Annotated in this window: 56 protein-coding genes and 2 tRNA genes (1 of these 58 running past the window's edge); 30 read left to right on the top strand and 28 right to left on the bottom strand. The window is 60.3% G+C overall.

Features of this window, described 5'->3' with window-relative positions:
• Both Q0603_RS08175 and Q0603_RS08170 read left to right on the top strand, forming a co-directional pair.
• Positions 1 to 907, top strand: the 3' portion of a protein-coding gene (locus tag Q0603_RS08175) for a bifunctional helix-turn-helix transcriptional regulator/GNAT family N-acetyltransferase (protein ID WP_298724464.1). It extends 53 nt beyond the left edge of the window; only the last 907 of its 960 coding nucleotides appear in the window; the start codon falls outside the window, past its left edge; the stop codon is at positions 905 to 907.
• On the top strand, positions 904 to 1,788 hold the full coding sequence (locus tag Q0603_RS08170) for a DMT family transporter (protein ID WP_298724462.1): 885 nt from the start codon (positions 904 to 906) through the stop codon (positions 1,786 to 1,788). Before Q0603_RS08175 ends, Q0603_RS08170 begins: the two co-directional genes overlap by 4 nt.
• A gap of 57 nt (positions 1,789 to 1,845) precedes the next feature.
• Here the strand turns inward: Q0603_RS08170 and Q0603_RS08165 are convergent, their stop codons facing one another.
• A complete protein-coding gene (locus Q0603_RS08165; RefSeq protein WP_298724460.1) occupies positions 1,846 to 2,163 on the bottom strand; it encodes a DUF1476 domain-containing protein in 318 nt (105 codons plus the stop codon).
• A 246-nt stretch (positions 2,164 to 2,409) separates the two neighbouring features.
• On the opposite strand from Q0603_RS08165, the gene purC reads away from it, so the two are divergent.
• From purC to Q0603_RS08115, 10 genes are all read left to right on the top strand, one after another.
• The gene (purC, locus tag Q0603_RS08160; RefSeq protein WP_298724458.1) at positions 2,410 to 3,174 is read left to right on the top strand and encodes a phosphoribosylaminoimidazolesuccinocarboxamide synthase; all 765 of its coding nucleotides are present in this window, start codon (positions 2,410 to 2,412) and stop codon (positions 3,172 to 3,174) included.
• 82 nt (positions 3,175 to 3,256) lie between these two features.
• A complete protein-coding gene (gene purS / locus Q0603_RS08155) occupies positions 3,257 to 3,511 on the top strand; it encodes a phosphoribosylformylglycinamidine synthase subunit PurS (RefSeq protein ID WP_298724457.1) in 255 nt (84 codons plus the stop codon).
• Positions 3,512 to 3,620: 109 nt separating this feature from the next.
• Positions 3,621 to 4,316: a phosphoribosylformylglycinamidine synthase subunit PurQ gene (purQ, locus tag Q0603_RS08150; RefSeq protein WP_298724456.1), complete on the top strand. Its 696-nt coding sequence runs from the start codon at positions 3,621 to 3,623 to the stop codon at positions 4,314 to 4,316.
• 41 nt (positions 4,317 to 4,357) lie between these two features.
• On the top strand, positions 4,358 to 6,514 hold the full coding sequence (gene purL, locus Q0603_RS08145; RefSeq protein ID WP_298724523.1) for a phosphoribosylformylglycinamidine synthase subunit PurL: 2,157 nt from the start codon (positions 4,358 to 4,360) through the stop codon (positions 6,512 to 6,514).
• A 68-nt stretch (positions 6,515 to 6,582) separates the two neighbouring features.
• Entirely contained in the window at positions 6,583 to 6,813 is a 231-nt protein-coding gene (locus Q0603_RS08140; RefSeq protein WP_298724455.1) for a BolA family transcriptional regulator, read from the top strand.
• A gap of 24 nt (positions 6,814 to 6,837) precedes the next feature.
• Positions 6,838 to 7,179 (top strand): Grx4 family monothiol glutaredoxin, encoded by a 342-nt coding sequence (gene grxD / locus Q0603_RS08135; protein WP_298724454.1) that lies wholly within the window; start codon positions 6,838 to 6,840, stop codon positions 7,177 to 7,179.
• Between the two features lie 231 nt (positions 7,180 to 7,410).
• Entirely contained in the window at positions 7,411 to 7,821 is a 411-nt protein-coding gene (locus tag Q0603_RS08130) for a ketosteroid isomerase-related protein (RefSeq protein WP_298724452.1), read from the top strand.
• Complete coding sequence (locus tag Q0603_RS08125; RefSeq protein WP_298724450.1) at positions 7,818 to 8,420, top strand: GNAT family N-acetyltransferase; 603 nt, start codon at positions 7,818 to 7,820, stop codon at positions 8,418 to 8,420. Before Q0603_RS08130 ends, Q0603_RS08125 begins: the two co-directional genes overlap by 4 nt.
• Positions 8,417 to 9,316 (top strand): carbon-nitrogen hydrolase family protein, encoded by a 900-nt coding sequence (locus Q0603_RS08120; protein ID WP_298724448.1) that lies wholly within the window; start codon positions 8,417 to 8,419, stop codon positions 9,314 to 9,316. Before Q0603_RS08125 ends, Q0603_RS08120 begins: the two co-directional genes overlap by 4 nt.
• 39 nt (positions 9,317 to 9,355) lie before the next feature.
• Positions 9,356 to 9,970 (top strand): VOC family protein, encoded by a 615-nt coding sequence (locus Q0603_RS08115; RefSeq protein WP_298724446.1) that lies wholly within the window; start codon positions 9,356 to 9,358, stop codon positions 9,968 to 9,970.
• On the opposite strand, the gene Q0603_RS08110 is transcribed toward Q0603_RS08115, so the two are convergent.
• A complete protein-coding gene (locus Q0603_RS08110; protein ID WP_298724444.1) occupies positions 9,971 to 10,405 on the bottom strand; it encodes an NUDIX domain-containing protein in 435 nt (144 codons plus the stop codon).
• 63 nt (positions 10,406 to 10,468) lie between these two features.
• Between Q0603_RS08110 and Q0603_RS08105 the strand changes: the two genes are divergently transcribed.
• The 3 genes from Q0603_RS08105 (at position 10,469) to Q0603_RS08095 (ending at position 12,776) form a co-directional block, all read left to right on the top strand.
• Positions 10,469 to 10,768 (top strand): hypothetical protein, encoded by a 300-nt coding sequence (locus Q0603_RS08105; protein WP_298724442.1) that lies wholly within the window; start codon positions 10,469 to 10,471, stop codon positions 10,766 to 10,768.
• An 89-nt stretch (positions 10,769 to 10,857) separates the two neighbouring features.
• Positions 10,858 to 11,631 carry a hypothetical protein gene (locus Q0603_RS08100; protein WP_298724440.1) on the top strand — a complete coding sequence of 258 codons (774 nt, stop codon included), beginning with the start codon at positions 10,858 to 10,860 and terminating at the stop codon, positions 11,629 to 11,631.
• Between the two features lie 320 nt (positions 11,632 to 11,951).
• The gene (locus Q0603_RS08095) at positions 11,952 to 12,776 is read left to right on the top strand and encodes an IS1 family transposase (RefSeq protein ID WP_298724438.1); all 825 of its coding nucleotides are present in this window, start codon (positions 11,952 to 11,954) and stop codon (positions 12,774 to 12,776) included.
• A 7-nt stretch (positions 12,777 to 12,783) separates the two neighbouring features.
• Here the strand turns inward: Q0603_RS08095 and Q0603_RS08090 are convergent, their stop codons facing one another.
• Positions 12,784 to 13,473 carry a phosphoribosyltransferase gene (locus Q0603_RS08090; protein WP_298724437.1) on the bottom strand — a complete coding sequence of 230 codons (690 nt, stop codon included), beginning with the start codon at positions 13,471 to 13,473 and terminating at the stop codon, positions 12,784 to 12,786.
• A 305-nt stretch (positions 13,474 to 13,778) separates the two neighbouring features.
• The gene (locus tag Q0603_RS08085) at positions 13,779 to 14,363 is read right to left on the bottom strand and encodes a flavodoxin family protein (RefSeq protein ID WP_298724435.1); all 585 of its coding nucleotides are present in this window, start codon (positions 14,361 to 14,363) and stop codon (positions 13,779 to 13,781) included.
• 170 nt (positions 14,364 to 14,533) lie between these two features.
• Between Q0603_RS08085 and Q0603_RS08080 the strand changes: the two genes are divergently transcribed.
• Positions 14,534 to 14,911 (top strand): helix-turn-helix domain-containing protein, encoded by a 378-nt coding sequence (locus tag Q0603_RS08080; RefSeq protein ID WP_298724433.1) that lies wholly within the window; start codon positions 14,534 to 14,536, stop codon positions 14,909 to 14,911.
• A 9-nt stretch (positions 14,912 to 14,920) separates the two neighbouring features.
• On the opposite strand, the gene Q0603_RS08075 is transcribed toward Q0603_RS08080, so the two are convergent.
• The 4 genes from Q0603_RS08075 to Q0603_RS08060 all read right to left on the bottom strand — a co-directional run bounded on the left by Q0603_RS08075 (position 14,921) and on the right by Q0603_RS08060 (position 19,658).
• Positions 14,921 to 15,457 (bottom strand): PAS domain-containing protein, encoded by a 537-nt coding sequence (locus Q0603_RS08075; RefSeq protein WP_298724431.1) that lies wholly within the window; start codon positions 15,455 to 15,457, stop codon positions 14,921 to 14,923.
• A 155-nt stretch (positions 15,458 to 15,612) separates the two neighbouring features.
• Positions 15,613 to 16,032, bottom strand: a complete 420-nt coding sequence (locus tag Q0603_RS08070; RefSeq protein ID WP_298724429.1) for a response regulator — start codon at positions 16,030 to 16,032, stop codon at positions 15,613 to 15,615.
• A 28-nt stretch (positions 16,033 to 16,060) separates the two neighbouring features.
• Entirely contained in the window at positions 16,061 to 19,087 is a 3,027-nt protein-coding gene (locus tag Q0603_RS08065; protein WP_298724428.1) for a hybrid sensor histidine kinase/response regulator, read from the bottom strand.
• A 184-nt stretch (positions 19,088 to 19,271) separates the two neighbouring features.
• The gene (locus tag Q0603_RS08060; RefSeq protein ID WP_298724427.1) at positions 19,272 to 19,658 is read right to left on the bottom strand and encodes a helix-turn-helix domain-containing protein; all 387 of its coding nucleotides are present in this window, start codon (positions 19,656 to 19,658) and stop codon (positions 19,272 to 19,274) included.
• A gap of 119 nt (positions 19,659 to 19,777) precedes the next feature.
• Between Q0603_RS08060 and Q0603_RS08055 the strand changes: the two genes are divergently transcribed.
• Positions 19,778 to 20,161, top strand: a complete 384-nt coding sequence (locus Q0603_RS08055; protein ID WP_298724425.1) for a nuclear transport factor 2 family protein — start codon at positions 19,778 to 19,780, stop codon at positions 20,159 to 20,161.
• A 75-nt stretch (positions 20,162 to 20,236) separates the two neighbouring features.
• Here Q0603_RS08055 and rpsD read toward each other — a convergent pair whose 3' ends face one another.
• Positions 20,237 to 20,851, bottom strand: a complete 615-nt coding sequence (gene rpsD / locus Q0603_RS08050; protein ID WP_298724423.1) for a 30S ribosomal protein S4 — start codon at positions 20,849 to 20,851, stop codon at positions 20,237 to 20,239.
• A gap of 394 nt (positions 20,852 to 21,245) precedes the next feature.
• Here rpsD and Q0603_RS08045 point away from each other — a divergent pair, with 394 nt between their 5' ends.
• The 4 genes from Q0603_RS08045 (at position 21,246) to Q0603_RS08030 (ending at position 23,810) form a co-directional block, all read left to right on the top strand.
• The gene (locus Q0603_RS08045) at positions 21,246 to 22,055 is read left to right on the top strand and encodes a class I SAM-dependent methyltransferase (RefSeq protein WP_298724421.1); all 810 of its coding nucleotides are present in this window, start codon (positions 21,246 to 21,248) and stop codon (positions 22,053 to 22,055) included.
• Between the two features lie 88 nt (positions 22,056 to 22,143).
• On the top strand, positions 22,144 to 22,947 hold the full coding sequence (locus Q0603_RS08040) for a creatininase family protein (RefSeq protein ID WP_366132465.1): 804 nt from the start codon (positions 22,144 to 22,146) through the stop codon (positions 22,945 to 22,947).
• 212 nt (positions 22,948 to 23,159) lie between these two features.
• On the top strand, positions 23,160 to 23,369 hold the full coding sequence (locus Q0603_RS08035) for a hypothetical protein (RefSeq protein ID WP_298724419.1): 210 nt from the start codon (positions 23,160 to 23,162) through the stop codon (positions 23,367 to 23,369).
• Positions 23,370 to 23,612: 243 nt separating this feature from the next.
• Positions 23,613 to 23,810, top strand: coding sequence for a hemin uptake protein HemP (locus Q0603_RS08030; RefSeq protein ID WP_298724417.1), 198 nt, complete (start codon positions 23,613 to 23,615; stop codon positions 23,808 to 23,810).
• Positions 23,811 to 23,841: 31 nt separating this feature from the next.
• On the opposite strand, the gene Q0603_RS08025 is transcribed toward Q0603_RS08030, so the two are convergent.
• The 5 genes from Q0603_RS08025 to tsaD all read right to left on the bottom strand — a co-directional run bounded on the left by Q0603_RS08025 (position 23,842) and on the right by tsaD (position 26,978).
• The gene (locus Q0603_RS08025) at positions 23,842 to 24,015 is read right to left on the bottom strand and encodes a hypothetical protein (RefSeq protein ID WP_298724415.1); all 174 of its coding nucleotides are present in this window, start codon (positions 24,013 to 24,015) and stop codon (positions 23,842 to 23,844) included.
• A 45-nt stretch (positions 24,016 to 24,060) separates the two neighbouring features.
• The gene (locus tag Q0603_RS08020; RefSeq protein WP_298724413.1) at positions 24,061 to 24,420 is read right to left on the bottom strand and encodes a Rieske 2Fe-2S domain-containing protein; all 360 of its coding nucleotides are present in this window, start codon (positions 24,418 to 24,420) and stop codon (positions 24,061 to 24,063) included.
• 79 nt (positions 24,421 to 24,499) lie between these two features.
• The gene (locus Q0603_RS08015; RefSeq protein ID WP_298724411.1) at positions 24,500 to 24,913 is read right to left on the bottom strand and encodes an EVE domain-containing protein; all 414 of its coding nucleotides are present in this window, start codon (positions 24,911 to 24,913) and stop codon (positions 24,500 to 24,502) included.
• Positions 24,910 to 25,899: an NAD(P)H-dependent glycerol-3-phosphate dehydrogenase gene (locus Q0603_RS08010; RefSeq protein ID WP_298724409.1), complete on the bottom strand. Its 990-nt coding sequence runs from the start codon at positions 25,897 to 25,899 to the stop codon at positions 24,910 to 24,912. Before Q0603_RS08010 ends, Q0603_RS08015 begins: the two co-directional genes overlap by 4 nt.
• Positions 25,896 to 26,978: a tRNA (adenosine(37)-N6)-threonylcarbamoyltransferase complex transferase subunit TsaD gene (gene tsaD, locus Q0603_RS08005; RefSeq protein ID WP_298724407.1), complete on the bottom strand. Its 1,083-nt coding sequence runs from the start codon at positions 26,976 to 26,978 to the stop codon at positions 25,896 to 25,898. The genes Q0603_RS08010 and tsaD overlap by 4 nt, the downstream gene beginning before the upstream one ends.
• Before the next feature lie 93 nt (positions 26,979 to 27,071).
• Between tsaD and hemC the strand changes: the two genes are divergently transcribed.
• From hemC to Q0603_RS07985, 4 genes are read left to right on the top strand one after another with little or no spacing between them, the layout of a single operon-like run.
• The gene (gene hemC / locus Q0603_RS08000) at positions 27,072 to 28,004 is read left to right on the top strand and encodes a hydroxymethylbilane synthase (RefSeq protein WP_298724405.1); all 933 of its coding nucleotides are present in this window, start codon (positions 27,072 to 27,074) and stop codon (positions 28,002 to 28,004) included.
• Positions 28,004 to 28,738, top strand: a complete 735-nt coding sequence (locus Q0603_RS07995) for a uroporphyrinogen-III synthase (RefSeq protein WP_298724403.1) — start codon at positions 28,004 to 28,006, stop codon at positions 28,736 to 28,738. The genes hemC and Q0603_RS07995 overlap by 1 nt, the downstream gene beginning before the upstream one ends.
• Positions 28,735 to 29,865: a hypothetical protein gene (locus tag Q0603_RS07990; protein WP_298724401.1), complete on the top strand. Its 1,131-nt coding sequence runs from the start codon at positions 28,735 to 28,737 to the stop codon at positions 29,863 to 29,865. Before Q0603_RS07995 ends, Q0603_RS07990 begins: the two co-directional genes overlap by 4 nt.
• 18 nt (positions 29,866 to 29,883) lie before the next feature.
• On the top strand, positions 29,884 to 31,224 hold the full coding sequence (locus Q0603_RS07985) for a heme biosynthesis HemY N-terminal domain-containing protein (protein ID WP_298724399.1): 1,341 nt from the start codon (positions 29,884 to 29,886) through the stop codon (positions 31,222 to 31,224).
• Between the two features lie 17 nt (positions 31,225 to 31,241).
• On the opposite strand, the gene Q0603_RS07980 is transcribed toward Q0603_RS07985, so the two are convergent.
• Entirely contained in the window at positions 31,242 to 31,874 is a 633-nt protein-coding gene (locus Q0603_RS07980) for a glutathione S-transferase family protein (RefSeq protein ID WP_298724397.1), read from the bottom strand.
• A gap of 121 nt (positions 31,875 to 31,995) precedes the next feature.
• On the opposite strand from Q0603_RS07980, the gene Q0603_RS07975 reads away from it, so the two are divergent.
• Positions 31,996 to 32,070, top strand: a tRNA-Thr gene (locus Q0603_RS07975).
• A 712-nt stretch (positions 32,071 to 32,782) separates the two neighbouring features.
• On the opposite strand, the gene Q0603_RS07970 is transcribed toward Q0603_RS07975, so the two are convergent.
• From Q0603_RS07970 to Q0603_RS07935, 8 genes are all read right to left on the bottom strand, one after another.
• Positions 32,783 to 34,315, bottom strand: a complete 1,533-nt coding sequence (locus tag Q0603_RS07970; protein WP_298724394.1) for an IS66 family transposase — start codon at positions 34,313 to 34,315, stop codon at positions 32,783 to 32,785.
• Positions 34,316 to 34,383: 68 nt separating this feature from the next.
• A complete protein-coding gene (gene tnpB, locus Q0603_RS07965; RefSeq protein WP_298724392.1) occupies positions 34,384 to 34,731 on the bottom strand; it encodes an IS66 family insertion sequence element accessory protein TnpB in 348 nt (115 codons plus the stop codon).
• Complete coding sequence (locus Q0603_RS07960) at positions 34,728 to 35,102, bottom strand: transposase (RefSeq protein ID WP_298724390.1); 375 nt, start codon at positions 35,100 to 35,102, stop codon at positions 34,728 to 34,730. The genes tnpB and Q0603_RS07960 overlap by 4 nt, the downstream gene beginning before the upstream one ends.
• Before the next feature lie 899 nt (positions 35,103 to 36,001).
• Positions 36,002 to 37,834, bottom strand: a complete 1,833-nt coding sequence (locus Q0603_RS07955; protein WP_298724386.1) for an N-6 DNA methylase — start codon at positions 37,832 to 37,834, stop codon at positions 36,002 to 36,004.
• A complete protein-coding gene (locus Q0603_RS07950; protein WP_298724384.1) occupies positions 37,821 to 38,660 on the bottom strand; it encodes a hypothetical protein in 840 nt (279 codons plus the stop codon). The genes Q0603_RS07955 and Q0603_RS07950 overlap by 14 nt, the downstream gene beginning before the upstream one ends.
• Positions 38,657 to 40,192: a hypothetical protein gene (locus tag Q0603_RS07945; RefSeq protein WP_298724382.1), complete on the bottom strand. Its 1,536-nt coding sequence runs from the start codon at positions 40,190 to 40,192 to the stop codon at positions 38,657 to 38,659. Before Q0603_RS07945 ends, Q0603_RS07950 begins: the two co-directional genes overlap by 4 nt.
• Before the next feature lie 710 nt (positions 40,193 to 40,902).
• A complete protein-coding gene (locus tag Q0603_RS07940) occupies positions 40,903 to 45,123 on the bottom strand; it encodes a DEAD/DEAH box helicase (RefSeq protein ID WP_298724380.1) in 4,221 nt (1,406 codons plus the stop codon).
• On the bottom strand, positions 45,083 to 47,818 hold the full coding sequence (locus Q0603_RS07935) for a hypothetical protein (protein ID WP_298724378.1): 2,736 nt from the start codon (positions 47,816 to 47,818) through the stop codon (positions 45,083 to 45,085). The genes Q0603_RS07940 and Q0603_RS07935 overlap by 41 nt, the downstream gene beginning before the upstream one ends.
• Before the next feature lie 217 nt (positions 47,819 to 48,035).
• Between Q0603_RS07935 and Q0603_RS07930 the strand changes: the two genes are divergently transcribed.
• Positions 48,036 to 48,110 (top strand) — tRNA-Thr (locus Q0603_RS07930).
• Positions 48,111 to 48,241: 131 nt separating this feature from the next.
• Here the strand turns inward: Q0603_RS07930 and cysW are convergent.
• From cysW to cysA, 4 genes are read right to left on the bottom strand one after another with little or no spacing between them, the layout of a single operon-like run.
• Positions 48,242 to 49,087: a sulfate ABC transporter permease subunit CysW gene (cysW, locus tag Q0603_RS07925; RefSeq protein WP_298724376.1), complete on the bottom strand. Its 846-nt coding sequence runs from the start codon at positions 49,085 to 49,087 to the stop codon at positions 48,242 to 48,244.
• Complete coding sequence (gene cysT, locus Q0603_RS07920) at positions 49,087 to 49,953, bottom strand: sulfate ABC transporter permease subunit CysT (RefSeq protein ID WP_298724373.1); 867 nt, start codon at positions 49,951 to 49,953, stop codon at positions 49,087 to 49,089. The genes cysW and cysT overlap by 1 nt, the downstream gene beginning before the upstream one ends.
• A gap of 20 nt (positions 49,954 to 49,973) precedes the next feature.
• Positions 49,974 to 50,981 (bottom strand): sulfate ABC transporter substrate-binding protein, encoded by a 1,008-nt coding sequence (locus Q0603_RS07915; protein ID WP_298724371.1) that lies wholly within the window; start codon positions 50,979 to 50,981, stop codon positions 49,974 to 49,976.
• 35 nt (positions 50,982 to 51,016) lie between these two features.
• On the bottom strand, positions 51,017 to 52,111 hold the full coding sequence (gene cysA / locus Q0603_RS07910) for a sulfate ABC transporter ATP-binding protein (RefSeq protein WP_298724369.1): 1,095 nt from the start codon (positions 52,109 to 52,111) through the stop codon (positions 51,017 to 51,019).
• A 550-nt stretch (positions 52,112 to 52,661) separates the two neighbouring features.
• Between cysA and Q0603_RS07905 the strand changes: the two genes are divergently transcribed.
• From Q0603_RS07905 to Q0603_RS07895, 3 genes are all read left to right on the top strand, one after another.
• On the top strand, positions 52,662 to 53,186 hold the full coding sequence (locus Q0603_RS07905; RefSeq protein WP_298724366.1) for a PAS domain-containing protein: 525 nt from the start codon (positions 52,662 to 52,664) through the stop codon (positions 53,184 to 53,186).
• A 28-nt stretch (positions 53,187 to 53,214) separates the two neighbouring features.
• Positions 53,215 to 54,438, top strand: a complete 1,224-nt coding sequence (locus tag Q0603_RS07900; protein ID WP_298724365.1) for a methyl-accepting chemotaxis protein — start codon at positions 53,215 to 53,217, stop codon at positions 54,436 to 54,438.
• 399 nt (positions 54,439 to 54,837) lie between these two features.
• Positions 54,838 to 55,458: an FMN-binding negative transcriptional regulator gene (locus Q0603_RS07895; RefSeq protein WP_298724362.1), complete on the top strand. Its 621-nt coding sequence runs from the start codon at positions 54,838 to 54,840 to the stop codon at positions 55,456 to 55,458.
• Positions 55,459 to 55,502: 44 nt separating this feature from the next.
• On the opposite strand, the gene Q0603_RS07890 is transcribed toward Q0603_RS07895, so the two are convergent.
• On the bottom strand, positions 55,503 to 55,874 hold a 372-nt coding region (locus Q0603_RS07890), incomplete at its 5' end, for a methyl-accepting chemotaxis protein (RefSeq protein ID WP_298724360.1).

The following is a 55,874-nucleotide window of genomic DNA, read 5'->3' as shown; positions in this document are numbered from 1 at the left end:
AGCGCAGATCGAGCGCATGCGCCGCTTCAACCGGTTCTATACGCAGAAGATCGGCGTGCTGGAGGACCAAAAGCTCTATGCCTCCTTCTCGCTGACCGAAACCCGCATCCTCTACGAGCTGGCGCATCGCGAGCGCGTCACGGCCAGCGATCTCGTTCGCGATCTTGGCCTCGATGCCGGCTATCTCAGCCGCATGCTGCGCGGCTTCGCCAAGAAGGGGCTGATTGCCAAGAAGCCGGATAAGAAGGATGCGCGCCAGAGTCTGCTCACGCTGACGCCTGCCGGCCGCAAGACCTTCGCGCCGCTGGAAGAAGCATCGCGCCGCGTTCTGCGGCCGCTGCTGGAGCGCTTGAGCGAGTCCGACCGCGCCCGCGTCATCGCTGCGATGGAGACGATCGAAAGCCTGCTGGGCGATGCTCGCGCGCCGAAAGCCTTCATCCTGCGCCCGCACCGGGCCGGCGATATCGGCTGGATGGTGCAGAAGCATGGCGAGATCTACGCCCAGGAATATGGCTGGGACAGCAGCTTCGAAGCCCTTGCGGCGGAAGTCGGCGCAGAATTCCTGCGCAAATTCGACCCGGCTTGCGAACGCGCCTGGATGGCCGAGGTCGACGGCGAGCGGGTCGGCTGCGTCTTTCTGATCCGCAAATCCGCAACTGTCGCCAAGCTGCGCGTACTGCTGGTCGATCCGAAAGCCAGGGGCCTGGGCGTGGGCCGCGCGCTGGTCAACGAATGCATCCAGTTTGCGCGCCAGGCCGGCTATTCCAAGATTACGCTGTGGACCAATTCGGTGCTGACCGCCGCCCGCAACATCTACAGGAAGGCCGGCTTCACACTGGTCAAAAGCGAGAAGCACCACAGCTTCGGCAAGGACCTGGTCGGCGAGACCTGGGAACTGGCCTTATGAAGATCGCACCTTTGGCCGCCGCCTCGGTCGGCATTCAGGTCGGCGCGGCGATGGTGGCGACGCGCTTCGTTGTCGGCGAAAGCGGTCCGGCTACGCTTGCAATGATGCGCTATGCCATCGGTGCGCTCTGCCTGCTGCCGCTGTTGCACTGGCAGAAGCAGCCGATGCGCTTCGCCCGGCGCGACATCCTGCCGATCGCGGGGCTTGGCATCGTGCAGTTCGGCGTGCTGATCGCGCTGCTCAATTACGGGCTTTCGCATGTTTCGGCGGCGCGCGCCGCCCTGCTCTTTGCCTGCTTTCCGCTGCTTACCATGATCGTCGCTGCCCTGCTGGGCCGCGAAAGCCTGACCTGGGCGAAGACGGCGGGTGTGCTGCTGACCATTGCCGGCGTCGCGCTGGCGCTGGGCGAGAAGGTCTTTGCCGCCGCCAGCGCCGATCACTGGATCGGCGAAGCAGCCGTTCTGCTGGCGGCGCTCTGCGGCGCGGTCTGCAGCGTGCTGTACCGGCCTTATCTGCAGCGCTACCCGACCTTGCCGGTCGGCGCCTTCGCCATGCTGGCCAGCGTCGGCTTCCTGGCGCTGCTGGCCGCTTATGAGGGCGCCTTCACCACCTGGAGCGGCTATTCGGCCCCGGGCTGGGCGGCCGTCATCTTCATCGGGATCAGCAGCGGCCTCTTCTATTTCATCTGGCTGTGGGCCCTGCGCCATACCTCGCCGACCCGGGTGACGATCTTCCTAGGGCTCAGCCCCGTCACGGCCGCTCTGCTCGGCACGCTTTTGCTGGACGAGCCCTTCACCATGCCGCTGGCGGCGGGTCTGCTGCTGGTGCTTGCCGGCCTGTGGCTGGCCCATCGGCCAAAGGCCCGGAGCGCCAGCGCATAAAAAAAACCGGCCAGAGCTGGCCGGTTTTTTGAATCTTTTGAGCAAAAATCGGCGCTTTTACGCCGAGAGCTGCTGCTTGGCGGTCTCCAGGAATTCCGCCAGCTTGGTGCGGACGCGATGCTCCGAGATGTCCACGTTCTTGGCTTTCAGATCGCCCATCACCTTGCGGACCACATCGTCATCGCCGGCTTCCTCAAGATCGGCCGCCACGACCTCCTTGGCATAGGCCTCGGCGGCGTCGCCGGTCAGGCCGAGCTGCTCGGCCACCCACAGGCCCAGCAGCTTGTTGCGTCGCGCGGTCGCCTTAAACGCCAGCTCCTCGTCATGGGCATGCTTCTTCTCGAAGGCATCCTTGCGGTCATCGAAGGTGGTCATCCGGGCCTCGCGTCAATCTGAAGTCAGGTGGCCCGTTATATAGTGGTCCGGCGGGGTTTGCCGCAAGTCTCGGTGGCCCTGCCCGGTCTCGCGGCATTTCGTCGCGGAAAACCGCCCTTTGGCCTGGCGGGACCCCGGCGCTTTTCGGGGCCGTCGGAGGCCCTGGGCCGATTGCGGCGCAGCCCCCCTTGCGCTATCTAGAGGCCAGCAATTCCGCGCTTCCCCCAAACAGGCTACGGGTGTGCCATGACGCGCCGCAGACAGGTCTATGAGGGCAAGGCGAAGGTCCTGTTCGAAGGGCCGGAACCTGGCACTCTGGTTCAGTATTTCAAGGACGACGCGACCGCGTTCAACAACAAGAAGAAAGGCACCATCACCGGCAAGGGGGTGCTGAACAACCGGATTTCCGAATACCTGATGATCCGGCTGGGCGAGGTGGGCATTCCGACCCATTTCGTGCGGCGCCTCAACATGCGCGAGCAGCTGATCAAGGAAGTCGAGATCATCCCGCTCGAAGTGGTGGTGCGCAATGTCGCCGCCGGCTCGCTGGCGACCCGGCTGGGTGTTGCCGAAGGCACCATGCTGCCGCGCTCCATCGTCGAGTTCTATTACAAGAACGACGAGCTCGGCGATCCGATGGTTTCGGAAGAGCACATCACCTGCTTCGGCTGGGCCAATCCCCAGGAGATCGACGAGATCATGCATCTCGCGCTCCGCATCAACGATTTCCTGTCCGGTCTGTTCCTCGGCATCGGCATCCGTCTGGTCGACTTCAAGCTGGAATTCGGCCGCTGGTGGCAGAACGACGAGATGCGCATCATCCTGGCCGACGAGATCAGCCCGGACAGTGCGCGGCTGTGGGATCTGAAGACCAACGAAAAGATGGACAAGGACCGCTTCCGCCGCGATCTCGGCAATGTCGCCGAGGCCTATCAGGAAGTGGCCCGCCGCCTCGGCATCCTGCCGGAAGGCGGCCCGCGCGACATCAAGGGCCCCGACACCATGCAGTAAGGCGCCGCAAGCGCCGTGAGATACGCGGCGGCCGCCTCATCACCGGCCGCCGCTTTCATTTGAAGGAAGGATTGTACACTCCATGAAAGCCCGCGTTCATGTCAGCCTGAAGAATGGCGTCCTCGATCCGCAGGGCAAGGCGATCGGCCAGGCGCTGCATTCGCTCGGCTTCGCCGATGTGGGCGAGGTTCGCCAGGGCAAGCTGATCGAGCTGGAACTGACCGGCGCGCTGGCCGCCAAGCCCAAGGCCGAGATCGAAGCGGCCGTGAAGGAAATGGCGCAGAAGCTGCTCGCCAACACCGTGATCGAGAATTACTCGGTGGAGCTGGTCGGCTAGCGATGCGACTTTTATCGTCGTGCCCGCGCAAGCGGGCATCCAGATTCCAGGCGCTGGATGTGGCCGCCTGGGCTCCCGCGGTTGCGGGAGCGACGAAGGAGCAGCTCCCATGAAAGCCGCCCTCATCACCTTCCCCGGTTCGAACCGCGAGCGCGACATGCGGCTTGCGCTGACCAAGGCCAATAACGGCAAGCCGCCGATCGATGTCTGGCATGGCGATGCCGATCTGCCGCCCGGCATTGATCTGATCGTGCTGCCCGGCGGATTTTCCTACGGCGACTATCTGCGCTGCGGCGCCATGGCGGCGCATTCGCCGATCATGCGCGAGGTCAAGAAGCGCGCCGATCAGGGCGTGCGCGTGCTGGCGGTATGCAACGGCTTCCAGATCGCCTGCGAGGCCGGCCTGCTGCCCGGCACGCTGATCACCAATGCCAGCCTGAAATTCATCTGCAAGGAAGTGAACCTGCGCGTCGAAACGACCGCAAGCGACTTCACCCGCAAATACCGCAAGGGCCAGACGATCCGCGTGCCGGTGGCGCATCACGACGGCAACTACACCGCCGACGAAGACACGCTGAAAAAGCTGGAAGATCAGGATCGCATCGCCTTCCGCTATGCCGATGCGCTCGGCAATGTCGCGCCGGAGACCAATCTGAACGGCTCGGTGCGCAACATCGCCGGCGTCTATAACGAAAAGAAGACGGTGCTCGGCCTGATGCCGCATCCGGAAGACGCCACCGATCCGCTTTGCGGCGGCACCGACGGCATGGGCCTGTTTGAATCGATTGCGGAGAGTTTGGCGTGAGCGAGGCCAAGAAATCAGCCGTGAAATATCCCGACGACCTGATGGGTCTGACGCGCGAGGAATACGACCGCGTTCTGGAGATCATGGGCCGCGAGCCCAACCAGGTCGAGCTTGGCATCTTCTCGGTGATGTGGTCGGAGCATTGCTCCTACAAATCCTCGAAGAAGTGGCTCAAGACCCTGCCGACCAAGGCGCCCTGGGTGATTCAGGGGCCGGGCGAGAATGCCGGCGTGATCGATATCGGCGACGGGCTGGCCGCCATCTTCAAGATGGAAAGCCACAACCATCCGTCCTTCATCGAACCCTATCAGGGTGCGGCGACCGGCGTCGGCGGCATCCTGCGCGACGTCTTCACCATGGGCGCGCGTCCCGTCGCCAACCTGAATGCGCTGCGCTTCGGCTCGCCTGATCATCCGAAGACCCGGCATCTGGTCTCCGGTGTGGTGCATGGCATCGGCGGCTACGGCAACTGCGTCGGCGTGCCGACCGTGGCCGGCGAGGTGAATTTCCACCCGAGCTACAACGGCAACATCCTGGTCAACGCCATGACCGTTGGTCTGGCGAAGAAAGACAAGATCTTCTATTCGGCCGCCGCGGGCTTAGGCAATCCGGTCGTCTATGTCGGCTCCAAGACGGGACGCGACGGCATCCATGGCGCCACCATGGCCTCGGCTGAGTTTACCGATGACTCGGAAGAGAAGCGCCCCACCGTGCAGGTCGGCGATCCCTTTACCGAGAAGCTGCTGATCGAAGCCTGCCTGGAACTGATGGCCACCGACGCCATCGTCGCGATCCAGGATATGGGCGCGGCCGGCCTGACCTCGTCGTCTTTTGAGATGGCGTCGAAGGGCGGCATGGGCATCGAGATCGATCTCGACAAGGTGCCAGCCCGCGAAGCCGGCATGACGCCGTTCGAATTCATGCTCTCCGAAAGCCAGGAGCGCATGCTGATGGTGCTCAAGCCCGGCAGCGAAAAGCTCGCGGAAGACATCTTCCGCAAATGGGAGCTCGATTTCGCCGTCATCGGCCATCTGACCGATACCGGCCGCATGGTGCTGCGCTTCAAGGGCGAGAAGGTCGGCGATCTGCCGATTGATCCGCTGGCGCAGGCTTCGCCCGAATACGACCGTCCCTGGGTGAAGACCCCGCCGCAGAAGCCGCTCGGCAAGGTCAATCATCCGCTGCCGCTCACCGAGGCACTGCTCAAGATCGTCGGCAGCCCCGACATGTGCTCGCGCCGCTGGATCTGGGAGCAGTACGACTATCTGGTGCGTGGCGATACGGCGCAGGTTCCCGGCGGCGATGCGGCCGTGGTGCGCGTCGAGGATCACCCGAAGAAGGCGCTGGCGATGACGGTCGACTGCACGCCGCGCTACTGCTTCGCCGATCCGGTCGAAGGCGGCAAGCAGGCGGTGGCCGAAACCTGGCGCAACCTCACCGCTGTCGGCGCCCGTCCGCTGGCGATCACCGACAACATGAATTTCGGCAATCCCGAACGCCCCGACATTATGGGGCAGTTCGTCGGCGCGGTCGAAGGCATCCGCGAAGCCTGCCTGGCGCTGGATTACCCGGTCGTCTCGGGCAATGTGTCGCTCTACAACGAGACCAACGGCAAGGGCATCCTGCCGACCCCGGCGATTGGCGGCGTCGGCGTGCTCGACGATGTCGCGCAGATGGCGACGCTGGCCTTCAAGCTGCCGGGCGAGACGATCCTGCTGATCGGCCAAACCCGCGGCCATCTTGGCCAGTCGATCTACCTGCGCGAGATCTGCGGCCAGGAAGCCGGCCCGCCTCCGCCGGTCGATCTCAAGGCCGAGCGCATCAATGGCGATGCCGTGCGCATGCTGATCCAGAAGGGCATGGTATCGGCCGTGCATGACTGCTCCGATGGCGGCCTCGCCGTCGCCTTGGCGGAAATGGCCATGGCGGGCGGCATGGGCGCCGAGGTCACGCTGCCGCCGGGCGATGCCTTCGAGATCGCTTTTGGCGAGGATCAGGCGCGCTATGTCGTCACCTGCCCCTCCGACAAGGCGGAAGCCGTTCTGGCCGCCGCCGAAGCCGCCGGCGCCCCGGTGGTCAGGCTCGGCCTGACCGGCGGCGATGCGTTGACCTTTGCCGGCCAGGGCACCATATCGGTCCAGGCGTTGCGCCAGGCCCATGAAGACTGGCTGCCGCGCTACATGGCCGGAGAGCTCTAAGGCCACGACTGGCGACAAGACAACTTGCGAAAAGACAAAGACGGCTCGCTGACGAGGGATTAACACCGATGGCAATGGATGCCACCGAAATCGAGAAGATGATCAAGGAAGCCCTGCCGGATGCGCAGGTCCGCATCGACGATCTGCGCGGCGACGGTGATCATTACGCCGCCACCGTGATCTCGGCGGCGTTCGCGGGCAAGACCCGGGTGCAGCAGCACCAGATGGTCTATGCCGCGCTCAAAGGGCGCATGGGCGGCCAGCTGCATGCCCTGTCCCTGACCACGCAAACTCCTTAAACTCCGACCAGAGGACCGATCGCCATGAGCGAGAAGGAACAGACATTCGAACGTATCCGCGAGGAGCTGGCCAGCTCCGACATCGTGCTGTTCATGAAGGGCACGCCGGTTTTCCCGCAATGCGGCTTCTCGGCAACGGTGGTGCAGGTGCTGTCGCGCCTTGGCGTGAAGTTCAAGGGCATCGACATTCTCGCCGACCCCGCCCTGCGCACCTATCTGAAGGAATTCTCCGACTGGCCGACCTTCCCGCAGCTTTACGTGAAGGGCGAGTTTGTCGGCGGCTGCGACATCGTGCGCGAGATGTACACCTCCGGCGAGCTGCAGGATTATCTCAAGCAGAAGGGTATCGCCTATCAGGAAGCCTGATGGGTGGACGGCGTCATTGCCGGATACTGCTTTGAATCTGTCATCGATATGCCGCTGCCTTCACCGGCAGCGGCATGTCTGTTTCTGATGCCCGATTTCTGATGCCCGATGCATTAAGTCGTGAAATAAGCCGGAGAAATTGGGTTGAGTTGCAGGGCATGGCTGAAGTAAGTCTCCCCTGTCATTGATTGCCTGTCATTGATTGACTGTCGTTGACTGCCGAGGGCCGCCATGCCGCACACCGCTGCCGAAAAGCTGATCCATGCCTATTACGATGCCTTCAACCGCAAGGATATCGAGGGCTTTCTCAGCCTGCTCACCGACGATGTGGTGCACGACATCAATCAGGGTGGCCGCGAGATCGGCAAGGAGAAGTTCCGCGCCTTTCTGGAGCGCATGAACCGCTCCTATGAGGAGAAGATTGTTGACATCTTCGTCATGACCAATGAAGACGGCAGCCGCGCCGCCGCCGAATTCACCGTGCTTGGCGTCTATCTGGAAACCGACGAAGGACTGCCGCCGGCGGAAGGCCAGCGCTACACCCTGCCGGCCGGAGCCTTCTTCGAGATCCGCGACGGAAAGGTGGCGCGGATTTCCAACAACTACAATCTGAACGACTGGCTGAAGCAGGTCAGCGGATGACCGGGACGGCCCTCCGCGTCGCCCGCTTCACCGGCGACGAGATGCGGGCACGGCTGGACGATCTGGCACGGCTGCGTATCGAGGTTTTCCGTGCCTGGCCTTACCTCTATGAAGGCTCGCTGGATTACGAGCGCCATTATCTGGCGCGCTATGCCGCGGCCCGCACCGGCACCATCGTGGTCGCGATGGACGGCGAAACCATCGTCGGCGCTTCCACGGCGCTGGCGCTGGAGGAAGAGGCCGATTTCGTCCAGGCGCCGTTCCGCCAGGCCGGTATGGATATTTCGAAGATCTTCTATTTCGGCGAGTCCGTACTGCTGCCGCAATATCGCGGCCATGGCATCGGCGTGACGTTCTTCACCGAGCGCGAAGCGGCCGCGAAAGGCTTCGGCTATCCGGTCTGCTGCTTCTGCGCGGTGCAGCGGCCGGACGATCATCCGCTGAAGCCGAAGGATTACCAGCCGCTCGATGATTTCTGGACCAGGCGCGGCTATCGCAAGCGGCCGGATCTGGTTTCGACCTTTACCTGGCAGGATATCGGCGAGACAAAAGAAACCGCCAAGCCGATGGTCTATTGGATGAAGGAGTTGCAGTCTTGAGCAGCCTGCGCATTGCCAGCGCGCAATATCCGATCGGCCGCTTCGACAGCTTCGCTGCCTGGCATGCCCATGTTGCCGACTGGGTGGCTGGCGCGGCGGGCCAGGGTGCGGAGCTTTTGCTGTTTCCCGAATACGGCGCGATGGAGCTTGCCTCCATGCTGCCCGAAGCGCTGCAGCGCGATCTTACGGCGCAGATTTCGGCGCTACAGGATTATCACCAGGATTTCGTCGCCACCTTCGCCGAGCTGGCCAAGCGTCATGACGTGCATATCGTCGCACCCAGCCTGCCGGTCGCGGTCGGCAATCAGGTGCGCAACCGCGCCTATCTGCTCAGCCCCAATGGCGCCATCGGCTTTCAGGAGAAGCGCCAGATGACGCGCTTCGAGCGCGAAGTCTGGGGCATTTATGGCGGCGACGAGCTGAAGGTGTTCGACATTGCGGGCAAGACCGGCAATGTCCGCATCGGCATCGCGATCTGCTACGACATCGAATTCCCGCTGATCGCCCATGCCATGTCGGCGGCCGGCGCCGATCTGATCCTGGCGCCAAGCTGCACGGATACGATGGCGGGCGCCAACCGCGTGCAGGTTGGCGCCCGCGCCCGCGCCCTGGAAAACCAGGTCTATGTCGCCGTCTCGCCCACCGTGGGCCTGGCGGAATGGTCGCTGGCGGTGGATGTGAATGTCGGCTGGGCCAGCATCCTGGCGACGCCGGATCGCGGTTTCCCCGATGATGGCGTGATCGCGCGCGGCGAACTGAGCCAGCCGGGCTGGATTCATGCGGAGCTTGATTTTGCCGCTTTGAAAGCAGCACGCGAAGAAACCGAAGTCTTTACCCGCAAGGACTGGGACGGGCAGGACAAGCCTTCGCTCGAAGTCACCGCCATCAAGCTTTGAGCTTGAGCCGCCTCATCGCCTGCGCTTTGATGCCGGGCGATGTTTTTCCATCACTGCCGGCGCAGTCCGCCGCTCGATGCCTTCGTGGACTGCTTCTGGTCCTATGAAGGCGGTAAGGCCGCGCATAAGCAGGAACGTGTGCTGCCCAGCGGCACGGTGCAGATCGTCATCAGCCTGCGCGACGAGTTGGCGGCAAAAGGAGGAGAACCGATGACCGCCAGACATATTCCGCCCCGCTACAACAGCCTCAGCCCCTATCTCACCGTCTCCGGCGCGGATCGCCTGCTGGATTTCCTGAAAACGGTCTTCGATGCCGAGGTGATCGACGATGTCCGCGACAATGGCCGCATCACCCATGCGGCGGTGCGGATTGCCGAAGGCGTGGTGGAGCTGTCGGATGCGACCGAACAATGGGGGCCGATGCCGGGCGCGATCCATATCTATGTGCCCGATGTGGACGCTACCTATTGCCGGGCCCTGGCGGCCGGCGCGAAGTCGCTGTTTGAGCCGGCCGATATGTATTACGGCGAGCGCGGCGCGGGTGTGCAGGATATGTGCGGCAACAACTGGTATCTTGCCACCTTCCAGAAGGTGCTGTCGCCCGAGGAGATGGAGCGCCGCAAAGCCGAATGGCAGGCGAAGCAGAAGGTATGATCAGGGCGGCGTGTAATGCCGCCCGGCTTTCCACGCCGCCAGCGCGAGTTCCACCGGCTTGAAAAGCGGCTGCGGCAGTGCATCGAGGCTGTACCAGCCCCATTCCGCGATCTTGTGCGGCTCCAGCACCTGCGGCTCGCCGGGCTCGACTTCGTCGGCAATGAACTGGATGTCCACGTAATGCCGGTCATAGGCGAGAATGTTGTGCAGGCAGAGGAAGCTCAGGCGCCGCACGATCAGGCCACTTTCCTCGCGCACTTCGCGGATCGCGCATTCCTCGAAGCTTTCGCCATATTCCAGATGGCCGCCGCACCAGGAATAGCTGCCATCGCCATGGCTGTTGCGGCGCCGGCCCAGCAGGATCCTGTCGCCGCGTCGGATCATCACGCCGATGCCGACTTTGGGATACGGATTAACAGAAGAAGGCTCAGTCATGCTGCGCTCCGGTCGGTAGTGTCTCAGTTTGAAGCCATTGCTTATCAATGGGATGCTTGACCGGTGATGCATCTTAGCCGGAACCGCTATATATTAGCCGGTATGGCTAAGACCCCGAAAAGACCCCGCGACCCAAACCAGCTTGCCAAGCTCATTACTGACTTGGCTACAGGTGAGGCCGGCGAAACGCCGGGCAGCCCCGCGAATGGCAAGAACCCAGCTGCTGTGGCGTTAGGCAGACTCGGTGGCTTGAAAGGTGGCAAAGCACGATCCGAGGCAATGACCCCGGAGCGGCGCAAGGAAGTAGCCAAATTGGCTGCAAAGAAACGCTGGTCTAAGCAATTGATTGTGAAGAAGAATTAATTTTCTTCGCGCAAAAAGCGGAATCCTCATTGACGCTTTCGCGTAGGCCCGGGTAAATATCGGTCTGCGAGTGTCACTGAGGACGAAAAATGAGCGACAATACAGCTTCGGCCATGGCGGAAGCGCGAGGCCCGCAGCCGACTAGAAAGCTGCCCACTACTCGCGCCGGTTTCAGCAAACAAATGGACGCCCTTCGAGCCTATGCGCTTCTTAGCAGCAATGGCTCGTTGCCGGTGCGCTATCCGAAGGTTGGCGAAACCATAAAAATGCACGAGAGCAACGTCTCGTCGATGAACCCATTTTTCTTGGATAACGGCTTCATCGAGAAGCAGGGGAACGGCTATATCCCCCACCCTGCGGTGCTGGAATTTAACCGAGCATATTCCTGGAACCCGGAAACCGCCGCGCAAAAGCTAGCGCCGCTGCTACGTGAAACTTGGTTCGCCCAGGTTCTTATGCATCGCTTGTCCTTCCGGGCCATGCCTGAGGACGAGGCAATTGAGCACCTCGCTTCTGCGTGCAACGCCGGGCCGGATGCTAAACTGTCTTTGCGGCTCATCATTGATTACATGGAAGCCGGAGGTCTTATTCGCCGCGAAAATGGCGCGTTGGTTGCCATTCATGCAGCACCCACTGGCCCAGCGGAACCCGAGCGTCCCCAAGTTTTGCAGGCACCTGCACAGCCTGCCCAATCGCCGCCTCCCGCAAGCATGGCTGACGCAATGAAAGCGGGCGCCATAAATTTCCAGATCAGCGTCAGCGTAGATATGGCGCAGATTTCGACTTGGCCCGCGGATCGCATTGCCTCGTTTTTCAGCGGCATAGCGCAGGTTATCGCGGCGCAGCAGAAAAAGGACGGATAACGAAATTGGGACCGGCTAGGAGGACGTTGCGAGTATCTCTAGCCGATCCCGTTTGTCGAGTGCGGATTTGGTCAATCCGCAGAACCATCCAACGGGGGCTAGGCCCCGCTAGGAGGAAGGCCATGTGGCGTATGGCCCGTACATTATAAGTAAGGGCTTCCGTGGCCATGGACAGGGTGACTACCTGTCCATGGCCACGACCCTATCAAATTATTGATTTCGCTTACAATTCTTTTCTCTTCGCATGGGATTTTGCATTCGTTTGCGTATTACGCAAATTCGTATTGACAATGCAAAACCGCTCAAGCATATTGTTCAGTATGAACAGGCTGGACATCAGGAAGCGTGCCCAAATCCTCGGCCTCCTCATTGAAGGCAACAGCCTCCGTGCCACGTCCCGACTGGCTGACGTGTCGATCAATACGGTGACGAAGCTGCTGGTGGACGTGGGCGCGGCCTGCGCTCGCTATCAGGACGAAGCTTTCCGCAGCCTCACCTGCAAGAGTATTCAGGTCGATGAAATTTGGAGCTTCGTCTACGCGAAGCAGCGCAGCCTGCCGTCTGCAAAGGCCGCCCCTATCGGTTCCGGCGACGTGTGGACGTGGACCGCCATTGACCCGGAAACCAAGCTGGTGCCGTCCTGGCTGGTCTCAGATCGCACGCAGGAAGCCGCTATCGAGTTTCTTACGGATCTGCATAGCCGCATGGCTGACAGCATCCAGCTTACCAGCGACGGCCATACGGCCTACGCGGGCGCGGTTGATATCGTGTTTAAGGGTGATGTGGATTACGGCCAGCTTGTGAAGTCGTACACGCAGACCATTGAAGGCCAGCGCCGCTATAGCCCGCCGCGTTGTACTGGTGCAAAGCGCCACGCTGTTGAAGGCGCGCCGGATATGCAGCACGTCAGCACCACCATTTCCGAGCGGCAGAACCTGACCATGCGTATGTCCATGCGCCGGTTCACGCGCCTGACCAATGCATTCTCAAAGAAGGTCGAGAACCACGGCCACGCGATTGCACTGCATTTTATGTTTTACAATTTCGGGCGCATCCATAAGAGCCTGCGCGTCACACCTGCCATGCAGGCAGGCGTCGCAGATCACGTTTGGACACTTGAAGAGATTGCGGCGCTGGTCGAATAAAAATTATTCAGCCGCCATTTGATATTTCGGAGGCGTGACTAGCGCCCGTATAGTCTTCTTCTGTTGGGCATGGCGTTCCAGCATCAGCTTCTTCATTTCTGCTGATGTTGAGATCGCGTCTTGCCTCAGCGAGACGATTTCGGATTGTGTCAGTGGACGGGGCTGCATAGAAGTGGCCCGCTTCGCCTTCCGTGAGACATTCAATTCCATGGTTGAACTCCTGCCTGCAGAGATTGTCCAACTCTGGATGCCGGTATTTAAGCCGCGCTAATGTATGCTGCGCAAGCGAAATATCGTACTCAAGATTTGGTGTCGGAAGTGCTAATGTCGATATTCCGACCACAATTCCACCTCTAGACTCAATGTAACCCCGCAAGTTTGCCAACGTTCCACCTGCGGTGCATGTGTCATCTACAATGAAATACTCAGCACCAGACTCTACATAGCCATCAAAAGTCGGTGGCGAGACCATCCTGTGGTAAAATGACGCGGCATTGGTATGGTCTGCGACAACAGATTGCACTATTCCTGGGTCGGTGTAAGTCTTTAAAATCGCTGCCAAAACTTCCGCATAAGCCATTGGTATCTTGTTCTTGCCCTGCGATTCTTGTGCATGAACCGCAACTATGCGTGGCTGTCCGTTCTTGATGATTTTTCTAATTTTATCAATAGCTTGGTCGGTTACCAGATCGTACACAAGCCGGAGGGCTGATTCTGAGCTCGAACCGCGCTTAGCGGCCTCGTAAGCATCGTGGTGGACAAGCCTCTGATAAGGTGCATGGGCCACTACCGGCGGATAGTCATCCGGCCACGGTGTTCTTGGCGCATATGGAAATCGAATTTCCCCCACCCCGCGACCTTATGCCAGCAGTGGTATCGTAGAAAAGAGCTTTCCGCCCCTGACTTGTAGAACATCTTCCTAAATTCAAACTGAGACACTACCCTCCGGTCCCGTGCTTCGCTGCGTGGGACCGGAGGCTTTAGCATGCGGATGGCGTTTGTTTAAGCCGCCTCAAGCTCGCGCTTGGCATTCGCGAACTGCTTGGCGAAGGTCGCAACGCGCTTGCCCAGATGCTTCGCCGTTTCCAGGTCGCTGGGGATCGGACCATGCTCCGGGCCCTGATCGGCGTTGGATTGCGCCATCGCGCCCAGGAAGCTGCCCAGCCGGTTGAGGTCGTTCACGCTGCCCTTGGAATTGTTGTTGCCGGGCATCAGGCCGAGGCTGACCCAGATCATGCCATGCTGCGCGGCGAAGATCGAAATCTGCTGCAGCGTGTTCAGCTTGTCGCCCGATTGCGAGGCCGAATTGGTGAAGCCGGCGGCCAGCTTGCCGTTCCACTTGCCCCAGACCTTCGAGGTCGTGTCCATCCAGGTTTTGAAGGGGCCGGACACGCTGCCCATATAGGTCGGTGAGCCGAAGACGATGGCGTCGGCGGCGTTCAGCTCCTCGACCCGGTCCACGGCTTCGGCGACCGGGATCAGAACAGCCTTGGCCCCGGCCACATCGCGGACGCCCTCGGCGACCGCCTGGGCCTGTCTTTCGGTATGGCCGTAACCGCTGTGATAGACGACGGCGACGTTGGTCATGGTTTTTTCCTATCCGAATGAAGGTTTTACAGTTGAGGCAGTGCAATTACCTAAAGCAATCTCGTTACTTCAGGTAATCACCATTATGGGGTATTGATTTCGCGGGTAAAGTAGATACCTTTAAGTAACTAAGTGACGGTCGTCACGATCGCGCTTCTGGGAGAAACCGAATGGCCAGTTCGCTCTGTCAAACGTCCGAGGGAAAGAACGGCTGCCCCGTGGACGCCGTGCTGCGTTTGCTGATGGGGCCGTGGACGACCTACATCCTTTATGTTCTGCGCACGCAGGGGCCGCGCCGCTTCGGCGAGCTGAAGCGCGAGGTCGGCGGTATTTCGGCAAAAGTCCTCACCGAGCGTCTGCGCATGCTGGAGGAAGCGCGCCTGGTGCATCGCGACTATGTCGCCACCATCCCGCCGCAGGTGACCTACAGCCTGGCGCCGCGCGGCGCCGAACTCAGCCCGATGCTGGATGCGCTGAAGGATATCGCGCTGCGCTGGCAGGCGGAGGATGAACAGGGCCGCTTCGAAGAAGCCAAGGCCGCGGAATAGTAAGGAGGCTTACGCCGAGGCCGGATTGACCGCCGCCCAGTTGAACTCGACATCGCTATAGGCGACATCCTCGGCATAGCGGAAATAGATCGCGATCAGCATCTGCGGATTCTGCCCCGCTGCGACGTCCAGCGGCATCAGCAGGCCTTCCACCGACAGGCTGGCGCGGCGCGGCGAGCGCAGCGTGCCGAACAACGCCTTCGGATAGCGGGTCAGCCGGGCGGCATCGAAGCCTTCGCGCAGGCTCTGCAGTTTGTGGCCGGCATAGATTTCGTCCAGATACTGGCCGGTGGCGTCGCGCTTGAAGGTTTCGGTGATCGCCGTGCCGATCAGGCGGAAGCGGTAACGGCCGCTTTCCGTTTCGTATTCGACGATCATCAGATTGGGCAGGAAGGGCTTCAGTTCGGCGGCGGCAAAGGCGGCCCGGCTGGGCGGCGTGCCATCGCTGCGCTTGGAGTCCCACAGCCGCAGCGCATCCCGCAGCAGCTTGTGATCCAGCTCCAGCTCCGTGGCGAAGCGGGCCGCCAGTCTCTCTTCTCTTGCCATTCCGACTCTTTCCCCTCGGCAGGCCGCCTTGGTAGCGGAGCGAGAAGAAGACCGGTACTTAAGATTCGATCACCTAAAGTGATGATTTGGTAAGTATGGCGCCGCTGTTTCACTGCTGAGTTGCATCCCGGATCAACTCCTCCGGACAGCGCCGGTTACAGGAAGCCCAGTTTCCGCAGGATGACGTCCAGCCGCTGCTGCAGCATGGCGGGCGAGACCGGCTTGGCCAGATAGGCATCCGCGCCGGTTTTCTTGGCCTCCAGCACGGTTTCCTGATGATGGTCGGCGGTCAGGAAGATGACCGGGGTCTCGGCAATCGAGGGATTGGCCAGGGCGCGCAGCTTGGCCAGGAAATCGAGGCCTCCCATCGGTTCCATATGAATGTCGCACAGCACGACGGAGGGCCGGGTGCGCAACAGCTCGTTGAATCCCGCTTCGCCATCGGCGGCTTCGTCGACCTTCTCGAAGCCGAGCTGGCGCAGCATGCCGCACACGATCTGTCGCGTGTGGCGCTCGTCCTCGATCACCAAGATGCGGACTTTTTCGTAAACGAGTTTCTTATCCTGATTGGCCAAAACGCGTACTCCGTCTTTAGTCCTTCATTCAGCTCGCAAGGATCGCCGGCATCAGGCCGCGCAATTCTTCGTAGGTCGGCGCCAGCAGCCGGGCCATGATCTTGACCATGTCGGCATCCTGGGCGTCGCAGGCATCCTGAAGATCGGCGGCCACCTGCCCCAGCCGGTTGGCGCCGATCGAGCGCGCCGCGCCCTTCAGCGCATGCGCGGTGCGGCGCGTACCGGCGATATCGGGAATGCCGGCCGCCTGCTCGATGGCCTTGATCTTCTCGGCCGTGTCGGCGATGAAATCCTGCAGCAGTTCCTTCACCTTCTGATCGAAGCTGCCGAAGCTGTCGCGCAGCACCTGCGGATCGAAAATGTCGGTATCCCAGCTCGGCGCCGGGCCTGGCGCTGCGGGCTGCACCGCGCCGCGGTTGCTGTTGGCCGGCCGGCGCAGCGGCAAAGCCTGCGGCAGGAAATGCGCCAGCGTCTCTCCCAGATGCCGCGAATTGATCGGCTTGGTGAGATACTCGTCCATGCCGGCATCGAGGCAGCGCTGCCGAATGCCGGTCAGCGCATCGGCGGTCAGCGCGATGATCGGTATCCGCGCCCCCGTGCCCGAAGCGGCTTCGAGCTCGCGGATGCGATGGGTCAGCTCGAAGCCGTCCATCTCGGGCATGTGGAAGTCGGTCAGCAGCAGGCCGTATTGCTGCCCGCTTTCCTGCGCCGCCTTATACAATGCCAGCGCAGCCGTGCCGTTCTCGGCGATCTCGCAGGCATAGCCAAGCCGCGACAGCATCTGCGCGATGACGGTCTGGTTGGTCAGGTTGTCCTCGGCCACCAGAATTGCGGCGCCAGCCGCGCGCGCTTCTTCCAGCGGCGGCGGCGCGAAGGCCATGTCCTCGCGCTCGACATTCTGAATCTGGAACTGCGTGGCGGGCAGCAGACCCAGCGAGACGGCGGCGCTGCGCCACAGCACCGGCCGCAGGATCGGATAGGTCAGTGCAATGCGGAAATGCGCGCGCTGGGCGGCATCGAGGGTCGAGATCAGGTTGCGCGGTGCGATCACGGCATAGCAGGCATTCTCGCCGAATTGCTGCGACAGCCGCAGGCTCGGCAGATCGGGGCAGCGCGGATCGACCAGCACCAGATCGAAATCCCTGCTCTTCAGCGCCTCGGCCGCAGCATGGCTGGCTGCGACAGTGACATCTTCGACGCCGCCGGCAAAGAAATAGCGCCGCGCGACCTCTGCCTGCGCCGCCGGCAGGCCAAGCAGCAGAACGCGGGCGCGGCTGATCGGATCGGCAGGCTGCGGCGCCTGCGGGTTTTCTTCGGCCGGCGGCAGGGGCAGCTCGAACCAGAAGACGGTGCTCTTGCCCGGCACGCTGGAGGCGTCGATGCGGCCATCCATCATCTCGCACAGGCGGCGGCAGATCGACAGGCCAAGGCCGGTGCCGCCGAACTTGCGCGCGGTGGAGGAGTCCGCCTGCACAAAGGGCTGGAACAGCTTGTCGAGCTGCTCGGGCGTCAGGCCGATGCCGGTATCCTCGACCTCGAAGCGCAGGCCATTTTCTATGCTGCGCACGCGGATGGTCACCTGGCCCTTCTCGGTGAACTTCACCGCATTGCTGCCGAGGTTCAGCAGGATCTGGCGGATGCGCGTCGGATCGCCGATGCGCTGCTCGGGGATCGAGGGATCGATATCGAGGATGAATTCCAGGCCGCTGTTGTCGGCTTTCGGCGCCAGCAACTCGCCGACGCCGCCGACCAGATCGGTCAGGTTGAACGGCACCCGCTCGATATCGAGCTTGCCTGCTTCGATCTTGGAGAAATCGAGGATATCGTTGATCACCGTCAGCAGGGCTTCGGTGGAATCGCGGATCACCTTCGCCATGCGATGCTGATCGGCATCCAGCGGCGTCAGTTCCAGCATCTCGGCCATCGACATCACGCCATTCATCGGCGTGCGGATCTCGTGGCTCATGGTGGCGAGGAAGGTCGACTTGGCTTCGGTCGCGGCCTCGGCCAGATCGCGGGCGACGCGCAGTTCGGCTTCGGTTTCGCGGCGGGCGGCGACTTCGCTGCGCAGCCGCGCGGTGTAGATCACGCCGACGATCAGCGCGAGCGTGACCATGAAGGCGATGACGAGATTGTTCTGCAGATGCGTGTTGGCCGGCGCCACCACCACGGTCTCGGGCAGGCCGACATAGGCGCTGAACGGCCAGGCCTGGCTGATCGCGCCGCTGGTGGCGGCAATCAGCAGGCCGCCGCGCTGCCGCGCAATGCCGCGGGCCGGCATGGCGTCGCCCAGCTCGGCATACATCGCCAGCGCGTCGTCATCGCCGAGATCGTCCACCTGCAGGGGAGCGGTGCCCGGTTTCAGCCGTGCTTCCAGCGCGGGATGCCACAGCACTTCGCCATTGCGGTCGGCGATGAAGACCTTGCCGCGAAACCGCTCGATTTCCGGCTGCAAAAGATGCGACACGGTGCCAAGCCCGATATCGAGGCCGACCACGGCCTTCACCTGGCCGGTCTGATCGAGCAGCGGCACGGCATAGGTGATCTGCGGCTCGGCATCGCTGCGGATCACGTGCGGCGGAATCCAGATCGGATCGCGGCGTTCGGTGGCCTGGCGGAACCAGGCCTGCTGGCGGAAATCCTCCTGGCCTGCTGCGGCGATGCTGACCGTGCCGGCGGTTGCTTCCGCGCCATGGTAGGAGCCGTCCGGATAGCCGATATAGATCCGGCTCACCATCGGTGTGCGCTCCAGCAACGCGCTGGCGACCGGAATGAACAGCGCCGTCAGATCGTCCTTGTCATGCAGCTGGCGCGCGACGTCGCGCAGCATCGTGCCGGCGATCAGCAGGGAGTCGAAACGGCGCTCGATCTGCTGATTGATGCGGGCGACATGCCCTTGCGCCGCGCCCAGTCCCTCCTGCAGCAGGCTGTCGCGTTCCCTGTTGTAGAGATAGGCGATGATGCCGATGGCCAGGGCGCAGATGCAGGCCACTACGGCAAACTGAATGGCCAGAGCCCGCGGATTGGCGTTCCACTCGACGGTGGAGGTCCGCATGCGCAAGACGGATGGATTACTCAACGACCCTTGGCCACCCGGCATCGTCTCCGACACCGGGCGTGGCCACCCCCTGAAGCAATCCCCACCTGGGCGTATTTCTAGCCGGTATTGCCCGGCAGAACCAAGAGAATTTCGCGGAAAATCTGACCTGTCCTCCAGGGGGAGGTTCCTGGCGAAATATTCAGTGTGCTGCTTTCGACCAAAGTTCGATCTGGTCGAGGATGGGCACGATGGTTTGGCCGCGCGCGCTAAGGCGATAGAGCACCGTGCGGGGGAAGCCGCCGATGATCTCGCGTTCGATCAGGCCGCGCCGCGCCAGTCCGGCCAGGCGCTCGGCCAGCACCTTCGCCGTGATCCCGGGCAGGCGGGCCATCAGCTGCTGGTGGCGCAGCGGGCCATGCTGGAGATGCCACAGCACCAGCGCATTCCAGCGATGACCTAGGAAACTGAGCCAGTCTTCCACCGGACAGGCATCCGGCCGTCTGGGCACGGGCTTATCAAGCGGTGCCGACCTGGCGAGCTGTGCACTGCTGAGTTGCGGTGCAGCGACATGCAGAGTCTCGCTCATGCCCTCCTCCATGCTCCCTGTCGATCCGGCCGCGCGTTCCTTCCCGTTTGGATAGCGTCGTGGCCATGTGCTCTATAGCAAAGCTCCACAATTCACCCGCAATTCATATGGAGCAGAGCATGCAAAAAGAAATTCAGCGGATCACGCATCCCGCCGCGATCAACGCAGCCTTTGCCGATGCTTTCAATCGCCGCAGCCTGGATGATCTTCTAGCGCTGTATGAGGAAGATGCCTGCCTGCGCGCCGATGCGGATGGCGCAACCATCACGGGGCGGAAGCAGATTGCCGAGGCGCTTCAGGCGCTGCTGGCTATGCCCGGCCGCATGCAGTCCCGCAACGTTTTCTGCATCGAGCGGCCTGACATCGCCCTGCTGCGCGCCGACTGGACAATCGCAGAGGAGAATGGCGCCGTCGTGGCATCGGGCCGCAGCGCCGAAATCGTGCGCCGTCAGGCTGACGGCAGCTGGCGCTACATCATTGACCACGCCATGGGCGCGGTGTGACGGCTGCATTCGCGGAATAAAGCAAAAGGCCGCTCCTGCGAGCGGCCTTTTGTAATCGAAATGCCGATATCCGGATTAGCGCGAGTAGAACTCGACCACCTGGTTCGGTTCCATCTTCACCGGATAGGGCACGTCGGCCAGCATCGGCACGCGCTTGAAGGTCGCGCGCAGCTTGCTCTCGTCCATCTCGATGTAATCGGGGATGTCGCGCTCGGTCGACTTCAGCGACTCCAGAACGAAGGGATAATCCTTCGCCTTGCCGCGGACTTCGATCACGTCGCCAACCTTCACCTGATAGCTCGGGATGTTGACGCGCTTGCCGTTGACCAGGATATGGCCATGGTTGATGAACTGACGCGCGGCGAACGGGGTCGGCACCACCTTCATGCGGTAGACCACCGCATCCAGGCGACGCTCCAGCAGGCCGATCAGGTTCTCCGAGGTGTCGCCACGGCGGCGGTTCGCCTCGTCATAGGTGCGGCGGAACTGCTTCTCGGTGATGTTGCCGTAGTAGCCCTTCAACCGCTGCTTGGCCATCAGCTGCACGCCATAGTCGGTCGGCTTCTTGCGCTTCTGACCATGCTGGCCCGGGCCGTATTCCCGCTTGTTGATCGGGCTCTTGGCACGACCCCACAGGTTTTCGCCCAGCCGGCGGTTAATCTTGTATTTGGACTCTGCACGCTTGGTCATTCGTACTTCCTAGTATGCGCATGGGGGTCCGGCAGCCACGACAAACCGTCCATGCAAGGAATGCCCATCGACCCCGCGTGAGGGGCGCGGGGAGGGCGCGCGCATCATACGGATGACGCCCTGCGCGTCAAGCCGGGATTCTGCAAGGGTTTCAGCAGGCCGGTAGCCCGGCAGCCCAAGCGTGGCGCCAGCTTTACGGCCCGCCGCACCCGGCCGGCGCCGACGGGGCACCCTTTGCCGCATCCGGTTGGCATCTGCCGGAGAATATCGCCGTTTACCGCGAATATTTGTTCTATGCCGCCATCTCGCCTTTAAGTGATCTTTAAGCGTTCTCCGGTGGAATACGGCAGGTCTCATAGGCTGGTCCGGCGGGCGGCCATTTCCGGAGGGTAAGGTGGGAGCGAAAGCTGCAAAGACTAAGAGCGCGTCGGCGAAGGCTCAGCCTGCCGCGCAGGCCGAAGCGGCCGTGGCGGCAGAGGTGACCGAGACGGCGCAGGCCGCTCCGCCCCAGGTCCTGATGGGCGAATGGCGCCGCCCGGATCTGCGCGATCTGGTCCGGTCCTGCTTTACCGATGCCCTGGAATACAAGGGCAAGCTCAACGATTACGTGCTGAACATCGACGGCATGTCGGGGCGGAAATACCGCTACTTCATCAACAACCTGATGGAGCGGATCGATAACCCCCGCTATCTCGAAGTCGGCTCCTGGGCCGGCTCGACGCTCTGCTCGGCGATCTACGGCAACAACCTGCGCGCCGTTGCGGTCGACAACTGGTCGCAGTTCGGCGGTCCCGCGCCGCTCTTCTTCGCCAATGTCGCCAATTGCTGCTCGCGCACCGCGATCCCGACGGTGATCTGCGACGATTTCCGCAAGGTGGATTTCAGGGCACTCGGCGTCTTCAACGTCTATCTGTTCGACGGTCCGCACGAATATCAGGATCAGTATGACGGCCTCGCCGTCGCGCTGGACGCGCTGACCGAGGAATTCGTCTTCATCGTCGACGACTGGAACTGGACGCCGGTCCGCCAGGGCACCTACGACGTCATCCGCAATCTCAACCTCGATATCCTCTACAAGATCGAGGTGCGCACGACGCAGGACGACACGCATGCGCCGGTCCATGACAAGCAGAGCGACTGGCATAACGGCTATTTCATCTCCGTGCTGAAGAAGACGCCGCACACGCCGCGCTCCTCCAGGTAATCGGCGGCTTTTTCACGCCTTGCAAAGCCCGGCTTGTCCGGACTTCGTTTTTCCGGCTCTGCCGCCATAGATGGCCCTGATGTTGTCCATGGCGGCAGTCCGTCAGCCCAACAACCGTCGCCCCATCCAGCTTGAGGAATCCATGCAACTGGCGCTATGCACCTGGCAGGAAGTCGAAGCCTATCTGAAGCGTTCGACCGGCATCATCATCCCGATCGGCTCTACCGAGCAGCACGGCCCGAACGGCCTGATCGGCACCGATGCGATCTGTGCCGAGGTCTTCGCCCGTGAAGTCGGCAAGCAGGCCGATGCGATGGTCGCGCCGACGATCAGCGTCGGCATGGCGCAGCATCACCTCGCTTTTCCCGGTAGCATGACGCTGCGCCCCTCCACCCTGATCGCGGTGATCCGCGACATGGTGGCCTCGCTCAGCCGGCATGGCTTCACCCGCTTCTTCTTCCTCAACGGCCATGGCGGCAATGTCGCCACCACGACAGCCGCCTTCTCCGAAATCTATGCCGAGACCAGCCTGCAGGCCGGCCTGAGCAACGGCACGCCGGTGCGCTGTATGCTGAAGAACTGGTGGGAAGCGCCCTCGGCCAGGCGGCTGTCGCAAAGCCTGTTCCCCGGCGTCGAAGGCAGCCACGCCACGCCCAGCGAAGTGTCGGTCACCTATCACGCCTATCCCGAGGCGGTGAAGGCCGTCGCGGCGATGGCCCCGGAGGTCGCGCCCTCGGGCAGCTTCACGGATGCAGCCGATTACCGCCGGCGCTTTGCCGATGGCCGCATCGGCTCCAACCCGGCGCTGGCCTCGGCCGCCCATGGCAAGACCATCGTGGAAGCCGTCACGCCCGAACTGGCAACGGCCTATCGCGACTTCGTGGCGTCGTAGGCGGAAGATCTGCGGCAACTTGCATGCGAAGGCCGCATGCAAGTTGCAACGTGTCAGCCGTCACGAAATTACCACAGTCTCGTCACGTCCCCAGCATCATTGCCGGTGTAGACTGGTTTTATCGCAAAGGTGCTAGAAGCTGTCTCTTTTCGCAACTGCTAAGGGGTCCGCTGCAGCGCACGAGTCTGGAAACGCACAACAGGGAGGCAGAAATGGAAGACTTCCGCGATATGCCGCATATCCGCGTGTCTGCTGCCTCTCAGGCGCATATGCGCTGGGTGCATAACGAACCGACGCTCTCGGACATGCTGTCCGATCCGATCATCCAGCGCCTGATGCATCGCGACGGCGTGCAGGCGTCCGAGGTGCACCGGCTGGCCGAGCGGCTGCGCCAGCGCCGCCGCACCGACGGCAACGACTGACACGGTCCCCCCAGTCTATCTGATCGTCTATCTGACCGACTGACACCCCATCACGAACATCCCTAGAAACGCCCGCGCCCAGAGCGCGGGCGGTGTCGTTTTTCGGCCTGCCAAATACGGCGATGAGGTGATACTCATTCTTACTTGCATTGATGCTGCGGAATCCGTACCGTGCCGCCACCGCGGACCGGTAGGGGCAACCTGGCGGCAGGTGGAGTGCCGGCCCGCACAGAAGAGTCGACAATGCAGGAGAATAAACGACCAGCGGCGTCGCAGCCGGCGCAGCAGCAGGCGGTGTCCGATCGCAGCGGCATGCCTGCCGTCACGCGGCTGGACAGCCGCACCCTCTTCCGCACCGCGCGCGAAGTGATCATCGCCCATGATGGGGCGGATTATCGTCTGAGGCTGACCGCCAGCGGCAAGCTGATCCTGACCAAGTAATGCGCGCCACCTGACGACGTCTGAGTGGCGTTTAGCGTCCGCGCAGGCGCCGCAGCGCCAGCATGCCGGCGGCGGCTGCCAGCGCGAGGAAGGTCAGTCCGACCAGGATGAGGACGCCGATGCCGCCGAGGATTCCGGTGAACGTGTCCCAGAAACCGAACTGGGCGACGAGAAAAGCGAGCAGGATGATGATGACAATCGGCATGCCGCATTAACCACGCCGGCGCCGATTTGTTTCAGACCGCCCGCCTTAACCGGCGAGAATCCAGCCTTCGTCGTCGAGCCGGACGAAAAACGGAATCAGGCTCTTGCCTTTGCAGGGGCCGAGAAAGCACTGGCCGCTTTCCGGCGCAAACAATGCGCCATGAGTGCCGCACATCAGCGCCGTCTGGTCGCGGTTGAAAAACGCATCCGGCTTCCAGTCCAGCGAGGTGCGCGCATGCGGGCATTCGTTGACATAGCCGAACACGCCGCCCTGCCAGCGCACGACGAAGCACTCGAAACGCTCCTTGCCCGCGCCGAAGGTGAAACCCTTGGCGCCGGGTTCCGGGATCTCGGCAAGGGCGATCAGACGCGTGCCGGGCGCAGGCTGGTTGGGTCGAGGGGTCATAGTATAGCCGTCATGCCACGGCCCGGCCGTGGCATCCACGTGTTGTTTTAAAATGAACGTATGGCTGCGCGAATAACCATCACGCTTCCACGCCGCCCATCTTGCAGATCAGCTTCCAGCTCGCCGCATCCACCGGCAGGACCGAGAGCCGCGACTGCCTGATCAGCGGCAGATGCTGCAGTTTCGGCTCGGCCTTGATCTGTGCGAGCGTGACCGGCGTCTTCAGCGGCATCAGCGCCTTCACATCCACCATGCCGAACCTGCCGGTTTCGTCGGTCGGATCGGGATAGTAGAGCTTCACGACCTCGACGATGCCGACGATCCGCTTCTCATCCACCGAATGATAAAAGAAGGCGCGGTCGCCCAGGCTCATCGCCTTCATGTTGTTGGCGGCCTGGTAATTGCGCACGCCGTTCCAGCTTTCGACCTTCTTCCTGACCTGCTGCTCCCACGACCAGGCGGAAGGCTCGGACTTCATCAGCCAGTATTTCATCTTTCTTCCTCAGCTCGAAACGGCCGCGCCAGCAGCGCCGCCAGCATCTCGTCGATGCTTGCCTGTTTGTGCAGCACGGCATCCACCGCGGCGCAGATCGGCATCTCGATCTTCTGCCGCAGCGCCAGCGCCTCGATGGCGCGGGCGGTATGCACGCCTTCCGCCACGGTGCGGCGCGCGCCCATGATCTCGGCCAGGCTCTTGCCCTCGCCCAAAGCCACACCCAGCGACAGGTTGCGTGACTGATGCCCCGAACAGGTCAGCACCAGATCGCCCAGGCCCGACAGGCCCATCAGCGTTTCGCGCCGGCCGCCGAGGCTTAGGCCCAGCCGCGTCATCTCGGCAAGGCCGCGGGTGATCAGCGCCGCGCGCGCATTGTCGCCCAGCGCGCGGCCGATCACGATGCCGCAGGCAATCGCCAGCACATTCTTCACCGCGCCGCCGATCTGCGCGCCGATCACGTCGTCGGAAAGATAAGGCCGAAATGTCGGGCGTCCCAGCCGCTGCACCAGTTCGGCACCCAGTCTGTCATCGGCGCAGGCCAACGTCGCCGCCGTGGGCAGACCGCGCGCCATTTCGATGGCAAAAGTCGGCCCGGTCAGAATGGCAATGGTGCGCTCAGGCAAAACGTCATGCACCACATCAGAGGGCAGCAGGCCGGTGCTGATCTCGATGCCTTTCGAAGCGATGATGATGGCCGCATTGCCGGACAGCCTGGTTGCGATCTCGGTTGCGAACTGGCGCAAGGTCTGCGCCGGCACGGCGAGGATCAGCGCTGCGCAGTCATGCAGCGCGGCCAGATCCTGCGTCGCCGTCAGATTCGCCGGCAGCGTCACGCCGGGCAGATACAGAGGATTGGCATGCTCGGCATTGATGCTGCCGACCACCTCCGGGTTGCGCGCCCAGAGGATCGCCTCGCCCTGCTCGGCGGCAAGCGCCGCAAGCGCCGTGCCCCAGGCGCCGCCTCCGATAATGCCGATCTTCAAGCCTTGGCTCCGGCAAAGGGCCTGGCTTCGGCGCCGGGATCAAGCGGCCAGCGCGCCCGCGCCGGCGCATCCAGGCTGTCGATCATGCCGCGCCTGGCGCGTTCCAGCCCGGCCCAGGCGATCATCGCGCCATTATCGGTGCACAGATTCATCGGTGGCGCGGTGAAGCGCATGCCGTTCTTCTCACTCAGCGCAACCAGTCCGGCCCGCAGCGCCTTGTTGGCGGCGACGCCGCCGGCCACAACAAAATGCTTGCCGCTGGCGCCATGCTGCGCGTCGAATGCGGCAATGGCATGTTTTGCGCGATCGAGGATCACATCCATCACGGCGGCCTGGAATCCGGCGGCGAGATCGGCTTTGTCCTGCTCGGTCGGCGCATCGCCGCAGCTTTCCAGTGCCAGCCGCACCGCCGTCTTCAGGCCGGAGAAGCTGAAATCGCAGCCCGGCTTGCCTTTCAGCGGCCGCGGCAGATTGAAGCGCGCCGCATCGCCGCGCGCCGCCAGCTTCTCGATCGCCGGCCCGCCGGGATAGCCCAGGCCGAGCATCTTGGCGGTTTTATCGAACGCTTCGCCGGCGGCATCGTCGATGGTCGTGCCCAGACGGCGATAGCGGCCGATATCCTCGACGATCAGAAACTGGCAATGGCCGCCTGAGACCAGCAGCAGCAGATACGGAAACGGCACGTCATCACTCAAACGTACCGACAGCGCATGGCCTTCCAGATGATTGACCGCGATCAGCGGCTTCTGCGCCGCATAGGCCAGGGTCTTTGCCGTGGTCAGGCCGACCATGACGCCGCCGATCAGGCCCGGCCCGGCGGTGGCGGCGATGGCATCGACATCCTGCAGCTTCAGGCCCGCGCGATGCAGGCATTCGGCGATCAGGCCGTCCAGATGCTCGATATGCGCGCGCGAGGCGATTTCGGGCACCACGCCGCCATAGGGCGCGTGTTCCCTCAATTGCGAGAACAGGCTATGACTGACGATGCGGCGGGCAGGATCCGCCGCCGCCGGCCCGTCATCCTGGACGATGGCGCAGGCGGTTTCGTCGCAGCTGGTCTCGATGCCTAGAACGAGCATAACAAAGGGTGCCGGGCGATGTTCGCGATGCGGAAATAAGATAGAGTAGGCATTAACATTATGACACCTAGCCAGCAAGAGAATGGGCGCCGCGTGAAACCAGGAACGCCGGTTCTGACCATCGGTACGCGCGGCTCGCCGCTGGCGTTGGCCCAGGCCCATGAAACGCGGCAGCGTCTGCTGGCGGCCCATCCAGGGTTGAGCGAGGCGCAGGTCGCCATCCGCATCATCAAGACCACCGGCGACAAAATCCAGGATCGCGCGCTGGCCGAAGCGGGCGGCAAGGGGCTGTTCACCAAGGAGATCGAGGAAGCGCTGCTCGACGGCAGCATCGATCTCGCCGTGCATTCCATGAAGGACATGCCGACCCAGCTCCCCGCCGGCCTGATCATGGCGGCCTATCTGCCGCGCGAGGATGTGCGCGACGTCTTGCTCAGCACGCGTCCGATGCGGCTGGCTGATCTGCCGCAGGGTGCCACGGTCGGCACGGCATCGCTGCGCCGCAAAGCCTTTCTGCTGGCGCGCCGTCCCGATCTTCAGGTCGTTACCTTCCGTGGCAATGTGCAAACGCGGCTGCGCAAACTGGAGGAAGGCGTGGTCGCTGCCACGTTCCTTGCACTGGCCGGACTGCATCGGCTCAACATCGCGCCGTCCGGCATGCAGGTGCTGGAACCGGAAGAGATGCTGCCCGCTGTCGCGCAAGGCGCCATCGGCATCGAATGCCGCGATGGCGATGCCCGCGTGCTGGATTATCTTGCGCCGCTGAACGATGCGCCGACGCAGATGCGCGTCGAAGCCGAACGCGCGCTGCTGGCCGTGCTGGACGGTTCCTGCCGCACGCCGATTGCGGCGCTTGCCGAGCTGAATGGCGATGAGATGCGGCTGCGCGGCGCCATCGCGCGGCCCGATGGCACGGACCTGATCGAGATCGAACGCCGCGGGGCTGCGAAAGACGGCGTGGCGATGGGACGGGATGCGGGCGCCGACCTGAAAGGCCGCATCGGACCGGATTTCTTCGAGGCGTGATGACGCCGCAGCCGCAGCGACGGATTCTGATCACGCGGCCCGCGCCCGAAGCCGCTGCCTTGCAGCAGCGCCTGGCGCAGATGGGCCATGCCGCGGATTGCGCGCCGATGCTGTCGATTTGCATCCATCGCAATATCGATCTGCCGCTCAATGGCGTGCGCGCACTGCTGTTCACCTCCGCCAATGGCGTGCGCGCCTTTGCCGCCAATGCCGAACGCCGTGATTTTGCCGTCTTCGCCGTAGGCGAGGCCAGCGCGCAGGCGGCCAGGTCGGTGGGATTTCAGCAGGTCACGCCTGCGGGCGGCGATGTCGAAAGTCTTGCCTCTCTCGTGCGCCGGGAATGGAATCCGCAGGATGGACCTTTGCTGCACGCGGCCGGCACCGTGCTGGCGGGCGATTTGCAGAAAATGCTGCAGGCCGATGGCTACGATGTGAGGCGCGCCACGCTTTATGAAGCTGTGACCGCGGAAAGCCTGCCGCAGGATGTTGCAGAACGATTTGCCGCAGGCGGTTATGATGCGGCGATGTTTTTCTCTCCCCGTACGGCGGCAACTTTTGTTAGCCTGAGCCAGACGGCCGGCATTGCCGGCGGCGCCGCTTTCGCCGATGCTCTGTGTCTGAGCAGGAATGTGGCCGCGGCGGTGGCGCCGTTGCCCTGGCGCAGCACGCGCATTGCCGCGCAGCCGCGCGAAGACGACCTGATCGACCTGGTAGGACAACCGGACGCACCATGAGCGACAAGCCCAGAACCGATCGAAACACTGCCGGCGATCCGATCATCGATGCCGAGGTTGAACCTCTGGCGAAGACCAGGCGATCCCGCGGCCTGCGCGTTGCCATTTTTCTGGTGGCCGCGATCCTGATCAGCGTTGCTGTTGCGGTCGTCTATCAGCTCGCCAGCACCGGGCGGCTCGACAATCTTTTTGCCGGCCGCAGCATTGCGCCGACGTTGCAGACCAGCGTGCCGGTATCGCCGCCTGCATCCACGCCGTCACCGCTGCCTGCGCCGCAGGCGCCCGCTGCGCCGATGGCCGATAATACCGAACTGCTGCAGCGTCTCGACGAGCAGGAGAAGCGCCTGTCCGCATTGACCGCCAGCATCGAACGCCTGCAGCAATTGCCGACGGCTTCCGGCGCCGATGATCAGAAGCTGGAAGAACTGGAGCAGGCCATCGCTGCGCTCCGCCAAGCCGACAACACTCAGGCCGCGCAGCGCGATCTGCTCACGCAGCAGGTTGCTGAGTTGCAGGCGCGGTTTGCAGCGCTCAGCGAAGGCCGCATCGCCGCGATGCGCGCGCCGCTGCTGCAGGTATTGGCCTGGAGCGAACTGCGTGAAAAAGCCCGGCGCGGCGCTGCCTTCCGCGATGAGTTCGAGCGAGTGGCCCAAGCTGGCAATACACAGGCAGGCAACGCACAGGAAGACGAAGCGCAAGGCCGTGAGATGCAGCAGGCCCTGGCGGCCTTGCGCTCCTTCGCCGATGCGCCGCCGCCCGCTGCCGTAAAGCTTGCGGCGCGCTTTGCCGCTCTGACCGAAGCGCAGCGCGAAGCCGTGCCCGCAGCATCGGCCGGTGCGGATGCCGCGGCTAAACCCTGGTGGCAGCGCGCGTGGGACAAAGTCACCGGCCTGATCAGCATTAGACGCGTCGGCGAGACCGATACGGCAACGCCGGAAGGAAAACTCGCCATGGCCGAGGCCGCGCTGCAGCAGGGCGATCTCGATGCCGCGCAGTCGGCCCTGGCCGATATGCAGCTCACGCCTGAACTGGCGGAGTGGCGCGATCAGGTGCAGGCGCGGCTTAAGCTTGATGCCGCGCTCGATGCCTATGGCGCCGCCTTGCAGGCTGCGATGGCGCAGCGATGACGGGCGAGGCTTAGAACCATGCTGCGCTTGCTGCGGACCGGCCTGATCCTGATCGTGCTGATGGCGCTGGCGGGTTTCGCCGCTTGGCTCGCCGATCAGCCCGGCCGCCTGCGGCTCAACTGGTTCGGCTATGCGATCGAAGCGCCGGCGCCTCTGCTGGCCTTGGCTGTGGTGCTGCTAGCGGCGGCGATCTTTGTGCTCACCTGGATCATTGCCTGGGCCGCGGCTCTGCCCGAACGCCGCCGCCTGAAGCGTCAGGCGAAAGGCTATGCGCAATTCGCCGCCGGCATGGTGGCGGTAGCCGCCGGCGAAGCGGACCGCGCCGCCAAGCTGGCAGCGCAGGCGCATCGCCTGCTGGATGATCCGGCCCTGGCGCGGCTTCTGGCGGCCCATGCGGCGCAGCTTGGCGGGCGACAGGACGATGCGCGCAAGGCCTTTGCCGCGCTCAGCCGCGATCCCGGCACGGCCTTCCTTGGCTATCGCGGTCTGCTTGCCGATGCGCGCGCCCGCGGCGACCGTCAGGCGGCGCTGACCTATGCCGAACGCGCTTCCGCCCTGCGCCCCGCCTCGCCTTTCGCGGCCGAAGCCGAATTGCAGTTGCTGGTGGAGACCGGCCAGTGGGAAGCGGCGCAGGCGCGGCTGGAGCAGGCCCGCAAGCGCAAGGCCGTATCGAAAGCCGCCGCGGCGCAACTGGCGGCACGGCTCGATCTCGCCCGCGCACTGGCCGCCCTGCAGCAGGGCGAGGCGCAGCAGGCCCGCCGTCTGGTGCAGCATGCAGCGCGCGAACTGCCCGATCATCCGGTGCCGCCGCTGCTGCTGGCTGCGGCTGCCGCAAAGGATCCCGCCAACCACGCTGCGCGCGAAGCGGCGCTGCAAAGCCTGCAACGCGCCTGGCAGCGCCAGCCCGCCGAAGTCTATGCCGAAGCCTGGCTGGCGCTGCAGCAGAACCTGGCCAGCGAAACGCTGACGCGCCGCGCGCAGGATTTCGTCGCTGGCCAGGAAACTGCGCTGGAAAGCCGCCTGCTCGTCGCTGCTGCTGCTTTACAGGCACATGACTTTGCTGCTGCGCGCGCCATGCTGGATGACATCGGCCATGCCGGGCCCTGGGCGGCGCGCCTGCAGGCGCAGCTTGCCGAGGAAGGTGATGGCGATGCGGTGGCGGCGGACCGCTGGCGCACGAAGATCACTGGCGCGGCCGATCTCTGGCAATGCACGGCCTGCGGCACCGGCCATGCCGTCTGGGCGCCGCTGTGCAGTCATTGCGGCGGCTTTGATGCACTCGATCCTACCCGCTTAGGCCAAGCCGCGCCGCTTGCCGTGACGCCGCGGCCGCTGCTGGCATTGGAAGATCGCAAATAGACCCGGCTACGGGACGGCTAATCCGCGTCCCTGTCTGTCTTGGGCAGCAAATCGTAAGGCCATTGGAAGCCGGGCAGGGCGACGATGCGGTCCCACCAGGCGCTGATATTCGGCCAGTTGTTCCGGTCGAGCTTGCCTTCCGCCATATGTGCGATGGCGCCGAACACGCCGATATCGGCAATCGTCGGCCGGTCGCCGACCAGGAAGCGCCTGCCCTCCAAAAGATCGTTGAGCTGGTCCAGCCCGGCCTCGGCCGCATCGCGCATGTAGTCGATCACCGCTGCATCGGGCTTGGCGAAGCGCTCATACAGCCGGGTGCGGCCAACCCCGGGCTCCAGCCGGTCGGCCTCCCAGGCCAGCCATTCGCGGATGCGCTGGCGCTCTTCCGGAGTGGCGCCGCCGAACTTGCCGGTCTGCTCGGCCAGATATTGCAAGATGGTGTCCGACTGGCAGAGGTTGAAGCCGTTATGGACCATCGCCGGCACTTGGCCGAAGCGGTTGATCGCCAGAAATTCGGGAGATTTCTGCTGCTTTTTGGCCAAGTCGACATGTCGGTAGTCGAATTTCTCGCCGCATAAGGCCAGCATCAGCCCGACCTTGTAGCAATGGGAAGAGAGGAAATTGCCGTAGAAGGTGTATGCCGCCGGCATATGACTGATTAACCTCCCTGATTTTCCCGAGTTGCGGCTTGCCAACCGGCCCTGCGGACCGTATTTTCCGCGCGCCCTTCGCCCTGGTCAAGTCAAGGCGGGGGCGCGGTTTTCCGCCGTTGCCGGCGTAGCTCAGCGGTAGAGCAAGACTTTCGTAAAGTCGAGGTCGGGGGTTCAAATCCCTCCGCCGGCACCATTCTCCGGACAGCGATAACAAGCGTTTAGCTGCTCTGGTCGAGCGAAGCTCTCCCGTCCATCCATCCCTTGTCACTCCTGCGTCACTCGGAGATGCGGGATGGCGGTTGTTCGGCAGCGCGGAGACAAGTGGCAGGCGATCGTGCGGCGTAAGGGCTATGGCCAGTCAGCCCGCAGTTTCACCACAAAACGAGACGCCGAAACTTGGGCAAGGCAGCAGGAAGTCGCGCTGGATCGGGGTGAACTGCCGGTTTCCACGAGTGCGCTAAAGGGAACGACGTTGCGGGACCTTCTGTCCGGTATCGGAACGAGGTGAGTAGCCGGAAGCGCTCCGCGAGATGGAGCAGCGCTGGATCAATGGCTTTCTCCGGCACAGTGTTGCCGGCAAGTCGCTGGCAGCTATCCGGCCCGAGGATTTTGCGGCTTACCGTGACGAGAGGCTGGCTGAAGCGGTGCCGAGTACCGTTTCCCGCATGCTCGTTATCGTCAGTATGCGTATGAGGTTGCGCGCCGGGACTGGGGCCTGCCAATCCCGGCGAACCCTGTGAAGCAGTTTCGCCAACCTAGCTATGGTGCCCCACGGGAACGGCGGCAGGGCACTGGCGAACTGGACCGGCTTCCGGATGCATGCTCCGCCCGGACGCCCTATCTGGGCGCCACTGATCCTGACGGCGCTGGAAACCGCCGGTAAGCGCTCGGTGAGGACGCCTTGATCAGGCGGCGACCTTCTGCTCGGCGGGATGCCAGTTCCAGGGCAGAAGGTCGGCGATGCGTTTGGCGGGATGGCTGGCGATGCGGCTGAGCACGTCGGTCAGCCAGGCTTGTGGATCGACGCCGTTGAGTTTGGCGGTTTCGATCAGGCTGTAGATGGCGGCGGCGCGCTCGCCACCACGATCTGAACCGGCAAAGAGATAATTCTTGCGGCCCAGAACGACGCCGCGCAGGGCGCGTTCAGCTGCATTGTTATCGATCTCGATGCGGCCATCGTCGATGTAGCGGGTCAGCGCCGCCCATCGGTTGCGGACGTAACGGAAGGCACCGGCCAGATCGGATTTGCTGGACAGGGTAGTCAGGGTCGCTTCTGACCACGCGGCGAAATCCTCCAGAATGGGACGGCTGCTGCTTTGCCTGATCCGCCTTCGCTCATCGGGCGGCTGGCCGCGGATCTGGGCTTCAATCGCGTAGAGCTGCGCGATGCGGTCCAGCGCCGCTTTGGCAATGGCGGACCCGGTTTGGGCATGCTCATCGAAGAAATAGCGCCGGGCATGGGCCCAGCAGGCAGCTTCCATGATGCGCTCAGCCCTGAACAGCCCATTATAGCCGGTATAGCCGTCGGCATGCAGGATGCCGGCAAAGCTGGCGAGATGGCTCATCGGCCGCTCGGCCTTGCGGTCTGGCGAGTAGAAGTAGATCGCCGCGGGCGGCCGGGCGCCGCCATGAGGCCGCTCGTCGCGGACATAGACCCAGAGCCGGCCGGTCCGGGTGCGGCCAAGACCCGGCGAGAGTACGGGTACGGTGGTGTCATCGCCATGCAGCGTCTCGCTGGCCATGACCTCGGCCTTGAGCGCCTCGGTGAGCGGCCGCAGGGCTTCCTCGCTGGCGCCGACCCAGCCGCTGAGCGTGGAGGTCTCCAGCTCCACGCCGGCGCGCGCGTAGATCTCGGCCTGGCGGTAGAGCGGCAGGTGGTCGGCGTATTTGGAGACCAGCAGATGGGACAAAAGGGCAGCACCGGCGCGGCCGCGCGAGATCGCGTGATCTGGAACCGGTGCTTCGACCACCGTGTCGCAGGCCCGGCAGGAGAGCTTGTCCCGGCTGTGGCGGATCACCTTGAACTGCCCCGGCACATACTCCAGCGTCTCGGTCACGGCTGTGCCGATCGGGCGCAGATCCCCGCCGCAGGCCGGGCAGGCGCAGGGCGCCTCGTGATGGACCTCCTCGCGCGGCAGATGCTCCGGCAGGGGCCGCCGGGCTGGCTTGGCCTCGATGATATCGCGCACCAGCGGCGGCATGGCTGCCACCAGCATGGCCCGCTCAGCCTCGGCCTCTTCCAGGGCGAGCTGCAGCTGCTCGAGCTCGGCGGCGCGCTTCTCCGACGATCGCCCGAACTGCAGGCGCCTGAGCTTGTGGATCTGCGCTTCGAGCTTGGCGATCCGGGTATTTGCAAAGGTCAGGGTCTGCTGCAGGCCCTGGATGATCTGCTTCAGGGCGGCGATATCGTCGGGCAGGCTGGCCGGGTCGAACGACATGCCATGAGTCTAGCAAAACCCGCATGGAATGCGGGGAAAATCACGCCCACTGAGTCAAAAAGCCGCACTCATCCAGCCCTGCCTGGCCGCCATGTCCGCTCCGGCATCCGCCAGTCGATCCCCTCCAGCAGCATGCTGAGCTGGGCCGGCGAAAGCATCACCTTGCCCTGGCTTGCCGCCGGCCACACGAAGCGGCCGCGCTCCAGCCGCTTGGCGAACAGGCATAAGCCCTGACCGTCATACCACAGCACCTTGATGCGATCGCCGCGCCGGCCACGATAGACCACCAGATGTCCTGCGAATGGATCAAGCTCAAGCAGCTCCTGGGCCAGCATGGCCAGACCATCGAAGCCCTTGCGCATGTCGGTATGGCCCAGGGCCAGCCAGATCCGCGCGCCCTGTGGAGGCGCTATCATCGCGCCGACAGCGCCTCAAGCACACAGCGCAAGCTCACCGGATCGGCACGACCGCTCACCGTGATATGGCCGCGCTCCAGCCGGATCTCGATCTGCCCGGTGCAGTCCTTGCCGTCCGTCAGCGCCCGGTGATCGGCAGCAAGCTGCCCGGGCGCATCCTGCACGACGACCGATGCAAAACCCGGCGCCTCGGTACTGAAACATCCATCACGAGCGGCCTTGCGCCAGGAAAACAGCTGGCTGTGATGCAGGCCATAGCGTTGCGCAACGGCCGCAACGCTCGACCCGGGCTGCCGACTCTCCGCAACGATCCGAAGCTTGTCGGCAGCACTCCAGCGTCGCCGCCGCTCCACCCTGATGACCTCACTCATCGGCTTGCTCCCAGTAGTACGACCAGCACTACTTACAGAACTAACCGATTAACCCCTGCAAACCGCAAGGCGTCGTCACCGAGCGCTTACAACCGCCGTGCGGCAGGGTGAACTGCTGGCCATGCGATGGGGTGACGTGAACCGGGAGCGCAATACCACCCGCTTCCCGGTGACGAAGAATGGGCATCCCAGGATCATCCCCGCTGACGCCTCAGGGCCGCCGGCTCTTGCTTGAATGGACGGGGTGTAGGAGCGGGGAGCCACTCTCCATCAGCGCCGAGCAACCTGTCTTCCCGGTCGCGGAAAATGCCCTGCGGCTAGCCTGGGTCCGGCTCTACAAACGAGCCGGCATTACCGGCCGCGGGAACTAATCCGCAGGGACCAGGACCAGATGCGGCTGAGAGGGCTCTACTGGCCGGTGCTACTTCGGCGCGGACTACAGGAACTGGGCCAGACTACTTCGACAATCTGCGGCAACGTGTCCGCGAAACTGCCCAGCGCGTCCAAAAACTATGAGGATGAAGCCTGTCATTCCACGTGAGCAGGCCAACCGGGATATCAACAATGCGATAGCCTTTTACTTAGGCGAAGGTGGCTACCCGGCTGCGCTCAGTTGTATTGATGATCTAGAGCAGGCATACGGCCATATCGGAGATATGCCGGCTCTGGATCATCACGGTATATCCACGAGCTTAACCTACCTGAGAGCTTAACCTACCTGATCTCCGCTGCTGGCCGTTGCCGAGCCATCCTTGGCTTGTCTTCTATATAGAAGGCGATGACCATATTGATGTTTGGCGTATCCTGCGTGCTAAGCAAGATATTCCATCTTGGATGACGGAGTCGGAGATCTGATAAGCATGCTTCAGGTCAAGAATACCTCTCATAAGGCATCATCATTACCGAATTTGATTAAAAGTACCGCACAGAGCGTAGAGCTTGCTCGACTGCATGTACCCAGCCCCACCTGTTTCTCGTCCAGCTTTGTATAAACGTTTGACTGATCCAAGACTTTCTTCTCCCTTCGCCCCTCTATTTTGCATAGTGGGCTCAGTTATATCGTTAGGAGAAGAACTTTGCTTAACTTGCTGTCCGAAAAAACTTTTAGCATACGCGGTTGCAATTACATACTCTGCATTACTCCGGTTCATATTCCCCAGTAATGCCGGATCAGGCAAATCGATTTCACCTAAAAGTTTAGCGGAGACGCTGACAGTCCCGCTCATACTTTCGAAGCGCCGGTTTACAGAATCAGAATTCATCAAAATGGCCAAACGTTGTGGGGTGATACGTGGTTTTTCCCCTGCTATGAGAAAGATTACATGGTTCTCCCCGACCACGCCGCCATGCCGTTTAATAAATGATTTGGGAATAGCCGCTGCATTAAGACGACGTTTCTGCTTACGATTTGAGGTGCGCTGCAGCACCACACAAGCTTTCCTAATAATGTACGGGGCATTTTCGGGCGCAGTGACCCAGATTTTATCTGTGTGTTCTAAACCGCGTTTGTGATCAAATTTTCCGTTGGAAGTAATAGCTTTAGCCCAAATTAACGGCCAATCCCCCTTATTCTTCTTCTTCCGAAGTCTATCGGACTGTCGATTGGCGACAAGATGTCCCACCGTCGCCGTGTATCCGTAGTCACTCAATCGGAAGCCGCCCTCCAAGAGCCCGGTTGATGGCAACCTCCACGGTTTTCCATCGTTCGTTACTATCGGCACTCCTAAATTCTTAATCGATGCATCTGCTTGCACCATAGCGCACGTTGGCACAATGCTCTTTGGAGCATCAAATTTGCGCTGCAATACGACAATTGTGGCGTCTTGCACAACGTCAAGGAACACATCAACTCTTTTCTCGATTAGATCAATGGCCAAAACATCGGCCATCTCTGTGATTCTTTTTCTGAACAAAGAAAACTCCGGCCCTCCGATGAAAGACATCGGAACAATAAAACCTAATAGCCCCCCTGGCTTCAGCCTATCCAGACCTTGCCGAACGAACATGGAGTATAAATTCAGTTGTCCGCCAGCAATGTCGGAAAACTTTTCCCGCCACTGTTTATTACCTTCTGCACCAACCTTCCCATATGGGGGGTTTCCGATAATAGCATCGACTTTTTCATCGTCCTCGCTCTTGAGACTGTTACCTTGAGAGATCAAAGAAAACTCTCTCTCTAACTTCAGACCAAACTCCCCCCTCAGCATCCGCCGCACTAAGGCGTTAGCAACGACAGCGAGACCTCTGTCGATCTCCATACCCGATAAGCGTCCGCGCAGATCAGAGAGAATATTCTCATCCGAAAAACCTTCAGCCTTAAGGTGAATTACTAAGCGCCGTGCTATTGGCACTATGAAGGCTGCACCACCAGCTGCTGGATCATGAATACGATGCTTTCTAATGTCCAAACCGAATTGTTGAAGGCGGGAGAGAAGATGGTTCACTAGATGCGGTGGGGTGAAATAGGCTCCCAGCTCTCTGCGCCGTCGCTGATCCAGCAGCAATGTATAGATATTAGCAATTGCATGATCCCGATCTTCGGGAGCCAAGCCATTGATCAACCTCTGCAGCTGTGTTGGCCCATCGCCGTTAATGAGCCTGAGACAGAGCGCGCCAGGCATCACCTTCTGGGAGATATTTTGTCGAGCCTGCCGAATAACGCTCGAAAGTTTCTTATATGGGTCATCCGCTCGCACAGCCTCCGCCTTTCTTTGATTTTTATATACGGACATCAGAGGAAATTGATTCTACTGCGTGCAGTAGGTTTGCGATTGGTTTGACCACAGCCCCTTCAATTAAGACGCCGAGCTCCATGGATCGCCGGCTGTAGACTAAAAGATTGGCGCTACCAACATAAGCCAAGTCTTCGTCGGCCATTACCACCTTGCAGTGGAAAGTTTCATAGCCCGCATCTAAAGCAATAAAATAGTCGACTACTCGCACTCCAAGACGTCGAAAATTGTCCGCGTGATGCCCCAATAACGGCGCAACTTTTTGGTGTCGACGCACGATTAGCAACTTCTCTGGCGCCTTTGTAGCCTCAAATAAACCGAGAATCCATTCACTTCCCTCTTCGTTCAAGAATGGCGACATCACCGTTAGACGGCGAACCGCATTCCTAGCGATTCTCAAGAAGGCATTGTCGGTTTCCATTAATCGAACGTAGGCGATCCCGTGAATGGGGAGGCTTTGCTCGATTCTACTTGGCTGTGCCGGGAGAGTGACAACTGCCTCAACCGCACTCTCTGGCCTACCATACCGCCTCATAATTGCGGCTCCCAGCAGAAAGGGGGGAATCCAGCCGGGCATCCTCGCGCCTTGTGAAATCCAAAAATCACCAGCCTGACGACACCAGTCATAATCGCAGAAACACTCTAGCGAACGATGAACAGCCCCCATTTCTGACGAAGTAATTCCGTTCTTGCCTATTAAATCGTTTGTATAGAAGCGTTGTCGCTCATTAGCACGCAGAAATATGGCCACAGCGGAGGCTGTAGCACAATCTTGTTCGAGTATTGTTACCAACTGCCGCCCGAGGTCTTGCGAGACGTGACTCATGAAGCTGTGGCAAGCCTTCTTGAAACTTCGTAGAAACCTTCACTCAACGGGGTTATTTGATCGTCCCAGGATGGCGACCCTCGCCCCGTTAAGACCGATCTAGATAAAAGCTCGTTCCTAGTTAAGCATGAGGTTTCAGGAAGCAGAATGCAGTCAGGGCAGGCGCCTCCTCGCATCTGACAGATGGTTTCTGAGCCACACCTGAGGTTCTCCGGCCGTACCATCTTCTCCAGGACCTGATTGCCGTAAACAGGATCCGTATAATTTCGCCACATGGATGATAGGTTACCTAAATCCATCGTTGTCCCTCGGCGATAAACCAAAAACGCCGTATCAGGCACAAAGAGATGCTCTCCAAAAGAACCAAGATCGAGACCAGATAGCTCAGACATTATGCCGATCAGTTGATGCGCGATTGTATGCAGAAGTGTATAGACATAGGGATATGGCGCTCTGGTAACGCTCTTTTCTTTACGATAGTCATCGAGAAAGCGAGAGAACGTGCTGGCAGGGAAGTCCTCAATGAGCTTACCCCCCAAGCTAATTGGCGGAGTGCCGAGATCCACGTTTATGCCATTGACACGCAGCCACTCTACAACGGCCTTCTCCTTCAGTTTGACGTAGAAGGCCTCATTCTCTTGCTTAATACAGTAGATTGGATGCCTAGCATAACCTTGGCCGCTATCGGTACGGCCAAATAGGTTCAGACGAACTGGCATTTCAACTTTATTCCCCTTGGTCTTCTCCCGCTCTACCAGAGGAAGTGCAGACACGCGGGTATATCCGAAAGTATATTCACAGAGTTCCAAGTTACGAATCAGCCGCATATCTTCGATGCCAAGAAGGTCAAGCCTACGTCCGATCTCTCTGAGAGCCGCCTGTTTATCGACAGCTGCAAGAGTAGGCATCAGATGGGCATCGGGTGCCATTACCCGTACACACACACTCTTTCCACCAACGAAGACAGTACTAAGTAGCTTCTCTTCAGTGAGCGCCTTGTGTTCAATAGCCATTCGAATTGGATCGTAGCGCCGGATATAATCCGAGCGTTCGTATACCCTCTGTCGCAAGTTCGGCGAGGCACGATCACCTTCGAGAAGATATGGAGCCCAACGCTCCTCATATTGCTCGATTATCTTGCGTATCTCTGCAATCCCCGCCAATGGAACATCAGGCATACTCTCCATAAGCGTCAACGTCTCTCGACTTACACAGTAGGTCCTCCAATCTGCCTCCAACCCTACAGCGCGTAACTTCTCCTCTTTTTCCGAATCAGTGAGTTGTTTGCCGGGGTAATTGTATTGCTTCCCTAGGAATTGGATGAGGTCTTCCTCTCGGCCACGCTGTAGAAGCTCCAAGTGATCACCTTTGCTAAAAATGATTAGACGATCACCATGGGGATAGAAAACGGCGGATGCGCGATATGATACCGGCTCCATGTTTACTTCTACCATTTGGACCTTCTTGGAAACTAGGTACGGTGTAAGGCGCTGCAGTGTAAATTCATCCTTCTGAAGAATTTCCCTCTTCATGCCGCACTTCGCACACACGAAGTACCAGTCAGAGAATGATGCAGATCTTCTCACCAACGAGAAGGCGTAGTGACCGCAGGATCGACAGTTGTCGGTGGACACCACCCCTCGATCCGGGTGCCAGAAGCGAGTCGATGGAGTGAGTGGCTCGACGTGGCCCGACCAGTGAACCATCACAACATCCAGCTGCTCCCACTCATCGACGCATTTGCTTGTACCGCTAGGGCAATGATCACGAAACTTGCGCGCCTGACTGTCCACACGACTTACATCACTGGAAACTCTATGCAATCCACAGCGCGTGCAGATAAAGGCGAGAGGAAAGGGAACATATCCCATCAGAGTTGCATTCATGAATGCAAACTTGTCGATACTAACCTCAACGTCTTTACCATTTAGCAACGCCTGATCGACGCACAGCTCTATCTCAGGAGGATGGTCCAGATTCTTAATATTACTCGCTCGGACAACCCAAGCCTCCACATATTCTCGTATTTGCTCGTAGATTTGATGCCTGACTGACTGATTAATTTGAGCCTCATCATTGCGTGTAGACACTGACATACAAGCGCCTTGTCCACCCTCGAAAGTAAAGAGTGCTCCAGGGGCGTAGGCGGTCGCCAGCTGACTCCGAGATCTCTGCATAGTAGGTGGCGCGTCGGTCTTCTGCTTCGCGCCTATAAACGACTGCTTCTTCCTCACAGCACACCTCAGTTTTCATCGATCTCGATGTCCATCTCGCTGACAGGTAATGACGCGCTTACCCGTCGCTTACGGATGAACGCCATAGCGGCACCAAACTTATCGAGCGTCGTGGTATCTCTGGTGGTGTGAAGTGCGGCCGTTATCTTACCAACTTCATCCACGTCACGTAGGCTGGTCATGGGACGATGAAGGTTATTGCGCTGGTCGACCCAGAATTTGGATAGTTCAGCTGTATAATCACCGGACTTCAGAATGCCCTGGATAGCATTGACTTGCTTGGCAACTAGGTCCTTTGCATAATTTAGCTGACTCTCGTCCCTAAGCCCCTCCACACCAAGAGCCCGAGCCACGAAGTCATGGCAGGCCTTGATAACTTCCTCTGCACGGCGACTGGATAGCTCTGAATTTAATGCTCGTGCTGTGCCGGGAAATCTTGCAGTTCCATTGCGCACCCAATCCTGCTGATACAAAACACCAGCAAAATAAGTCTGGAACAGTGAAGGAATAACGCGTTCCAACGCCCTATCTGCCCACCGCTCTATTGCGGGAGGCGAAATCATGCGCTCTAGCAAACGATGAAAACTTTCATGAACCTCCACGATAAATCGATCCCGACGATTTTGTGGTGTTGGAATCAGCATGGAGAAACCAACGTGGGTACGACCCACACGCGACGATGCTTGAATATATTCAGCGATGTCAGATGGCATGCCTGCAAAAAACATGGAGTTGAACTTCTCCACATCGACACCATGAGAAATCGCGGAGGTTGCTACTATGCAGCGCAAGGTATCAGAAATGTCCATAGAGCCAAAAACGAACCTCGATTCGGCCTTCTGGATAACAGCCTGGATGCCTTTAACGTCAACACCACCACTTATTAAATCAATTTGAAAGTCTCGAATCTTTAGAACTCCATTGGGCGCTGCACGATCGTGATCCTTGATGGTCTGGCTATGCAACGCCGACATTACTTGGTCGCCACCTTTCTTATTAGTTACATAAGTCAGTGCAATGCGGTGAAGGTCCACCAAGTTGGCCAGAATTTCATGACTATTTTGATACTTCTCGACTACGCGACGATGTCGGTTTTGCAGTGGATTATTCGAGAGTCTCTTTAGTATATCCGCGACCGCATTCGCACGATTGGTAATGGACGCTCCAGTGAGAGCCCGTAGGTAATAGGTCACATTAACGGCGAAAGCACTGAGTACCGCCACAGTTGTTGCGGTATGAGGGCGGCCATTTGTCAGCAAGGATATATAAACGCGAGCCCACGGAGCATTGATCTCCTCCTGGCGCGGCGATACTCCAGAAGCAACTGGCCGATCAGCTTGAGCCTCCTTGGTTTCGAAACTGGCTGGCGCCCCGTAAAAAGTGCGATAGATTTGAGGGCCTGGATGTGGAAACCGGAGGACCTTCCTCTGGTAAAGGGCATCGATCTGGCGATCTGGGTCCGATATTGTAGCCGTGGCCGCGATGATCTTGGGCATACGCGGAATACTAGTGCCAGGAATCCGGCATGCTCGGTGCCCTAAAAGCTTGGCCAGCTCCTTAAACCATGTGAATAAAGTTGTCTCGAATAGGCCACCGAAGGTACCAAGAGACTCTTCGAGTAAATGCATCTCGTCCTGAATGATCAGGCTAGGGAGAGGATCGAGAAATACCTCCTTTCCGCCTGCGACCGCAGGAGCGATGGGCAATCGCCCCTTTTCCTTAGCTTTAACTAAATCCTCAGCATGCGGCGAGAATAAGAGATTGTTTTCGGGATCAATGGCACGCGCCATTCCGAACATCCCCGCCACCTTGTCGATGGTTGAGGGGTGATTGCCGATCAACGCCAATTTGTCGATTGTACCAAGCAGAATAGATGGTGCCCGCCGATAAATATCGGCGTCGACTAGAATAAATGGTAATGGCGCTGGATAGCTCTGGTCATGAGCCCTATTCCAGTCGCACTTTTGATTGACGCAGAGGATTCCCAGTCGATGCTGCTGCTCGGGAATAATCCTCAAAACAGTAGGACGCTCGCTGTCGCAGAAAGGACACCGAGGTAGCTTATTCCAAGCGTTATTTCGGCCGACGTATCCAGCATTCTGTTTCTGCAGTTCATCTTCTTTTTCAGGAGGTACGTCGCTCCACAGCGGTATGTCTTGAAGAGCACTCTTAATCTTATTGCTGTCATCACCATCGGTGACATGGTTTGGAGTATTGCTCGATCCAACCCAAAATCCTATCTCAAATGGCGCTCCATCAAGCTTCATCCTGCGTCGGATCATTTCCGCCCGCGCTAGTAGACGCATCAGCCGCTGCGCTTGTTGAAGAGTCAGCAGGCGGAGCGGATAATGTATCATCGCACTGACGCCGCGATGCTTGCCACGCAGCCGATCAAAGAAAAGCGTGAATATCAGAATACCAAAGAACGCCTCGGATTTTCCCCCGCCCGTACTCATATATAACAGAGTCGCCTTACTCTCATCGTAGTCCTCGCAAAAGTACTTTTCGAATTCTGGTACTCGCGATGCGATGGTGGGAATGTGCGCAAGAATGAAAGCCAGTTGAAATAGACGCCAGCCAGGATTTTCAATCTTGGCCGCTTCTAGGAAAGATTTGTTTGTCGCTAACCAGGCTCTGTATGCGATGCCTTCACGGCAATCCCTATTCTTCCGGTACGCTACCTGACTCTCCTGCAGCAGCTGGATACCAAGTCGTATTCTATTCTGCTCTTCGTTCCATGCGATCAAGTCACCGTGGTAACGCATTTCCTCTCTGCTGACTTCCTCGGGACCGGGGGTAGCTCCTGCATCAAAAAGACCGTTTTCTTCGATGTGATTCTCAACAGATTTGATCCAAAGAAGCATCTCATCGGGCAATTTCACAAGCTCTTGAATGTCTAGGTCAGGATTGGAAAGATGTGAGTACTCAACTGGTACCTTGTGTATTTTTGTTGGTCGGATGCGGGGCAAAACAAAGCGCGGAGCCCAAGTGCTCCGCAATTCGATCATCTCTCCCAAATCTCGATAAGTTACCCCCCCGTTCACCCCTATCGCTGGCATATCGAGGAATCCCGAGAGGTGATAAGAGGGCTTTACACGCTCCAAGCGCATTGACTGCAGGACAGCTTTAGGCAGTTCTACGGTAAGATTGACTTGAAACAGGCCATTCTCTGTATTGTCCTGTTTCTCCTTGCGGTTTTCGATTGCAAGCCTGATAGTCAGATGCCCTTCGACGAAAGGATCTCTCAGGACATCTACGACCAGAGCTACCTCGACACGAGGTATAATATGTTTGGGCTCTACCTTGCTCTGTCTCACCTCGTTGAGAAACTTAGTCCAATTCTCGGGAGTCCAGAAAGCCGATGGCGGTGCCTTGCGGGGGCGCCAAGCACGAGCCACGCCGACTTCCGTATTAATCCACTCGTAGAAGGCTTGGTGAATTGACTTATTCAGAAGAATTCGGTGTGTATCAACCGCGTTCTTCCATTCATCCTCTTTATAAGGAAGAGGAAGCATCAGTGCGGGGACATCAACAGGCAGCCGGAGCCACGCCTCAGGAATATCCTCCGGCATTCCTTTGTCGTCCGGAACAAGCACCTGATTATCTCTTATTGCTTCGACCTGTTCTCCGTCTTGATCTGGCAATTCGCCAGGCTTTTCCTCTTTCCCGATTTGCTCAGGCTTCAGATCAATACCGTGCTTCAAATAGATTTCTCGAATAATCGTATCTCGCAGATAATTACTCTCTCTAGATGACAGATCCTGCGGTATTTCGTTTTTATACCGTCTCCTTCTCTCTGCATTGATTTCGTCTTGTATCTCCTTTTTCAGGCGAGGCATTGGACGCAATCCAAAGCGGGGATCGAAGACATCCACCGCCTCGGGCAGGATACGCACATACATATTGAAGGAGGGACGAACAATTATCTCACCAGCCTGGCGGCCATCTATTCTGATGTCCATGCCATGCATAGAGATTGAAATGTCACTGACGACCTCGTCGTCACTTTTGTTGATGCCGGGAAGCAAGAATCCGCTGACTAATGTCTTCGACGGTTTTGCGCCCAGGATCAGTTCGCCGAACTCATCTTCACCAGATACGGCGCGGCGAGTTCGTTCTATTAGAGCATCGCACACTGCCTCTTTCAGTTCTTGGAGGTCATCGTGAGGCAGTTCCGCTTTTTCAAGATCATATGGCTGAACTGAGGGCGCTAGGCGCGGTGCTGACACTGAACGTCTCCGCTTTCTCGATTACATCAACGTTTTGGATGATGGTTTGCCAAAGTTCGGTCAACGCACCATCGCGATCTCTAATAAGAGTGCTTTCCGGGTCGATTACAAAATCGACTGCTCGTTCATGGAAAAGTAAGCCTTCTCGGATACGATAGGCGCGTGTCGGCCTAATCCCCAGATTCCAGTACGCCTCAGCAAGCGGCATAGGAATGCCAAGAGCACCCATAAATAGCTTGTATCGTCGGGAGGTTTTGGGGGCGAATGGCATGGCCGCCGGATCATCGACAGTATTTTCCTGAACGCTTAGCCAGCGCTTGATGTTAGTGACCTCACTATCCTCGAATCTTGGATCGACTGATTGGATGCGACGCAGTATTTCGCGAGCTTTCTCAGCGATGTTATTGCCTGGAATATCTGACACTCGCGATGCCACCGCTTTGTGATACTGACGCAGATTTTCTAATGTTTTTGGCATTCGAGCAAAATGTTCGCGCAACAACACCATTAATGGGCGAGACATAACAAGAATAGCATCGCCTTCGACAAGTGTATTGGCTTGCACTTTTTCAAAGGCTCGTAATTCATTAGGGGTGCTACGCAGCACCCAGGCATTCGACCGGTATTTAATCGTGTAGCCGCCCGAGGTGCGAATTCTTATGATAGCACCAGAATACTTTTTTTCACCCTCATCCTCTTGGGTAAAGTCCAAGTTCCGGTAATCTTTCGGCATAACGATTTCGAGATCTGAATCCTCGCCAGCGAGCTCAGCCGCGCTTTTACCGATTGCATCCAGCAGAGGCTTGGCTCGATCACGGACAGCCGAAAACCCTTCTAGATTGACAAGAGGACGGAGTTCACCCGCCAACAAGCGGGCTCCCGAGGCATCGCCTATTATCACTACTGATGAGGGGGTATTGGGGTGTACCAGTAGGGTGCGGATAGTATCGACATCCGGTTGCACCAGAATCAGCCGCTGTCGGCGATGAGCGTCAAGTACATATCTTAGCGCTTTGGCATGAACCACTGGCACGCGACATGTCAACCAAGCGTCAGCCGACTGATAGATGTCGCAGTCACTTTTGTATGGAAAAACGAGGAGCTGATCGTCCGGATTTTGAATCGCTCCCAGAATGGAGCGGAGTTTCAGGGAAATAGGCGTCGCATCGGCCCACCGGTCGACCGTTCTTAAAATCGCGGCATAGGCGTCCTTCAGCTCTCCCGTAAACACGCTATTGTTGGCGATGGCCTGACTGAGCGGATGAAGCGCATGGTCACAAAAGTAACGTCCCCTCATCAGCTCATCACGCTCATCATCCCCAGGATGGAGAATTTCGATGATCTCTCTAGCTTCCGTGAAGCCGACAGGCAAAGCGACAATCCTGCGAACGAACTGCAACCCTACTCTAACAGCCCAGGCATGCTCATCGAGCCCAGCGTCTTCTAATTTTCGAGCCAAGGAAATCAACTTGTCCCTTAGATCGACCAGGGAACCATCCTTAAGATCAATTTCCCACTTTATGGGAGGAAGTGACTGGGGTGTTGTTTTAAAACGGGTAGCGCTATTTAGGAGACTTGATGATGGTAGAAACACTCCGCGTCGCTCGGGAAATCGATGCGGGGTCTTTCTAATCTTAAAAAGCTCATGAGCCTTTCTGGCTGCGAAGGAATCATCGCAGATGGCGACAATGCCAGGACGCGCTCGCCCCAGGTTTGCCATAGATTCCACTAATATTTTTAGTGACTTCTCCCAACGACGCCCCATCAATTCTCTGGCCGGGCGGGTAAGATCTGCCACCACTACATCCAGCCCAAGGTTACGGAATCGTTCAAACTTGAGACATGCACTGAGAGTACGCATGTCGGTTGGAAGGCCAAATATCGCATAAGGTGAAACCGTTGGGTCTCCAATCCGCTCCACCTTCTGACGAGCGTTATCAGCCATCTTGCCAATCAAGGTGTAATTTTGGATGCGGTTTAGGAATTGGTCGGGCGTGGCTGGGTAGATGGGGTGGCGCCCCTGGGTTCGTAAGTGTTCATTTGAAGGGGCGAAAACTGGCGTAATCTCTAAAAGCGTTGGACGCCGTACAGTAAAACCCGTCCTCGGACGCAGGTCTTGTAAACGCATGAGGAGCAGCTGATACTCCTCCATAGCGATCCTCGGATGGATCCAATCTCGGCGTTCCCTTATATCATTGATAACCGTGCGGGCAGCTTCCACTAGTTCTTTGGGCTCGACTAGGATTGAGCGCGCCGCCGCCGTGAGGCTTGGACGCCATGGCCACACACCGACACTAGCATGCCCCAGCTTTCCATGGAGACGCCCTTCAAGGATCGAGAGCGCCGCAATGATGAAAACGTTTTCGGGCTTGCTCGGCCAAGTCTGCACGATGCGATCGGCACGATCATCCATAGATTGATGAACAGAGGTGATGATGGGCTGGCCCTCCACTAACACCAACGTATCGTTGGCTTTGGAGGTTCGTTCATAACGGGCCCGCCCAGATATTGGCCTGAAAAGACCAAGACTATTATATCCCGTCGGCACCGTTTCTATTACGGCTCCGACGGCTCCCTCCCTTTCTGTAGGCCGCTGCTGGGCTAACTTCCGCTTGGCGTCAAAGCGGGCTCTCTGCAATTCTTGTAAATGCTGAAGGCGTTGGCGATGATTCCAATCCTGGAACTTTCCAGCCATATCCCCCCTTCCCCCGGTCGTCAGCTCCAACGGTGATCTTCTCTGGTAAAACTACAACTTGTGGCTAAATCCGAGCAACGACTATTACGCATTTCGACACATCGTGCGGCATCATTAGTCTGCTTCTGAAGAGCAGAATGATGGCCACGGCGGCTGAATCTGCGCTATAAGCTAACGCATTGAGTTACGTAGGTTTTTGGGTACGCAGGGCCCGGTTGTCTGCGTAGCTCAGCGGTAGAGCAAGACTTTCGTAAAGTGGAGGTCGGGGGTTCAAATCCCTCCGCCGGCACCATTCCCGGTAGCAGCAGGGAAAAGAAGTTGGCTGCTCCAATCGAGCGAAGCTCTCCCGTTAAATCATCCCAAACTGGGCCAGGCATCAGGAAATCGTATTAGACCGGCCGGGCGGTCGGAAGCGCTTCCGCCTCAGTGCCGGATGCGGCGCTCCAGCCAGGCTTTCACGACAAGCGTCAGCAGTGCCAGTACAGTGAGCGTGCTGGCGGCGGCGAAGGCGCCGACCGCGTTATAGTCGTGATAGAGCAGTTCGATCTGCAGCGGCAGCGTGTTGGTCTCGCCGCGTACATTGCCCGACACCACCGAAACGGCGCCGAATTCGCCAATGGCGCGGGCCGCGCAGAGGATGGTGCCGTAGAGCAGGGCCCAGCGGATATTGGGCAAGGTCACGCGCCAGAAAATCTGCCAGCCGGCGGCGCCCAGCGTGGTCGCCGCTTCTTCCTGCTCACTGCCCTGGGCCTGCATCAGCGGGATCAGCTCACGTGCCACGAAGGGGCTGGTGACGAACAGCGTGACCAGGATGATCGCCGGTAAAGCGAACATGATCTGGATATCGTGCTCGACCAGAAAATCCCCAAGCAGGCCCTGCCCGCCATAGAGCAGGATATAGGTGACGCCGGCAACGATCGGCGAGATCGAGAAGGGAATCTCGATCAGGGTCAGCAGCAGCTTCTTGCCGGGAAAGTCGAATTTGGCGATCAGCCAGGCGGCAGCGACGCCGAAGACCAGATTGATCGGCACCACGGCAAGCGTGACCACAATGGTGAGCAGTACGGCATGAAGCGTATCGGGCTGCAGGATGCTGGCGGCATACATGCTCCAGCCCTTCGAAAGTGCCTGAACAAAAATCACAATGACGGGTGCAACGATGAACAGCAGCGTCAGCACCGTGCCGAGCAGGATCAGGATCAGCGGCAGGCGCGAGGGGCTTCTGCCGACGGCGGCAGGCGCGGCGTGGAATGCAGCATCGGCGGCCATCAGTTTTTCACCTTATAGCGCATCTGCCAGGCCTGGATTGCATTGACCAGCAGAAGGATGCAGAAGGCGCCGGCCAGCAGCACCACGGCGAGCGCCGCTGCCGCCGGATAGTCGTATTCCTCCAGCCGGATGAAAATCAGCAGGGCCGCGATCTCGGTCTTGAAAGGCAGGTTGCCGGCGATGAAGATCACCGCGCCGAATTCGCCGAGGCAGCGGGCGAAGGCCAGCGCGCAGCCGGTGAGATAGGCCGGGAAGATGGCGGGAAAGACAATCTTGCGGAAGATCAGGCCCGGATAGGCGCCAAGCGTCGCCGCCGCCTCTTCCACATCGGGCTGAATATCCTCCAGCACCGGCTGCACCGTGCGCACCACGAAAGGCGCTGCCGTGAAGGCCATGGCGATGGCGACGCCGATCACCGTATAGGCAACCTTGATTCCGGCCATGCCTTCGATCACCTGGCCATACCAGCCATTGCCGGCGTAAAGCGCGGTGAGCGCAACGCCGGCCACGGCGGTGGGCAGGGCAAACGGCAGATCGATCAGCGCATCGAGGATGCGTTTGCCGGGAAAGTCGTAGCGCACAAGAATCCAGGCCATCAGCAGGCCGTAGCCGGCATTGAACAGCGTCGCCAGGGCCGCGGCCGTCACCGTGATCTGCAGCGAAGCCAGCACGCGCGGACTCGACAGAAGTCGCAGGAAACCCTCAGGCCCGATCTCGGCGGATTTCAGCAGCAAAGCTGCCAGCGGCAGCAGCACGATGATGGCGAGATAGAGCAGCGTGCCGCCCAGCGCGAGGCCGAAGCCAGGCAGAACGCGCCGGGCTTTCACCCGGCGCGTGCTTGCATTGCTGATAGCGACAGCTGTCACGATGGACCCAACAGTTCAGGTCAGCGGTTCACAAAGACCTGTTCGAGGATGCCGCCTTCGGCGAAATGATCCTTGTTGGCCTTTTCCCAGCCGCCAAAAACCTGCTCCACCGTCACCAGCCTCACCTCCGGGAACTGCACCTTGTACTTCTCCTTCACCTTCGGATCGTGCACGCGGTTGAAGTTTTTCGCCAGAATCTCCTGGCCGGCCTCGCTGTAGAGGAAGTTCAGATAGGCCTGCGAGACCTGCTGGCTGCCGCGCTTGATGGCGACGCGGTCGACCACGGCAACCGGGAATTCGGCGAGCAGGCTGAGCGACGGGGTGACAAGGTCGAAGCCCTTGTCGCCATATTCGCGGCGGATGCCATTGGTCTCGGATTCAAAGGTGATCAGCACATCGCCGATCTCGCGCTCGACGAAGGTAGTGGTCGAGCCGCGGCCGCCGGTGTCGAAGACAGGCACATTGGCCAGCAGCGTCTTCACGAACTCCTTCGCCTTGGCATGGTCGCCCTTGTTCTGCTCCAGCGCGAAGGCATAGGCGGCCAGATAGGTGTAGCGCGCATTGCCCGAGGTCTTCGGATTGGGGAAGACCGACTTCACATCCGGACGGATCAGATCGCTCCAGTCCTTCACATTCTTCGGATTGCCCTTGCGAACCAGGAAGGCCGGCAGCGAATAGAAGGGCGAGGCGTTGTTGGGGAATTTCTTCTGCCAGTCCTTGGCGACGAAACCCTTGTCGGCCAGCATCTGGATATCGAGGAACTGGTTGAAGGTGACCACATCGGCCTGCAGGCCTTCCAGGATCGAGCGGGCCTGGCGCGAGGTGCCGGCATGCGACTGCTTGATTTCCAGCACCTGTCCGGTCTTGGCCTTCCATTCGGCGGCGAAGACCGGATTGATCTGGGCGAACAATTCGCGGGAGACGTCATAGGAGACGTTCAGGATGTCGGACGGGCCCTTGTCCTGCGCGAAAGACGGTGAAGCGGCCGCCAGCACGGCGGCGGCGGCAAGCGATGCGATGCGTTTCATCTGGCGTTGTCCTTAAGTGAAATGAAAACGGGAAATCAGGCGCTGGCAGCGCGTTTCTCAGCCGCGGCCGCGGCCGGGCGCTGCGCCGGCTCGAAGATGCGTCCGCGCAGGATTTTCAGCCGCACGGCATCGCCGCGTTTCAGGTTGCGGCCGCGCACGGCCTCGCGCGTCAGCTCGACCTCGACCGGCTTGTCGATGCCGGGCAGGGCAATGTCGAACCGGAAGCTTGGGCCATTGGAGGCCACATCGCTGATCCGCGCGCCGGATGTGGCATCGGCAATGAGTTCGATCTCATGCGGCCGCACGAACAGCGTTACCGCGCCATCGCCGGCGGCAACACGCTCGACCGCGGAAGTATCGGCATGGGGCAGCACCAGTCGGCCATTGTGCAGTTCCGCCGGCAATTCATTCACGCCGCCGAGGAAGCGGGCCACGAAGGGGCTGGCCGGATGTTCGTAGATTTCATCGGGTGTGCCGACCTGTTCGATCCGGCCCTCGCCCATCAGCACCACGCGGTCGGCCAGTTCGAAGGCCTCTTCCTGGTCATGGGTAACAAAAATGGTGGTCATGCCGAGCTGGTCATGCAGGTCGCGCAGCCAGCGGCGCAGATCCTTGCGGATGCGGGCATCCAGCGCGCCGAAAGGCTCGTCAAGCAGCAGCACCTTCGGCCGGATGGCGAGCGCGCGCGCCAGGGCGACACGCTGGCGCTGGCCGCCCGAAAGCTGCGCCGGATAGCGCTCGCCTAAGCCTTCGATTTGCACCAGCCGGATCAGTTCCTCAACACGGCTGCGGATTTCGTCTTCTGCCGGGCGCCTGTCCCTGGGCTGCACGCGCAGGCCGAAGGCGATGTTCTCGAAGACCGACATATGCTGGAACAGCGCATAATGCTGGAAAACGAAGCCGACGCCGCGGCGCTGCGCTTCCAGCGCCAGCCAGTCGGTGCCATCGACGCTGACGGAGCCGGTATTGGGCCAGTCAAGGCCGGCGAGAATGCGCAGCAGCGTCGTCTTGCCCGATCCTGAGGCGCCGAGCAGGGCGATCAGTTCGCCATCCGCGATCTGCAGATCGATACCGCGCAGTACCGGCACCTTGCCGAACTGCTTGTGGATGTCCTGGATGTCGATCGCCATGAAGAAATGCCTGCAGTGTCTGTGGCGGAAGTTTCTACACAGATAGCGCGGGCGTCAACAAATCTATGCTAATTAACGACGTAAATTATTTAATAATACATCTGTATTTTGTTGTATATGGGCGTGCCGCGGCAGCAGACGGCTGGCACTTTTGATTTATCTTCTTGAAAAGACACCATATTAACCCCAGAGACAGCGCCTCGTCTTGAATCAGGTCCTGAATCAGGATGTCCGGCTCCGACAGCAGGTTCGCCAAAGGCTGGTGGGCAAGTCGGTGGCGATCAGGGCTTCGACCAGCAAGATTACGGACGGCGCGGCCGCCAGCGGCATGGCCATTCCCTAGGGTTAAACCTTCGTCATTAATTTACGCACACTGGGTGGAGATTTCCTCCGATTCACCCGGTTTTCCGGAGATTATGTAACCGTTTGGAAACTTGACACCCATCAAAATCTGATGGCCTTTGCTACCTAGAATTATAACCGTCCGTCCGCCCGCCAAACGCGTCCGCTGCCCGATCGTAACCGTCATTTCCGTGACCCGAGGCCATCCATGAAGCGTCCCACGCCTACCCAGGTCGAGCGCACGTTCGGCGAGGACGAGATCATTGTCAGCAAGACCGACACGCGCGGCCGTATCACCTATGCCAACGAGGTCTTCTGCCGCGTCGCCGGTTATTCCGAGCATGATCTCGTCGGCCAGCCGCACAGCATCGTGCGGCATCCCGACATGCCGCGCTGTGTCTTCCAGTTGCTGTGGGACACCATCAGCTCCGGCAACGAGATCTTTGCCTATGTCAAGAACATGGCGCGCAATGGCGATTACTACTGGGTCTTCGCCCATGTGACGCCGAGCTTCGACATTTCAGGCAAGATCGTCAGCTACCATTCCAGCCGCCGCAAGCCCGAGCCGGGCGTCATCGCCAAGGTCGAGCCGCTGTATCGCGCGCTGCTGGAGGAAGAGCAGCGTCATCATGACCGCAAGCAGGGCCAGGCCGCCGGCGTGGCGATGCTGCACGATATCCTGAACAAGAATCAGGTTTCCTACGAGCAATTCGTGTTTTCGCTGGTTGCCTAAACCGGCGAAAGGGGTGTGGAGGAAGGGTATGCGTTTTTTTGGTAAGGATCGTCGCCAGCGAGCGCTGGACGAGATCGCTGTTGTTTGCGAGCGCGCGGCCGCCGGCGATCTCGGCGTGCGTGTCGTCGATACCGAAAGCCACGGTGAACTGGCGCCGATTCTGCAATCGCTGAACCGTCTGCTCGATCGTACCGAGGCCTTCATCCGCGAGGCCACCGCCTCGCTCACCTATGCCTCGGAAGGCAAGTTCTTCCGCACTTTCATGCTGCGCGGCATGCTCGGCGAATTCCGCCGCGGCGCGCAGGTCATCAACACGGCGCGCAGCTCCATGCAGGCCAAGGCCGAGGCCACCGCGCGGCTGGAGGCGGAAATGGCCGAACAGCGCGCGGAGATGGAAGCCCGGGCCCGCGCCGAGCGGCAGCAGCTTGCCGACCAGTTCGAGCGCGAAGTGATGTCGATCGTCTCGGCGGTGCAGTCCTCCGCCGGCACCTTGCTCTCCAATGCCGATACCATGGCCAGCGAAGTCCGGGCCGTGCATGAGAAGACGAGTTCGGTCGCCGCCGCCGCGCGGCAATCCAGTGCCAATACGCAGGCGGTCGCATCGGCAGCCGAAGAGCTTAATGCTTCCGTGGTCGAGATCGGCCATCAGGTGCGCGATTCCCGCGCCGCCAGCCAGTCGGTGGCCGATGAAGTCGCGCGCGCCAGCGCTGCAGTGCAGGAATTGGCGGTTGCCAATGCCAAGATCGACGAGGTGGTGGAGTTCATCAAAAGTGTCGCCTTCCAGACCAATCTGCTGGCGCTGAACGCAAGCGTCGAAGCGGCGCGCGCCGGCGAGGCGGGCAAGGGCTTTGCCGTGGTGGCCCAGGAAGTGCGCAACCTCGCGCAGAAGACCGCCGAAGCTGCCAAGAGCATCGCCGATCAGATTGCCGCGATTCAGCATGCGTCCGAGAATACGATCTCGGCCATCGACGTGATCAAGGGCCATGCCGACACCCTGAACCAGCGCGTCGGCACAATTGCGGATTCGGTGGGCGAGCAGGCCGACGCCACCGCCCATATCAGCAACAACATCCACGAAGCGGCGGCCGGCATCGAAAGCGTCTCCGATCACGTCCAGGAGATTTCCGAGGCGGCGGCGACCACCGGCGAGGCGGCCGCAAGCGTCAGCAATGCGGCCAACAGCCTCAACGAACAGGCCGCACAGCTTGGCCGCCAGGTTGGCGACTTCCTCGGCTATATCCGCAAGCTGTAAGCAAGCCGTCTAAAGATCGAAACAAGATGGAGACAACCGGGTGGTTGTCTCCATCCGGTCTCGATCGCCGACTGAACGGCCAGGATCGCGGTGCTGGATCGTCAGCTGGAGGGCTACCGGCGCCTCTGTCGCGGGGGCATACTCTACGGCCGCCGATATTCCCATCGGCCGGTCGGTGAACCGCTGGTTCATGACGCCGCTGGATCATTTAGCTTTCTCCGCCGTGGCGGCTTATTACGAGCGGCTCGGCAGCCGTCCGGCTTTGCGCCGCCATGGCTGCAACAAGATACCTTCACTCGGCTCACGCAGCCCTAAGCAGACAAGATCGGGACAATTCTTCCGTTGCGGCGCTGCCCGAACCGGCCTTTTATGACGCCGCAAACAAGGAAGCGAATGCCCATGTATATCCCGGCTCATTTCGCCGCGCGTGATCAGGCGCTGCTGCAGGGCTTCATCGCCGCAAATGCCTTCGGCCTGCTGCTGTCCGGCGGCGGCGCGGATCTGATCGGCAGCCACATTCCTTTTCTGCTGGAACGCGAAGATGGCGGACCGGGCAGGCTGGTCTGCCATCTTGCGGCTGCCAATCCGCAGGCGGCAGCTTTGGATGGCGCCGACGTGCTCTGCGTCTTCCAGGGACCGCATGGTTATATCTCGCCGCGCTGGTACGCCAAGAAGCCTGCAGTACCAACCTGGAACTACATGGCGGTGCATGCCTATGGCCGCGCGACGGTGATCCGCGATGCGACGCGCCTGCGCGGCATCGTGGACCGTCTGTCAAAGGTCTACGAGCCGGAAGAGGGCGGCTGGCGTCTGGATGACGAGCCGGACAATTTTGTGGATGCGATGCTGCGCGGCATCGTCGGCGTGGAGATCGCAATCTCCCGGCTGGAAGGCAAGTTTAAGCTCAGCCAGAACCGGCCTGCAGATATTGCGCTGGTGGCCGCCGCCCTGCGCAAGGAGGGCGGCGAGGACAATTTACGTCTGGCCGATGCGATGGAGCGCGCAACGCCCAAGCGTTGAGAAGCAGGCGCTGAGAAGCTGAACCGTGTGGCGCGGCGGATGATTCAGTCCGCCGCATCCTCCACATGGGTTTCAGCCTGCTGCGGAGCAGCCGCTTCTTGCAGGGCATCGTTTGCGTCCGCGCTGCTGTCGATGCGGAAATGGCCGACCAGCTCGGCAAGCTGCCGCGCTTGGTTTGCCATCGCCTGTGCCGAGGCATTGGTCTCTTCGACGAGGGCGCCGTTGCGCTGGGTCATCTCGTCCATGTTGACCACGGCGCCGTTGACCTCTTCCAGGCCGCGCGCCTGTTCGGCAGAGGCCGCCGCAATCTCAGCGACGATATCCGACACCTTCTTCACGGCGGTGACGATCTCGCTGAGGCTGTCGCCGGCCTGATTGACCAGCGCCGCGCCCGACTTCACTTGCGCGTTGGAGGC

The organism is uncultured Ferrovibrio sp., assembly GCF_937960835.1.
Taxonomy (GTDB): Bacteria; Pseudomonadota; Alphaproteobacteria; order Ferrovibrionales; family Ferrovibrionaceae; genus Ferrovibrio.
The sequence above is the reverse complement of the archived record's forward strand: the minus strand, read 5'-3'. Positions and strand labels throughout refer to the sequence as shown.

Coding starts and splice junctions, on each gene's coding strand:
- Q0603_RS07955 (WP_298724386.1), bottom strand. CDS start 37,834: ATGTCCGTATATAAAAATCAAAGAAAGGCGGAGGCTGTGCGAGCGGAT.
- Q0603_RS08020 (WP_298724413.1), bottom strand. CDS start 24,420: ATGACCCCTCGACCCAACCAGCCTGCGCCCGGCACGCGTCTGATCGCC.
- Q0603_RS07905 (WP_298724366.1), top strand. CDS start 52,662: ATGAAGCGTCCCACGCCTACCCAGGTCGAGCGCACGTTCGGCGAGGAC.
- Q0603_RS08130 (WP_298724452.1), top strand. CDS start 7,411: ATGCCGCACACCGCTGCCGAAAAGCTGATCCATGCCTATTACGATGCC.
- Q0603_RS07990 (WP_298724401.1), top strand. CDS start 28,735: ATGAGCGACAAGCCCAGAACCGATCGAAACACTGCCGGCGATCCGATC.
- Q0603_RS08140 (WP_298724455.1), top strand. CDS start 6,583: ATGGCAATGGATGCCACCGAAATCGAGAAGATGATCAAGGAAGCCCTG.
- Q0603_RS08025 (WP_298724415.1), bottom strand. CDS start 24,015: ATGCCGATTGTCATCATCATCCTGCTCGCTTTTCTCGTCGCCCAGTTC.
- Q0603_RS07980 (WP_298724397.1), bottom strand. CDS start 31,874: ATGCCGGCGGCATACACCTTCTACGGCAATTTCCTCTCTTCCCATTGC.
- Q0603_RS07970 (WP_298724394.1), bottom strand. CDS start 34,315: ATGTCGTTCGACCCGGCCAGCCTGCCCGACGATATCGCCGCCCTGAAG.
- Q0603_RS08075 (WP_298724431.1), bottom strand. CDS start 15,457: ATGGCAAGAGAAGAGAGACTGGCGGCCCGCTTCGCCACGGAGCTGGAG.
- Q0603_RS08170 (WP_298724462.1), top strand. CDS start 904: ATGAAGATCGCACCTTTGGCCGCCGCCTCGGTCGGCATTCAGGTCGGC.
- Q0603_RS07950 (WP_298724384.1), bottom strand. CDS start 38,660: ATGAGTCACGTCTCGCAAGACCTCGGGCGGCAGTTGGTAACAATACTC.
- Q0603_RS08060 (WP_298724427.1), bottom strand. CDS start 19,658: ATGAGCGAGACTCTGCATGTCGCTGCACCGCAACTCAGCAGTGCACAG.
- purC (WP_298724458.1), top strand. CDS start 2,410: ATGACGCGCCGCAGACAGGTCTATGAGGGCAAGGCGAAGGTCCTGTTC.
- cysW (WP_298724376.1), bottom strand. CDS start 49,087: ATGGCCGCCGATGCTGCATTCCACGCCGCGCCTGCCGCCGTCGGCAGA.
- grxD (WP_298724454.1), top strand. CDS start 6,838: ATGAGCGAGAAGGAACAGACATTCGAACGTATCCGCGAGGAGCTGGCC.
- Q0603_RS07915 (WP_298724371.1), bottom strand. CDS start 50,981: ATGAAACGCATCGCATCGCTTGCCGCCGCCGCCGTGCTGGCGGCCGCT.
- Q0603_RS08095 (WP_298724438.1), top strand. CDS start 11,952: ATGAACAGGCTGGACATCAGGAAGCGTGCCCAAATCCTCGGCCTCCTC.
- Q0603_RS07995 (WP_298724403.1), top strand. CDS start 28,004: ATGACGCCGCAGCCGCAGCGACGGATTCTGATCACGCGGCCCGCGCCC.
- Q0603_RS08110 (WP_298724444.1), bottom strand. CDS start 10,405: ATGACTGAGCCTTCTTCTGTTAATCCGTATCCCAAAGTCGGCATCGGC.
- Q0603_RS08015 (WP_298724411.1), bottom strand. CDS start 24,913: ATGAAATACTGGCTGATGAAGTCCGAGCCTTCCGCCTGGTCGTGGGAG.
- purQ (WP_298724456.1), top strand. CDS start 3,621: ATGAAAGCCGCCCTCATCACCTTCCCCGGTTCGAACCGCGAGCGCGAC.
- Q0603_RS08055 (WP_298724425.1), top strand. CDS start 19,778: ATGCAAAAAGAAATTCAGCGGATCACGCATCCCGCCGCGATCAACGCA.
- Q0603_RS08040 (WP_366132465.1), top strand. CDS start 22,144: ATGGCGGCAGTCCGTCAGCCCAACAACCGTCGCCCCATCCAGCTTGAG.
- Q0603_RS07945 (WP_298724382.1), bottom strand. CDS start 40,192: ATGAAGAGGGAAATTCTTCAGAAGGATGAATTTACACTGCAGCGCCTT.
- cysA (WP_298724369.1), bottom strand. CDS start 52,111: ATGGCGATCGACATCCAGGACATCCACAAGCAGTTCGGCAAGGTGCCG.
- Q0603_RS07935 (WP_298724378.1), bottom strand. CDS start 47,818: ATGGCTGGAAAGTTCCAGGATTGGAATCATCGCCAACGCCTTCAGCAT.
- Q0603_RS08165 (WP_298724460.1), bottom strand. CDS start 2,163: ATGACCACCTTCGATGACCGCAAGGATGCCTTCGAGAAGAAGCATGCC.
- purL (WP_298724523.1), top strand. CDS start 4,358: ATGGGTCTGACGCGCGAGGAATACGACCGCGTTCTGGAGATCATGGGC.
- Q0603_RS07985 (WP_298724399.1), top strand. CDS start 29,884: ATGCTGCGCTTGCTGCGGACCGGCCTGATCCTGATCGTGCTGATGGCG.
- purS (WP_298724457.1), top strand. CDS start 3,257: ATGAAAGCCCGCGTTCATGTCAGCCTGAAGAATGGCGTCCTCGATCCG.
- Q0603_RS07960 (WP_298724390.1), bottom strand. CDS start 35,102: ATGAGTGAGGTCATCAGGGTGGAGCGGCGGCGACGCTGGAGTGCTGCC.
- Q0603_RS07895 (WP_298724362.1), top strand. CDS start 54,838: ATGTATATCCCGGCTCATTTCGCCGCGCGTGATCAGGCGCTGCTGCAG.
- Q0603_RS08115 (WP_298724446.1), top strand. CDS start 9,356: ATGTTTTTCCATCACTGCCGGCGCAGTCCGCCGCTCGATGCCTTCGTG.
- tnpB (WP_298724392.1), bottom strand. CDS start 34,731: ATGATAGCGCCTCCACAGGGCGCGCGGATCTGGCTGGCCCTGGGCCAT.
- Q0603_RS08035 (WP_298724419.1), top strand. CDS start 23,160: ATGGAAGACTTCCGCGATATGCCGCATATCCGCGTGTCTGCTGCCTCT.
- Q0603_RS07900 (WP_298724365.1), top strand. CDS start 53,215: ATGCGTTTTTTTGGTAAGGATCGTCGCCAGCGAGCGCTGGACGAGATC.
- Q0603_RS08080 (WP_298724433.1), top strand. CDS start 14,534: ATGGCCAGTTCGCTCTGTCAAACGTCCGAGGGAAAGAACGGCTGCCCC.
- Q0603_RS08065 (WP_298724428.1), bottom strand. CDS start 19,087: ATGCGGACCTCCACCGTCGAGTGGAACGCCAATCCGCGGGCTCTGGCC.
- tsaD (WP_298724407.1), bottom strand. CDS start 26,978: ATGCTCGTTCTAGGCATCGAGACCAGCTGCGACGAAACCGCCTGCGCC.
- Q0603_RS08085 (WP_298724435.1), bottom strand. CDS start 14,363: ATGACCAACGTCGCCGTCGTCTATCACAGCGGTTACGGCCATACCGAA.
- rpsD (WP_298724423.1), bottom strand. CDS start 20,851: ATGACCAAGCGTGCAGAGTCCAAATACAAGATTAACCGCCGGCTGGGC.
- Q0603_RS08125 (WP_298724450.1), top strand. CDS start 7,818: ATGACCGGGACGGCCCTCCGCGTCGCCCGCTTCACCGGCGACGAGATG.
- Q0603_RS08030 (WP_298724417.1), top strand. CDS start 23,613: ATGCAGGAGAATAAACGACCAGCGGCGTCGCAGCCGGCGCAGCAGCAG.
- Q0603_RS08100 (WP_298724440.1), top strand. CDS start 10,858: ATGAGCGACAATACAGCTTCGGCCATGGCGGAAGCGCGAGGCCCGCAG.